Origin of the sequence: Streptococcus sp. A23 (assembly GCF_043674155.1) — a bacterium.
GTDB lineage: Bacteria > Bacillota > Bacilli > Lactobacillales > Streptococcaceae > Streptococcus > Streptococcus suis_V.
Genome location: NZ_JBIMJP010000004.1, coordinates 1 through 57,671, shown reverse-complemented (window position 1 = coordinate 57,671; position 57,671 = coordinate 1). Strand labels below are relative to the sequence as shown.

The following is a 57,671-nucleotide window of genomic DNA, read 5'->3' as shown; positions in this document are numbered from 1 at the left end:
TAGAGCACATCATCGCCTGATTTCTCAAATCGGTAGGGACTGATTTTTTTCCGGCGATTGACTCGAATTTGTCCAGTCTCCGATTCAATTTTTCCTTGAATTCCTTGCCCCTTTCCAGCCTGCAATATCAAGGGTGCTTGATCCAGCTGGACATAGAGATGTTGGGCATAACCACCACATGTGTTCAAACGGATATCCTGTTGTTTTTTATCCTTCGAACTTCGGATGGAGATGTCTTCAAAAGGCAGGTAATCCAAGCGGGCATCTGCTTGACCCAGGTCCAGGTCAAAGACCGACATCCAGCGCTGAGGCAAGCTAATAGTCAGTTTGCAGGGCAGACTACTAGAAAAATAGAGACCCTTTTTCTCCACATAGAGCTGGGGGAGTTTTTCCTCAGGTGCATTTTCTTGATAGATAATCTCAAGGCCCACCTGGTCCGTCTTGGATTGGGTCACGGTCAAACGCCCTGCTAGGATATTGAGAAAAAGAGATTCGATTCCGTCAAAGCTATATTCTTGCTTGCGCTTATTGGAAGAAAATACCTTGAGATTGGTCAGACTAAAGCTCAATTTAGCTTTTTCATCCTCCAAGAGAAATTCCGGCTGTTGGTCTAATTCCAGAAACAGAGCCCGTGCTTCTGCCTTGGTTAGCACTCCCTTTTCATATAGTTCTATCAAGCGTTCTTCTTGTGTTCGTGACATTCCATCCACCTCAATTCTCTTCTAGTATAGCATATAAAAGCAGAAAAGAATCAGCCCGAAGACTGATTCTATCATTTACTATTTCCAGCTCCAAAAGATAATGGCTACTACTAAAAACAAGACATAGATAGCTGCAAAGAGGACAAAGCTTTTCACAGCTTCGATAAAGGTTTCTCCCTTCACCTGCTTTTTCAGGAATCTCTTTAAACTCTTGTAGGCAGAAATGATTCCAAGTAGCCCGAGCAAGGCCCAGATTGGCAAAAATCCTGTCAGGCAATAAATCAACCAGAGCAACCAGGGCAGACTAGCAAGAGTAAAATAAAGTTGGAGCGCATGTTTCTTTCCGATATAATAGACCAAGGTATAGCGGTGGTTGCGGATATCCTCTTCCAGGTCGCAGGTGTTATTGGCCAGCATGATATTGGCAATCAAGGTCACCAAGGGCAAGGACATGAAGAGAATTTCCAAAACCTTAATCCAATCAACTTGCAAGCTCAGCCATTGCCCATCCAAACGAGCAAGTAGAAGACTGTCAGGCGCCTGGATAAAGACAGCTAGGAAGAAAATCCCCAACCCCATGGTCACTCCAGAAAACACCTCGCCCAGCGGCATGCGGGAAAGCGGAATGGGACCGAAGGTGTAGAAAATCCCAATCAAAAAACAAAGAGCCCCCATAGGCAAGAGCAACCAGCTGGTCTGCCAAACTAAGATAAGGGAAACCAGGCTTGAAAAGACCAGCAGACCGAGGACGATACCAATCATCTGCTTGAAATCAAGAGCAAACCTTCCGATAACATTGCTCTCTTGACGATAGACCTCGTCCTTGGCCTTGTGAAAATCCATGCTGTTGTTAATAGCAGTTGTGCACATGTCAAAGCTAAGGACAGCCAGGACAAAGAGCAGGGTGTTGAGCCAATTGAAGGTTTGGTAGCGGTAGAAAGCCCAAAGAATGCCGATGGTCATAGGAAAGACACTGGCAACCTTGGTTTTTAGCTCTACAAATTCTAGGAATACGGGCAAGGTTAGCCCTTTTTTACTATTAGTTGACAAGATGATACTCCTCGTTGCTTAGTTCAAATGAATCTTTTAAACCATCACTGACATGAACTCCCTGGTCTTTATCAATGAAAACAGCCTCGACACCTTCCTGTTGATTGATAAAATCAAGCCCCTTTTCCACTCCTAAAAGGAAGAGGGTTGTCGATAGGGCATCACCCTGCATAGACGATTGCGAAAAGACTGTAACACCAGAGATATCATTTTCCACAGGATAACCGGTCTTGGGATTAAGGATATGGTGGTATTTGACCCCATCCACCTCGACATAGCGCTCATAGATACCGGACGTCACGACAGAATCGTGAGTGCCAGGGACAGAGCCCACGGTAGCTCCACGCACTTCATCAGGGTCTTGCACGCCGACATTCCAGCCATCTTGACTAGAAGGCGAATCCCCCATAACCACTACGTTGCCTCCCAGATTGATGATAGCCGTCGTGATAGCTTTGCTGGCAAAGAGTTCCCGTACTTTATCGGCGATATAGCCCTTGGAAATAGCCCCCAGCTCCAGGGTCATCCCCTCCTCAATAAAGACTGTCTTTTTCTCCTTGTCTAGCTGGATCTTTTTATAGTCAATAAATGGCAGAGCTGCTTTGATTTCCTCGTCCGAAGGCTTGCGGGAATCTGGATCTCCGATTTTCCAGAGATTGCTGACGGCACCAATAGATACATCAAAGAGGCCGTCGCTTTCCTTGCTCATCTCAATAGCAGTTTCCAGAACCTCAAAGGTCCTCTCATCAACGACAACCGGCTCTTTCCCAGCCGCTTGATTGATACGGTAGACATCTGCTCCCTCAAGGTTGGTTGATAGTAGACCTTCCATTTCCTTGATATAGGCAACAGCCCGATCCATAACCTCTTCCTGACCTTCATGGTAGATACTGAGCTGGACCACGGTGTGGAGCAGACTTTCGCTACGGGTCAAGGGACTTTTGATGACTGGCAGAGCCTCTTCTTTCTTGCCACAAGCGACTAATAGAATCAGCACAAGACTCAAACAGAGCCATCTTAGCGCTTTTTTCATAGATTATCCTCTCTAAATAGAAAACACAGTAGGCTGGCTACCGTGTTTCCCTCTTGTTTTTGAATAGATTATTCAAATGTCAATTTTACTGTTTCAGTATTTCCTTCTTCAGCAGCTTTCAAGAGCTCTTCAACTGATTTCTTGAAGTTTTCAGAAGTATTAGTCGCACCAGATACAACTTCTACATCTGCGCTTTGAGCTGCAAGAAGTTCTTCGTCAAGCTTGTCAGTTGCATCTTTAGATGAGATACCTGATTTTGCTTCCATGTTTTTGTTGTACTCTTCGTCTTCAGACTTCAAAGCACCGTCAGCATTTTCATAGTCAGCTGTTGAAGCAGTGATTTTACCATCTTTGATAGTAATTTCATGTACAAACTTCCAACCGCGCTCATCGAAATCAGACTCAGCTTTGTAAGTACCATCTTTCCAAGTTGCTGTTGCAGTTGCTTCAGAAGCTGCAGTTTCAGCAGAAGAAGCTGTTGTTGCTGCTTCTTCTTTAGCACCACACGCTACCAAAGTAAGGGCTGCACCAAGAACCAAGACACTTTTCAACATCAATTTTGTTGATTTCATATAAATACTCCTTTGGAATTATTTGTTTTTCTTATATTATGATATAACTTTTTTCCAAAAATGTCTAGTGTTTTTAGAAATATTTGTGAAAGAAATCACCCAAAAAAGCGTTTACCGAGTCTGCAGCCTGTGGAGAAAGCTTTCTCAAATGCCTAGAGGACCTGTCCAGATACTGGTTTAGGATTATCTCCGTCCGCTCAAGAGCAGACGTAGCTAGAATTTTTTGGTGCAAGTCTGTCAACTTTTCAGGACTAGATTCATTGACCAACTCCTCGAAATCAGCAGCCAGGTCTTCATTGTCTTGTAAAGCTAACAACAGGGGAAGGGTATAAATACCATTTTGGACATCCTGCAAGCCTGGCTTGCCAGACTCTGACAAATCTAGTTTGTAGTCAATCAAATCATCACGAATTTGAAAGGCCATTCCCAAATCACGGCCTGCTCGATAGGCCTGGCGCGCATGACGCAAGGACTGTCCAGGATAGAAGAGGCCCAATTGATAGGCATATCCGAATAAACTAGCCGTTTTCCCTTGAATTTGCTTTAAATAAGCCCTTGGCGTCATGTTCACATTATAGGCATTCAGGAGTTGCTCCAGCTCCCCCCTCAAAATCCATTCGACGATTTTATGGTGAGCCAGGTGAACGTCTTTTTCTTCAAGGTCCAATTGCCGGAGCCCCTGGGCCAAGAGACGACCTGCATAGGCCAAGAGATAATCTCCTGCATAAATAGCAATACGATTGGAAAATTGAATGTGGGCAGCCTGGATACCTCTACGGTAGTCAGCCTGGTCAATCACATCATCATGAATGAGGGTCGCCAAATGCAGAACCTCCAGATGAGCAGCAAAATAGAGCTTGGCAGGAACTATCTGGCCTTCTGTCTCCCTGGCTAAAAAAAGGCAAAGACCTGCCCTGAGGTATTTACCAGGAGCATCGATGTACTGATCAATTTTCTCTTTTACATCAGGGTGCAAGACTACCATCTCAGATTTGATGATAGCCTTGACCTGCTCTAATCCAGCTTCAACCTCAGGATAGGCCTTCCAAATTTCATGTACCACTAGTTCTTATTTGTCCTTTATTTTTTGTCATTCTTACGATAAATATGCTTGGGTCTACCATAGACGAGCTTATCAAGGAAGCGACCCAACCATGGCATAATCCAGTAGTCCAAACCAAAGGCACGACCGGCACCGTTCATGAGCGAGATTGCCGCCGGGATGAACCAGATGTTAACCCAGTAGAACATACCAGACAAGCTAAACATGATAACGAACATAACTGTGATGGCAGATACCAACCATACAAAGGCACCACCAATCAAAGCCAAACCGATACCGATTTCGGTGATGGTCATGAATTTCTGCATGAAGAGAGCAACTTCTTGGTTAGGCATCATAAATTCCATAATTGACGCAAACCAATCTGGCATTGATTCCAAGACCGTCATCGGCGTTTCACCATAAGCATAGCTGAGACCAAAGATTGGATCTGCCATTTCTGCTACTACCTCAGACGCTCCAGATACAGTTTCTGCAGCCGATGCTCCAGAAACAGGATCTGCCAACCATGGGAATGGGAAGACAACTTGGTCACCGAACCATGAAGTCGTACCGAAAAGACCAAAGGCCTTTTTCACACCCTCATAAAGCCAAACTGAACCGTAGAGCAGGCGCATTGGTAGAGACCAAAGGAGATTGCCCTTACCAGAAGTATGGCCACCGAAGATATTACGCTTGTTCTGAATATCAAAGAATTCATGACGAACATAGGCACCCATGTAGAAGAAGCTACGGATGGTAAAGAAGTAGAGCAAGTTGACCATGTGTTTGACAGCCATAGCCAGGAAACCTGACATGTGGTACTTGTCCATCAAGAAGGCTACGCCATAACGGGCACCGATAGATACCATGAAGCCGTCGTATTTACCTTTGTAGGCATGTTTTTCGCCACCCTTAATGGCTGCAACGATATTGCTTGCAGCTGTGTGACCTGTCTGCTCAGCAGCCTGTACGATTTGCGGTGTTGGCTTGCCTTCGCTTTCTTCAAAGTAAACCAAGTCACCGGCAACATAGACGTTCTCACGGCCTTTTGCTTCCATGTACTCGTTGGCAACCAGACGTCCTGCACGCGCACGTTCAATTCCGAACTCTGCAGCGTCTGTGTTGGCTTGAACACCGGCTGTCCAGATAGAGGTGTAGGTCGGAATTTGGCGACCTGATGACAGGGTCAGGCTGTCTTCTTGTACGCTAGCAACACCGTCACCGAGAACCAATTCAACACCTTTTTTCTCAAGGTATTTCTTAGCCTTAACTTGTTCTTTCTCAGTCACCATGGCCAAGATATTTGGCATTGCCTCAACAACCTTGAGCGAGAATTCTTTTGGATCAAGCTTGAACTCACGGGCCAGGATCGGTACCCAATCAATAAGCTCACCAATCATTTCAATACCAGTGAAACCTGCACCGATAACAGTGAAGGTCAAGAGGGCGCGACGTTTTGCCTCATCATGCTCACGCATGGCACGGTAGCAGGCATCCACCATGTGATCGTGCAAGCGCTCTGCCGCTTCAATTGACCAGAGGGTGAATCCATGCTCTTTAACACCTTTAACACCGAAGTCATTGGCCTCCCCCCCCATAGCCAACAAGAGGTAGTCAAAGTCCAAGGTCTGGTGCTCAGCAATGACCTGTTTCTTATCATAGTCGATTTCCAAAACCTTATCAGTTACCAAGTCAACCTTAGGATACTTGGCAAAAATGCGTTGCAAATCATACTTAATCGCATTAGGTTCTACACGACCAGCAGCCACCTCATGGAGCTCTGTCATATAGGTATGGAAGGAATTCTTATCAATCAGGGTAACGGTTACATCCGAGTCCTTTTTAAATGTCTTTCCGAGCAAACGTGCTGCTGCAATCCCTGCATAACCAGCACCAACAATCACAATATTTTTCGTCACAATGTGTCCTCCTTGTGAAAATAGAAACGATTTACATTAGATTATTATATACTTTTATAGAAGAAAATTCAAGCCCCTATTTCAATAACTAGTAATATCTATGAGGAAGCTTGCCAGATTGAGAAAAAAAAAGTAAGATAGAATGATAAGAATAGACACGAGTCAATCTGTTGAAAGGAGGCGAGAACTGGTGAACCGGAAACAACAAACCTTAAATTTTATCACCATGCTGGCAGCTCAGGCTGTGGTCATTTCGCTCATTGAGCGCTTGATCACTCCTCCTTTTGCCTTTGCGCCGGGTGCCAAGCTAGGGCTGGGAAATCTCATTAGCCTGATTGCCATTTTCACCCTTCCTACCAAAGACAGCTTAAAGGTTGTGGGCCTTCGCCTGCTGATTGCTACCTTTCTAGGCGGCACTTTTTCTACCTTTCTCTACAGTTTTGCTGGAGTCACCCTAAGCTATCTTGGTATGCTCGCCTCAAAGCAACTGGGACCTAAACGGGTCAGCCCTATCGGCATCTCCATACTGGGGGGCATGCTCCACAATCTGGGACAACTGCTTGTCTTTGCCAGCATCGCTCGTTCCTTCTACGTTTTAAACTACCTGCCAATTTTATCAATCACCGGCATCCTGTCTGGTCTACTGGTCGGCCTTGCTGCGACCTACCTACTAGAAAAGGTCGGACCGCTCCACCATCACCACAAACAAATCCTGGCCCAATGGAAATAGGCATGCCTTATTTCTAAGAAGGCGGGATTTTCTTTTTGAAAAAAACAAGGGCAGAAAAAGAACTGCCTCTAGACAATTCCAATTTCTAATCTTTTAACAAAAATGACTGTCCCCCGGACTATGAAGTGACAAAAAAAGGATGCCTTCCAGCAATCCTAATTTCCAACCTTTTAAGCCAAAAATTGTCCTTATGGACAGCTGAAAATAAAAATGACTGTCACCCGGACTTTTGAGTATAAAGAAAACTGCCTACCGGCAGTTCCAATCTCCAACCTTTTAGGACGTCCCACGTACAATGAGAATCGTCTGCCGCTGGTTCTCATTTCCAACCTTTTAATAAAAATGACTGTCCCCCGGACAGTCATTTTTATTAAAAGCCATCTACATTCGTGTAGATTTTTTGGACGTCTTCGTCGTCTTCAAGGACATCATAAAGTTTTTCAAATGTCGCGAGGTCATCGCCGTCAAGTGATACTTCTGATTGTGGAATCATTTCCAGTTCAGTAACGTTAAACTCTTGGATTCCTGATTCTTTCAGTGCCACGATTGCCTTGTGCAAATCAGTTGGTGCTGTATAAACAGTGATTGTGCCGTCTTCTGCTTCTACGTCATCGACTTCGACATCTGCTTCAAGGAGCAATTCGAAGATGGCATCTGCATCATCACCAGCAAATACAACTACACCTTTTTTATCAAACATGAAGGATACTGAACCAGAAGCACCCATGTTACCGCCATTTTTACCAAAGGCAGAGCGAACATTGGCTGCGGTACGGTTTACGTTTGATGTCAAAGTATCAACGATAATCATAGAACCGTTTGGTCCAAAGCCTTCGTAACGACCTTCCACGAAGGTTTCGTCTGTGTTTCCTTTTGCCTTGTCAATGGCCTTGTCAATGATGTGTTTTGGAACCTGCGCTTGCTTAGCACGGTCGATAACAAATTTCAGCGCTGAGTTTGTTTCTGGATCTGGGTCACCCTTTTTCGCTGCTACATAGATTTCAACACCAAATTTTGCGTAAACTTTTGAGTTAGCACCATCTTTTGCGGTTTTCTTAGCTACAATATTGGCCCATTTACGTCCCATGGGGAACCTCCTACATTTTATAAAATCGCTTTATTATACCATAAATGGCAAGGATTGAGAAGATTTTTAAAACAAAAGACAAGCTCACATGAACTTGTCTTTTACTTTTTACAACTCAACTGTCGCAACTTGACTATCTTTGCTCACTTGTCCAAGATTGCCAAGGCTGACAGATTTGATTTCTGCTGTGTTTGTGAAGGCAACGACGATAGTTGTTTCACGTCCTGCTGAGCGAATGGCTTCCAAATCTGCAACAAGGAGCAAATCCCCTGCTTCAACACGTTGACCATCTGTTACCTTAGTTGAGAATGGAGCACCGTTTAGTGCAACTGTGTCTAAACCAACGTGAACTAACACTTCTACACCCTTGTCAGACAAAATACCGACAGCGTGTTTTGTTGGGAAGACACTGGTTACAATACCTGAAACTGGTGCGTAAACATTGCCGGAGCTAGGCTCAACTGCATAACCGTCGCCCATCATTTTTTGTGAGAAGACCGGATCTTTCACTTCTGTGATGGCAATGGCTTGCCCTTCAGCAACAGCATAAACTGCCTCGGCCACACCCTTGAATTGTGCTTCCTCAACTACTGTTTCAGTCGCAACAATTTCCGTACGAGGGATGGCTACGCCAGATTCTAGTAAGTCTTGAATGTCTGATTTGAGAACATCTGCTTTTGGTCCGTAGACTGCTTGAACACCTGAGTCTTTGATAATCAAGCCCATAGCACCAGCCTGTTTCCAAGCATTTTCATCTCCAACCTGTGCCACATCTTTAACACTAACGCGAAGACGAGTCATACAAGCATCCACATCTGCGATATTATCACGACCACCAAGCAAGTTGATGATTTGTACCACTTGTGAATTGGCATCCGCAGTATCTACGTTTGAGTTTGAAACCACATCTGTTGTTTCTGTATCATAGTTGCCATTGCGTCCAGCTGTTGCTAGGTTGAATTTTTGAATCATGAAGTTGGCAATGAAGTACATTGCAACTGCAAAGAGGGCTGTTACCCAGATAAAGTTGACAACGTCCATACCAATTCCGGCTTTAATCGCCATCGGTGTACGTGTAAGGAATTCGATATTACCAAATGAGTGCATACGCAAATTGACAATATCTGCCATCGCAAAAGCCGCACCTTGTACAAATGCATAGACTACATAGAGTGGCATTGCCGCAAACATGAACATAAACTCAATTGGTTCTGTTACACCTGTCAAAAAGACAGCTGCAGCAGACGAAAGGAACATACCACGATATTTTTTCTTCTTATCCTCATCAACATTACGGTACATAGCAAGGGTCAAGCCCATGAGAATACCTGAGGAACCAATCATTTGACCTACTTTAAAACGAGCAGGCGTTACATTGGCAAGAAGGTCATTGTACTGAGTCAAATCACCAGCATCCTTGAGGTTAATCAAGTCTGTAATCCAAGCCAACCAGAGTGGATCTTGTCCAAATACTTGTGTACCTGCTTGTGCACCTGTCAAGATGTCATAGGTACCACCAAGTGATGTATAGTTCATTGGAATGGTCAACATGTGGTGCAAACCAAATGGAAGAAGCAAACGTTCCAAGGTACCATAAACAAAAGGTGCAAGAATTGGTGCTGTATCCTGTGAGCTTGCAATCCATTTACCAAAGCTATTGATTCCTGTTTGAACAACTGGCCAAAAGATAGCTAATCCTAGCGCTACAAGAACTGAGCGATAGATAACCACAAATGGTACGAAGCGTTTGCCGTTAAAGAAGGTCAATACATCTGGCAACTTGCGATAGTTGTAGTATTTGTTGTAAGCAGTCGCACCTACAAAACCAGCAATAATCCCTACAAAGACACCCATGTTCAAAGCAGGCTGACCAAGGATATTGACAAAGTATCCAGATACTGGAATTTCTGTCCCAAAGACTGTGCTAACAGTCGCAGTCGCATCTGCCAACATATCAGTAGTTACACCGAAGAAATGACCTGTAATCAAGTTAATCAAGATAAAAGCAAGACCTGCCGAGAAAGCACCGCCAGCTTTTTCCTTAGCCCAGCTACCACCGATTGCCAAAGCAAAGAGCAAGTGAAGGTTTCCGATAATCCCCCAACCGATTTGGGCAATGATATTCCCAATACGAATGAGCAATTCTGATTCAGGACTGATTAGTGGAATCGAGTTTCCGATAGAAACCATCAGACCTGCCGCCGGCATAACGGCGATCACTACCATCAAACATTTACCGAATTTTTGCCAAAATTCGAAACTAAGAAATTTTTTCATATGTTTCTCCTAAATTTTTCTTGGTCAGTTGACCTTTAAATACTAATGTTAACTTCCACACCAAAGTGGTCTGAAATAATGGGAAGATTATCTCCATTGAAAATCACACGACTGGATTGAACCTGTCTTTTCTGATTTAAGAACACATAGTCCAGACGTTTTTCCTGACTATGACCTGCCCACCCATCAATGGCTTTTTCAACGGTGATTCCCCTATCCTTTTTCTCAGCCAAATCATAACTATCATATAAACCTAAGTCCTTGATTGCTTGATAGGCTTGTGGATTTGACAGGGCATCCGTATTGAAATCTCCCATTAGAATTTTCAAACGTCCCGAACTTGTCCGTTCCACAATCGAGCGAATATTCTCCAACTGATTTTCTTCTTTACTGTCAGGAAGATTGATATGACAAGAATAAATGTCAATCCATTCCTTCTCGTGCAAGACTGTCAAACCGATGATTTTTCTAGATAAGATTGATGTCAGGTCTTGGTTCTGACTACAGTAGAAGGCATCTACTTCATAGACAGGTAGTTTAGTCAAGAAGGCAATTCCTTCATCATATCTATCGTAACCAATATGGGAATTGGACCAGAAATAGGAATAGTCTGTCACTCCAAGCTCTCTCAGTTTCTCAAGCAGGACCAGACCATAATTGTCTTGCCGTAAGTCCTTGGTCACCAGAGGACTTGTCATCAGCTGATTGACTTCCTGAAGAGCAATTACATCATATTGCTTTTGGGCAATGGTCTGAGCTAAAATATCCAATTTTTCATGCTGGTCATCTTCTAGCCAGGCATGAACATTGACTGTTAGTAATTTCATATCTCTCCTTTCTATTTACTTCGTAAAACCTTTTCAACTTGTAGCCTTATTATAACGTAAACGTTTTCACTTGTCAACACTTTTACGGAATAATTTAAAATATTTTACGTAAAAGTTTATCTGGACTTAGAATACTGACCTTTGGCATTTTTTATGATATACTAGCGATAAATAGCAAGCTAGGAAGTTATCCCCAATGAGTAAATACAAAAAAGTCTATGCTGACATCAAGGAAAAAATTGAACAAAATCTCTGGCAGGCCAATCAAGAGATGCCTACAGAGAATGAGCTGATGGAGATTTATTCCTATTCCAAGGACACCATCCGCAAGGCCCTATCTCTATTGGAAATGGACGGCTATATCCAAAAACGTCAAGGGAGAAATTCCATTATATTGGACCATAACCTAGTCAGAAAACCATTTGTGTCCGAATTGAAGACTGTTAGTGAACTCAACCGCTCTGCCCATCATCAAGTCCAGACCCAACTGACCAATCTCTACATCGTACAAGGCCAGCCAGAGGTCATGAAGGAATTAGAAGTGGATGAAAAAACGGATCTCTACCGTGTCAGCCGCGTTCGGACTATCGACGGTGAGCGATTAGAGTATGAGATTTCCTACTTTGACCGCAGGATTGTTCCCTATCTCAGCAAGGAAATCGCTGAAAAATCGATTTATCAGTATTTGGAAAACGACCTTGGCTTAGAAATTTCCCATTCCCGCCGAGAAATTTCCTTCCGCTTTGCGACAGAAGAAGAAAAAAGCCTGCTAGACCTGGCAGGCTACGACATGGTGATCTCTGTTACCAGTACCACCTATTTAGCAGACGGCCGTCCCTTCCAGTACGGCACCATTACCTACCGACCAGACAAGGTTACCTTTGTTTCAATGGCCAAACGGTGATCAGCCCATTCTCTCTATTCAACCCAGTGTATAGGCACTGGGTTTTCTTGTGTCGTGAGCGCTAAAAAAGACAAACACCGAAACGATGTTTGTCCTTATTACACCTTGAGCATTTTACTTTCAAGGAGTGATATCAGACTTCACTGCCTTTCTGATAAGCTCAGCTTCTTTTCTTTTTTAAAGCAGCCAAGGATGCCAAGCCGGTCAAGCCTAGCAACAAGAAGGAAATATTTTGACTGTCACCAGTATTTGGCAGGACTGGTTGAGTTGTTGTAGTTTCCATTTTCTTGCTTTCTTCCTCAGCAGAAACAGTAGACTCAGTAGAAACCTCATCCTTGTTTGAGTCCTTGTTAGATTCGGCCGTCTGGTCCTTAACGTCTTTATCTATCGGAGTCGTTGTAACCACCTTGCTATCAGAAGTAACTAAAACCGTCAGCCCTTGATAAGCTGCTTGCCCCAGGCTAAAGATTCGTCCAAGCTGGTCAACCAGCTCCACAAATAGAATCGGTGCAACTGACCCACTTGTCTTAGCCTTGAGACTCAATGCAATAGATGATAAATCACCAGCTTCTTTTTCAACCACAAAGGTATTCCCTTCAAGCTTGATTCCCTCTGAAAGAACTCCATCTACTAGAGCCGGATCAAAGTGTAAACGAATTTGGTAAGTACCTTTTTCAATGCCTTTGAGATCGCCCAACTCTAGTGTCACAGGGAATTCCTGACCAATTTTAGCTGCTTCCGGAAGAACGGCTAAAATTCCTTTGGCAGGCTCATCATAACTCAATCCAAAACCAATTGGGTAGGCAACCTGGTCTGTACTGAGCAATCCATCCTTAATCAGAGGTATGTCTACAGGCAAGCTACCCTTGTGTGGTAGGCCGGCAAAGATAACTTCTACCCCAGCTGGAATATTTGGACCGAACGCATTATCTGGTCGGAGAGCCTCCGTTGGATCCATTCCCTTGTTACCATAGACTGCTACAATTGCCTTAGCAGCTGGATAGTTAGCAACATCATAAGGTTTGGAAATACTCATGACAACAACTAGCTTACCTTGGCTATTAGCGTAATCTACAACCTCAGTAGGAACCCTGGTCAACCAATGGTCACTAGCCAAATGAGATTCACGTCCAATTTCCGACACAAGGATAATATGACTCGCTTTGTCTAAACTTTCTTTCAAGCTTTCCGAACTAGATTCCGCATTGTATCTGACAGTTTCAAATGTAACATCTGCTGGTATAACACCATCCGCCTGCAAGCGTCTCATTCCCAAATCAAGGCCAGGAAGTTCGTTATTATAGGCACCCAATAATAAGACATGGTCACCAGCAGTCAACTTAAATGGCAAGATAGTATCATCGTTCTTAACCACCGTTACCGCGCTGGCGGCAATTTGTCTTTCCAGGTCTCTATTCAAATCAGATCCTACCGCCTGGTTGGCTGCCTCTGCAGTTCTTGCCGCCAAGTCAAAGTCCAATACGCCGCGTTTTGCTTTCAAACGTAAAATCCGTCGAACAGAATCATCCAGCATGCCTTCTGTAATGTGTCCCTGCGCCACTGCAGCTTCGATGTCATCAATAATAGCATCGATTTTAGCTAAATCAAGCTTGTTTCTCAAAACTGTTGGCATCAAGACAATATCCACACCTGCTTGTATGGCCATGATCGCTGCTTCGGATTCCCCAAAGTTTTGAGAAATGGCGTCCATACCCATAGCATCCGTAACAATAATTCCATCATAGCCATACTGATTGCGGACAATGCCTGTCAAAATATCATCAGACAGGGTAGCAGGAATATGAATTTCTTCGCCAGATTTTTTAGAAACATAGGTATCTTTCTCAATCTGTGGGTATTGGATATGAGCTGTCATAATCATGTCCACTCCGCCATCCATGGCAGCTTTAAACGGAGCTAATTCTAAGGCTGCCAATTCTTCCATTGACTTATCTACCAGAGGAAGACCTGTATGAGAGTCGGTTGCGGTGTCCCCATGGCCTGGGAAATGCTTAGCTGCTACAGCCACATTATGGGCCTGAATTCCCTGCATCAAAGGAATTCCTAGGGAGGCAACAAGTTCAGGATTAGATGAGAAGGAACGCAGACCGATAACAGGGTTTTGAGGATTATTATTTGTATCCAATACCGGCGCAAAATCCACATTGACACCCAAAGCAGATAATTCCCTACCGATAATCTCACCAGCCTGTCTAGCTAACTCTGGATCACGGGTGGCACCCAATGCCATATTCCCTGGTAGGGCCGTACCTGAACCCAGACGATAAACAATTCCCCCTTCCTGGTCAATAGCAATCAAGAGAGGGATATTCCCATTCTGAGCCTTATTTCCAACTGCAGCTGCTTGCATATCCTGTGTAAGATTGAGGGTTTGTTCCGTTTCCTTTACGTTTTCCGCAAAGAGGATAACGCCACCAAAATCGTACCCATCAATCGCTTCTGCAATTTCTTCATTAACAACCGTCAGGTCGCTCACCACTTCGCTACCTTCCGTCTGCCACTTACGAAAATCCGGCATCAACATCTGCGTGATTTTTTGCCGTGTAGACATGTCGTCAATCATGCTAGTGATTTGCGTCTCTGCATCTACAGCTTGTTCACCAGTGTTAAGCTCCTCACTAGCTGGAGTTGCAGATAAGTCTGTGGAACTGGCAATCGGTACATTCACAGCTTCAAGACTGGTGCCTGTTTCTGGTGAAACAGGTTCCGTATTGGCCTTGACTGTAGCCCATGGACTTGTCGCCATAGCAAGCGCAAGACCTGCTAAGTACAAATAGCTATGCTTTTTCATAGTTACCTCCATTTTTTGTTTTTTATATTATTATACAAAAACATCCGCTACCTGTAAACGTTTACCACCTGACTGTTGACATTCTCTACTAGTTTTTTTCTCCATTCGACAAAATGAAAAACCAGTTGTACAAATACGAACAACTGGTTTTATCACTATAGACTTATCTTACTCATTCAACCATTGGTCAACCGTTTCGCGGTTGACATCAATCCATTTTTGAGCGGCATCGTCAGGAGACATCCCCTCATTCATATCCAAAAGAATGGACTCCATATCCTCAGAGGTCCAGTGGAAATTATCCACAATTTGGTACAATTGAGGCATATCCTCTTGTAGACCTTTCCGTGCAATCGTATGGATATTTTCTGTCGAACCAAATGAACCTTCTGGGTCGTCCAAGTATTTCAATTCATATTTGGAGAACATCCAGTGCGGAGACCAGCCCGTTACGATGATTTCGTCTTGGTTAGCAATCGCTTTTTCTAAAGCGGTTGTCATGGCACCTGTAGAGGCCTTGGTCAATTCCCAACCAGACAAGTTTCCATAGTCTTGCAGGGCATTTTCAGCCGCCTCCATAATTCCAGCACCGGGCTCAATCCCTGTGATAGTTGTGGTCGCCTGATTAGACAGGTCCGCAATGCTAGTCACATCCATATAGGCTGGGACAACCAATCCGAGCTTAGTCCCTTCCATATTTGGTCCCAAATCATCTAATTGGTTCTTATGTTTGTCATAGAGCGACGCCTGTGTGACCGGCAACCAAGGACTGACTGAGAAATCCGAGTCCCCGTTTGCAACTGACTGCCACATGACGGCATTATCCAGCGGTACCATTTTTACGTGGTAGCCCGCCTCTTCCAAGACCTTGGCAATGACAGTTGTCGACGCCACCTCAGTATCCCACTGAGTATGGGAAATGGTCACCGTCTGTCCCTGCTCTGTATTTCCGGAAGTCAAGGCTAGGAAGCTTCGTCCCAAAGCTGCTCCGACAAATACCAGCAAGGCCGCTAGAGCGATGCACTTGTTGGTTGACGATTTTTGTCCAATTTCACGTTTGGCATTGAAAGCCTGAGTGACACGGTCAAGGATAATCGCTAAGATAACCAAGGAAATACCAGATACAAATCCATTCCCGATGTCCGCCTTCTGAAGGGCAGACAGGACTTCACGACCCAGACCTGGCGCCCCGATCATAGAACCAGTAACCACCATGGACAGGGCCAACATCATGGTCTGATTGACACCAGCCATAATGGTATTTTTAGCCAAGGGCAATTCAACCTTAAACAATTTCTGAGCCGACGTTGAACCAAAAGCATCCGCTGCCTCAACCAACTCTGTCGAAATTTCACGGATCGCCAAATTAGTAAACCGAACTGTCGGCGGTAGGGCGAAAATCACTGATGCAAAGACACCCGGCACCATGCCAATCCCGAAGAAGGCTACCGCCGGAATCAGATAAACAAAGGCCGGCATGGTCTGCATAAAGTCCAAAATCGGATTGACAATTTTCTTGACCGTATTGTTCTTGGCCATCCAAATTCCCAGAGGAACCCCGATAACAATCGAGATCAGGCTGGCTACGATGACCAGAGTCAAGGTGTTGATCAATTCATCCCACAACCCTTGGTTGTAAATAAAGAGCAGGCCCAAGAAAGTCATGACTGGAAGGGGCCATTTTTTTCGTGCCAAAAACCATACAGCTACAGTTGCTAATCCGATAAATAGGAGCGGATGAATGAACAATAAGGTGTTGGTGATCCAGTCCATCAAGGTACTCCCGATGGCTTGTAGTATATCAAACAGCCCTGCGAAGGTCGTGGTCAACCAACTGGTCAAGGCCTCTACCAGCTCTGCCACTGGTAGTTTTTCTTGCAATAAATCCAAAATATCTAACCTCTTTCTCTAGTTTTCCTCTGTTTCTGACGCAGTGCCATCATCTGGAATATTAGCCAAGGCTTCAATCACGCGCCCGCGAATAATAACCCCAAGGAGCTTATTGTGCTCGTCCGTCACGGCAATCGGCGCCGACGAATCATAAATCAGAGGCATAATATCTGTAATCACTGTATCTTTTGAAACCGTCAGAACGTCCTTATCAATGACATCAGACAGTGGCAAGCCCTTACGACGCGCCTCGATAACAGCATCTGCGGTCAAGGCTCCCACCAATTCCCGACGACGATTGGTTGCCATCAACATAGAAACCTCCTCTGTACGCATGCGCATCAGAGCAACTTGCGGCCCGTCCAATTCAACCGTTGCCGTAATCGGCTTAATCATAATATTTTGTGCCGTCAAGACCTTGGAACGATCGACATCTTCCATAAATTCACGAACAAAATCATTGGCCGGATTGGTCAAAATTTCCTCACCAGTACCGATTTGCATGATTTTCCCGTCCCTCATCAGAGCAATACGATCACCAATTCGCAAGGCCTCGTTGAGGTCGTGACTGATAAAGATGATGGTTTGCTGATTGCTAGCTTGCAAATCCAAGAGCTCATCCTGCATTTCACGACGAATAAGCGGGTCCAAGGCTGAAAAAGCCTCATCCATCAAGAGAATTTTCGGTTTGTTGGCCAAGGCTCTAGCCAAGCCGACACGCTGTTGCATCCCACCAGACAGTTGGTCTGGGTATTGATCCTTGAAGACCAACAAGCCTGCATTTTCCAATGCCTTCTCAGCCGCTGCCTGACGTTCTTCTTTTGATACCCCACGCAATTCCAGACCGAACTCTGTGTTTTCCAAAATCGTCTTATGTGGAAATAAGGCAAAACTTTGGAAAACCATGTTCATATCGTGGCGACGCACCTGCCGCAGCTCTTCAGCGTTCATTTTTGAAATATCTTGACCATCCAAGACAATGCTACCAGATGATGGTTCTATCAAACGATTGAGCATCCGCACCAAAGTTGATTTCCCTGAGCCCGACAGACCCATGATGACAAAAATTTCGCCCTCTTGGATTGAAAAATTAGCATCGTAGACCCCAACGGTGGCACCTGTTTTCTTCAAAATTTCTGTTTTTGATTTTCCCTGTTTGACCATTTCAAGGGCAGCCTTCTGCTTTTTACCAAATACTTTGGTCAAATTTTTCACTTCTAGTAATGTCATGTGAACTCCTTTCTCGAAGTGGCTACATTATAAAATTTAAGTGTTGTCACTTTTTATAAACTCTATCTTAAAGTAAGTGAAGCCCATTGTCAAGGAAAAAGTGTTCACATCATTTTCAAACAGACTATCAAAAATACCCTCAAACGCCGTATCTACAAGGCTTAAACTTCGGTGAAAGAGTAAAAAAAACAAACCACCGAAGTGATTTGTCTTTTATGTAAGTATTATTTGCTGTGCCAGATGTCTTCGTTGTACTGCTCGATTGTACGGTCAGAAGAGAAGAATCCTGCTTTGGCGATGTTGTGGACAACTTTTTTGTTCCAAGCATCTTGGTCTTCGTAATCAGCAAAGACTTGCTCTTTGACTTCAATGTATTCTGCCAAGTCAATCAAGGTCATGAACCAGTCTTTAGAGATGAGTTCATGGTGGAGACGGCTCAGGCGTTCTTCATTACCAAGTGCAAGTACTTCATCGCTGACGATAAAGTCAACTGCACGCTTGATATTGGCATCGCCATTGTAATAGTCCGAAGATACGTAACCAGCCTTGTCGTACAAGTCGATAATGGTATCTGAATCCTTACCAAATGTATAGATATTGTCCATACCAGCCAACTCTGCAATCTCCACGTTGGCACCGTCCATAGTACCAAGCGTCAAAGCACCGTTGAGCATGAATTTCATGTTACCAGTACCTGATGCTTCTTTAGAAGCCAATGAGATTTGTTCAGAGATGTCAGTCGCAGGGATCAATTTTTCAGCAACAGTTACGTTGTAGTTTTCGACCAAGTGAACATTGAGGTACTTGCTGACTTCTGGGTCATTGTTAATCAACTCAGACAAGCAGAGAATCAAGTGAATAATGTCTTGGGCAATCACGTAAGCAGGTGCTGCCTTACCACCAAAGATAACCGTGATTTTACGTTTTGGCAGATTACCGTTCTTGATTTCAAGATACTTGTGGATAACATACAAAGCGTTCATTTGTTGGCGTTTGTACTCGTGGAAACGTTTGATTTGTGTATCAATAATAGAATTTTCATCCAGTTCGATACCTTTGTTGTCTTTCAAATAACGTTTGAGAGCCAATTTATTGTTAAATTTGATTTCCGCCAACTTAGCATGAACTTCTTTGTCATCAGCAAAGGCCAACAATTTCTCAAGCTTAGTCGCATCTGTCAAGTATTCATCGCCAATCAATTCCTTGATGTAGTCTGCAAGATCTTGGTTAGCAAATTCCAACCAACGACGGAAGGTGATACCGTTTGTCTTGTTATTGAATTTCTCTGGGTAAAGCTCGTAGAAACCTTTCAACTCAGAGTTTTTCAAAATTTCAGTATGGAGAGCCGCAACCCCGTTGACAGAGTTTGAGAAGTGGATATCCATGTGAGCCATGTGCACACGACCAGACTCGTCGATGATGTGAAGAGCAACATCCGCTACTTCCTTAGCAACCAAGGCATCCAATTCCCTGATGATGTCTACTAAGTGAGGTACTACCTCTTCCAAGAATTCAAGTGGCCATTTTTCAAGGGCTTCTGCCAAGATGGTGTGGTTGGTGTAACCAGTCATGTTCTTAACGATGGCCACTGCTTCTGCAAATTCCAAGCCGTGTTTTTCAGTCAAAAGACGGATCAATTCTGGAATAACAAGTGAAGGGTGAGTATCATTGATTTGAACGTAAGCATAGTCTGCCAAGTCACGCACATTTGAACCACGCTCAATCGCTTCGTCAATCAAAAGCTGGGCAGCATTTGACACCATGAAGTATTGTTGGTAAATGCGGAGCAATTCACCATTCTTGTCTGAATCATCTGGATACAAGAAGAGGGTCAAGTTTTCTTGAATAGCCGTCTTGTCAAACGTAATGCCATTTTCAATCAAGCCATAGTTGACAGACTGGATATCAAACAAGTTGAGGTAGTTCTTAGTGTCTTTCTTGTAACCAAGAATATCCAAACGGTCCAACTTAGATGTCAAGGTGAAGTTTTTGAATGGTACATCGTAGCTGATTGTCGTTGGAATCAACCAAGAGTCATTTTCAATCCAGAAGTTTGGCTCCGCATCTTGTTGGTTGTCCTTGAAGACTTGCTTGAAGAGACCGCAGTGGTAGTTAAGCCCTACACCCTCACCATTGATACCAAGTGTTGACATAGAATCTACAAAGCAAGATGCCAAACGGCCAAGTCCACCGTTACCAAGTGATGGTTCTGGTTCAACGTCTTCAACCTGTGCCAAGGACTTGCCAGCTGCTGCTAATTCTGCCTGAATGTCTTTGTAGACACCCAAGTTGATCAAGTTGTTTGACAAGAGTTTACCAATAAGGAACTCTGCTGAGATATAGTAAACCTTGCGTTTACCTGTGTTTTTTGGCATATCTGCCGCTGATAGTTTGACATAGTTGAGCAACTGAAGATAGATTTCTTCGTTGGTCATGTCGGCTAATTTCTTATTGGCTTTGCTTTCTGCAAATGTAGTAAAGTTATTCATGATTTTTATTTCCTCGTTGATATAGTGTAGTCATTTTGACTAAGAAGTCTGTGTGGTCCTGGGTTAAATCTTCGGCTTTCATCCGCCATTCCCAGTTACCTCCAACAGTTGAAGGCATGTTCATACGGCTGTCTTCACCCAAGTCCAGAACATCTTGCATGGTCGCAATAGCTGTATCGCTGACAGTTGCAAACAGTGTTCGAAGCATGGCTTGAGTAACTGGCTCAATCGGTTTTCTGTTGGTATAGGCATCTACAAATTCCTGTTGTTCAGGCTCTAGATTGTTATACCAGCCATTAACCACCTCATTATCATGGGTACCTGTATAGGCGATTGAGTTTGGCACACAACGGTGTGGGATGTCGATGCTCTGCCCTGTCACATCAAAGAAGCCAAATTCTAAGATTTTCATACCTGGGTAGCCGCAGTCTGCCAGCAACTTGCGTGCCTTAGCATCGATATTTCCAAGGTCCTCTGCAATAATCGGCAGGTCCCCTAGGGCTTCTTTAACTGCCTTGAAAAGATTGTAGCCTGGGCCTGGCTCCCATGTGCCAACCTTGGCAACTTTAGCATCTCCAGCTACCTGCCAGTAGTCAGAAAAGCCTTTGAAGTGGTCAATTCTCAAGACATCGTAGATCTTGAAGCTCTCGTGAATACGGTAAATCCACCAGTTGTAGCCAGTCTTTTCATGTTGCTCCCAATCATAAAGTGGGTTACCCCAGAGCTGACCGTCCGCAGAGAAGTTATCCGCTGGTACGCCTGCCACATAAAGTGGCTTGCGTTCGCTATCAAGCTTGAAGAGTTGTGGCTTGGTCCAAACTTCCACACTATCTGCCGATACGTAAATGGGCATATCTCCAATAATCTTGATGTGGTTTTTGTTGGCGTAGTCCTTCAACTGCTTCCACTGGCTAAAGAAGAAGTATTGAGTGACTTTGAAGTAGTCGATTTGATCTGCTAACTCTAAACGATACTTGGCCAAGGCTTCTTCGTTTCTGGCAACAACTTTCTTGTCATCCCATTCTTGTAGGGCCTTGTTGCCAAAATGTTCTTTAATTGCCATGAACTCTGCATAGTCATTTAGCCATGATGAATTAGCTTTTTCAAACTCTTGAAAGGCTACTTTACGCTTGTCATCAGTCAAGAAATTTTTAACAGCTCTTTCCAAGATTGGACGACGTGCTTCGTAAATCAAAGCGTAGTCCACTTTTTCTGGATTGTCCCCAAAGTTCACATCTTGGTAATCAAAGTTGGCCAATAAATCCTCTTCCGCCAACAAATCAAAATCAATTAAATGGGTATTTCCAGCAATAGCTGAAAATGATTGGTAGGGAGAATCCCCATAACTGGTCGTTGTAAGAGGAAGAAGCTGCCAGTAGGTCTGCTTGGTTTCAACCAAGAAATCAACAAAATCATAGGCAGGCTTTCCAAAAGTACCGATACCAAACTTACCTGGAAGTGAGGTAATATGCATTAAAATTCCACTGGTACGATTCGCCATAAAAACGTTTTCCTTTCTTTCAAGTACAATCATAGTTTAACGCAAACGTTTGCACTTGTCAAGGAATTATACAAGATTTTTGAAAAACTTTTCCGTAAAACCGCTCGAAAGCTGTCAATATGAGCTTTTTTAGACACTAGTTAATACCTTTCAAAAAGAAAATCCGAGAATTTCTTCTCAGATTTTCTATATTATCTTATTTTTTTATGAAAAGGTTTGCTTGTCAATTTTGATTTCACTGTCAGCCACATCCGCGAGTAAGTTGGTCACATTTGTATGGTCCAAATAGAAGTCTGTCACCTTATCACGAATTTGATTTTCAATCACTCGGCGCAGAGGACGAGCTCCCATAGCCTTATCATAACCTGCTTCCATCAAGAATTCTTTGGCAGCTTCTGTCACTTCAAGGGTAATCCCTTTTTTAGCAAGCGTTTTGTTAACCTGCGCCAACAACAAGTCAACGATCGATTTCAGGTCCCCCTTGTCTAAATGTTTAAATTCAATAACTGCATTGAAGCGATTAAGGAACTCCGGACGAAAGAATGGAGCGATACGTTCCATAATACCTTGTTCTTCCTCACCTTCTGGTAGATCATAACCAAAACCTGCATTAGACGTAGCGATGATAATAGTATTTTTAAAGTTGACCTGATTGCCCTGTCCATCAGTCAAATGCCCGTCATCTAGCACTTGCAAAAGGAGGGTAATCACTTGTGGATCTGCTTTTTCAATCTCATCCAAGAGGACAATGGAGTACGGATTGCGACGGACACGCTCTGTCAGAGTATGGGAATTGTCATCGTAGCCCACATAACCAGCTGTGGTACCGATTAATTTGGAAACGGCTGTCCGATCGCTGTATTCAGACATATCCAAACGAATAATGGCATCCTTGTTACCAAACAAGTCTAGCGCTAACTGTTTCGCCAACTCTGTCTTACCCACACCTGTCGGACCGACAAAGAGGAAAGAACCGATCGGGCGGTTGCCGTCATCAAAACCTGCACGATTCCGACGAATGGCACGAGATACAGCTTCCACCGCATCGTCTTGACCGATAACATTAGCTGCCAGACGATTTTTCAATTCCTTGAGTCGTTCAATGTCAGAAGCTCCCATTTGAGAGACTGGAATTCCTGTCATCCGCTCAACCGCCTGAGCCACATCATTGACAGTCGCTACCACTTTCTGTTGCTCCGTGTGGTTGTCAATTTGTTCTTGGAGCTTGTCGATGCGGACTTTTTCATTGAGTGCTGTTTCGTAATCTTCTTTTTCAGCTGCTTGACTTTGCAAAGCTTTAGCCTGTTCAATCTCTGCCTCCAAAGCTTGAATATCTGTCACAGGATGTTGTGCAGCCAAGTGTGCAGCGGTCACATCAATCAAGTCAATGGCCTTGTCTGGCAAGCTACGTTGTGGAATATATTGGACGGAATAATCAACCGCAGCTCTCAAAACCTCATCTGGCAATTCAATATTGTGGTGGGCTTCATAAAGCGGCTTAATCCCTTTCAAAATCTGGTAGGTATCTTCTGCGGATGGAGCATTAACCTTGACTTCATTGAAACGGCGGGCCAGAGCGGCGTTCTTGTGAATAGTATTGCGGTATTCGTCCTGAGTAGTAGCACCGATAACCGTCAACTCCCCACGGGATAAAGCTGGTTTGAGAATATCCGCTAAGCCCTTGGAACCTGAGTCCCCACCAGTGCTACCAGCTCCCAAAATCTGATGAATTTCATCAAAGAAGAGAATGATATTTCCAGCTTTTTTGACTTCATCCACAAGATTTTGCACATTTTCCTCAAAAGCCCCACGATACTGAGTCCCAGCTTCCAAGCCTGAAATGTCGATGGAGAAGATTTCCTTGTTCTTAATGGCAGCTGGCACATCTCCGTTGACAATGGCTTGAGCCAATCCTTCTACTACCGCTGTCTTTCCGACACCTGCATCACCGACCAAAACTGGGTTGTTCTTGGTTCGACGAGCTAGGATTTCTGAGGTTTCTTGGATTTCCTTGTTGCGTCCAATGACTGGATCCAACTTACCTTCACGCGCATCTTGGGTCAAATTTCGACCAAGTTTTGCAAGAATTCCGTCTGACTTTATCTGACCTTTAGCCTGTGTTTGAGCCACTTCTTCTGTCTGTGGCAGGCGACCAGTCTGACGGTACATAGCGAATTCTTCTGGTGTCACTTCACGCCCATTGATAGAATAACGGCGACGTTCTGTGCTGTAGCCACCCATGTTCCCCATGAGTTGATTGAAAATATCGTCCATATTGTTAAAGTTATTGAAATTGTTGTTCATAGTTTTTACCTCGTTTAAGTTTTATTTTTTTACTTTTACTGACCTTTGTTTTAAAAAAATTGATTTAGTCTTTTAGTTTGCTTTTAGTACTAGGCAACGAGCTGAAGGCAGTACTGAAGTACGGCAAAGCGAGTTCAAATAATGATGAGATTATTTGAAGTTGGAGATAAGGAAACGAAGTTTCGTCATTCGCCGCAGTAATAAAAGATAAACTAAATGACGCTAATAGGGTATAATCCTGTCTTTCATAGTAACCTCCTCAGAAGTTTGTCTTTTACTGATCATTTAGTCAATTAGTCAGTCAAACTTTTCGTTTGACCTAAACTGACCTTTTGTTCAAAGAATTCGTAAGGTCCTTTACCTTACGAATCTTATTCTACACCATTGGTCAGTAAAAGTCAATAGTTTTGTTTGACCTTTTTTGACTTTTATACAAAAAAATCTACCTGACGGTAGATTTAGATGATAATCCCTTCCAAATGATCCAGTTCATGCTGAACAATCTGGGCTTGGAAGTCTGTCAGCTTTAGGCTCTGCTTTTTCCATGAAGCATCAAAAAACTCCACTTCAATCTCCTGATAGCGAGTGGTCGGACGGGTACCTTCTAGCGACAGGCAGCCCTCCTCGGTCTGATAGGGCTTGGCCTTGCTGATGAGGACGGGATTGTACATGACCAGGTTGGTGAAACCCATGTTGACGATGATAATCCGCTTTTTGACGCCAATCATATTGGCCGCCATGCCCACGCAGGCATGAGCATTGGCTGCTAAAGTGTCCTGCAAGTCCTGACCGACCTGCACATCTAGCTGAGTCGCAGGCTCAGACTTTTGTTGCAGGAAGAAAATATCTTTCATAATAGGTTGAATCATAGGGCGGCTCCTTGCTCATAAACTACATCTAGTATACCAAAAAAAGCCTAGTTTCCACTAGACTTTCCTTATTTATTCTTTGCAATAGACTGCAATGGCTTGACTGACAAAGGTTGCTGTTCCTGGTCCACCTGCTCGGTCAATGTTGGCTGAAAATCGTTCATCTTCAACGTACATGAGACCTAGCCCCTGCAAGATTTCCTTGGTGCAGGTGTAGAAGTTTTCTGTGATATAGGCCTGCAAAGTAGCTACCTGAGCCTGTACATCTGGATGACTTGCTTCCAAGCTCTGCATTTTTCCAAAAGCTTCAAAAATAGCCTGCATCTCTCGGGCAAACGCTCGATCCTTACTGGCATCATAACCTTCTTCAAACTCAGCATAGGCCGCGGTCTGTCCCCACCGCTCCTTGGCCTCCTTCCTGTAGGCTTCTAGTTGACTGCTGTCAAATGCGTGAAAGTCCATGATTTCTCCTCCTTTTTCTATGAGCAATCTGGCGTGACTGATGATGCGGTCCAACCGTTCCCTCTTGAGCTCTAAAAGGGTAATATGGTCCCGCAAGACCTGCTGACGATTGATTTCCGTCACGTCCAGAAGCTGCTGAATATCTTTGAGAGGAAAATCCAATTCACGGAATAAGAGAATTTCTTGCAAACGAGCCAAATTCTCCTGATTATAGTAGCGATAACCATTTTCTGCTACAAATGCTGGTTTGAGCAAACCAATCTGGTCATAGTGGTGCAAGGTCCGCACTGTCAATCCTGTCAACTGACCGACCTGCTTAACTGTCCAATTTTCGTTCATAGAAATCTCCTCTCTATGCCCAGTATAAGGGATAACGTAAGGTGAGAGTCAAGGGAAAAATGAATTTTTTATCCCTTCTTTATAATTTCATTCATATAACCAGCGGTAATAATCCCTGCAGGTAGAGCAACAATCGCAATTCCAATTATCGAAGAAAACAGGGTGGCTCCTTGCTCATAAACTACATCTAGTATACCAAAAAAAGCCTAGTTTCCACTAGACTTTCCTTATTTATTCTTTGCAATAGACTGCAATGGCTTGACTGACAAAGGTTGCTGTTCCTGGTCCACCTGCTCGGTCAATGTTGGCTGAAAATCGCTCATCTTCAACATACATCAGACCTAGCCCCTGTAAGATTTCCTTGGTGCAGGTGTAGAAGTTTTTTGTGATATAGGTCTGCAAAGTAGCTACCTGAGCCTGCACATCTGGATGACTTGCTTCCAAGCTCTGCATTTTTCCAAAAGCTTCAAAAATACTCTGCATCTCTCGGGCAAACACTCGGTCCTTGCTAGCATCGTATCGCTCTTCAAATTCAGCATAGGCCGCGGTCTGTCCCCACCGCTCCTTGGCCTCCGCCTTATAGGCATCTAGTTGACTGCTGTCAAATGCGTGAAAGTCCATGACTTCTCCTCCTTTTTCTATGAGCAATCTGGCGTGACTGATGATGCGGTCCAACCGTTCCCTCTTGAGCTCTAAAAGGGCGACATGGTCCCGCAAGACCTGCTGACGATTGAACTCCGTCACATCCAGAAGCTGCTGAATATCCTTGAGAGAAAAATCCAACTCACGAAATAATAGAATTTCTTGCAGGCGAGCCAAATTCTCCAGATTATAATAGCGGTAGCCATTTTCACCCACAGAAGCTGGTTTGAGCAAACCAATCTGGTCATAGTGGTGCAAGGTCCGCACTGTCAATCCTGTCAACTGACCGACCTGCTTAACTGTCCAATTTTCGTTCATAGAAATCTCCTCTCTATGCCCAGTATAAGGGATAACGTAAGGTGAGAGTCAAGGGAAAAATGAATTTTTTATCCCTTCTTTATAATTTCATTCATATAACCAGCGGTAATAATCCCTGCAGGTAGAGCAACAATCGCAATTCCAATTATTGAAGACAACATTGTAATGATTTTTCCTAGCATTGTTGTTGCAAATATGTCACCATAACCAACAGTAGTTAATGAAATTGTCGCCCAATAAATTGCATCAAAAAATGTTTCAAAAGTATCAGGCTCAACCGAAAAAATCAATAAAGCAGTAAAGAAAATATAACCAACAGCCAGGCTTGCTACTAGCAATAATGACTCTTTTTGATTTTGCAAAACGTTCATCAAAATCTGAATGTTTTTTGAATAGCGGATAACTTTGAAAACTCGAAGTACCCGCCCCATCCGTACAATTTTCAATAATCGAAGACTGTTATTAAAGTATAAAAAAGTCGGTAAAATGGACAATAAGTCCACTATGGCTAATAGGCTAAATGGGTAGAACAGAAATGATAGTTTTCCTTTTTGCAATTTGAAATCAGCTGTTAGTATTCTAAAAAGATAATCCAAGCAAAAAGTAGCAGTCGAAATATAATCCATTAACAAATGAAAAGAATTCGTATGCTTAGACATCAAAGGAATCAAACTAACCACTATTGCAAATAACATTATTAAGTTATAGCAACGTGACAATAAACTATCGTTATCATTTTCTAGAATACAAAATAATTTTTCCCTCATCTCACTCCACCCTCACCGGCACGCGCCCATAGGTCTGCTCTGCCATTGCGTCAGCTCCCAGTTGATAGACCAAATCCGCTTGCTGGGTCAGGCTGTCCCAGGGCTCTTTGCCGATCCGCGTCACCAGGTCCACCCGCTCCTTGACAGTCTTGAGATAAGCCTGACCTAGAGCCGAGAAGCCTAGGACATGGACCGCATCTGGCAAGGGAGTTTCCACCGCATTGACCAGGATGTAGGTCAGCACCCGCCGCACTCTCGCCTTGGTGTAGCGCTTGGTCGCAACGGCATCCACTAACTCCTCCACGGTCGCTACGCTCCCAATGGCAGAGCGGATACGACTGGCTAGTTCTTCGTTGACCTGAAAGACCTGACTGAGATCTGGGTGAGTCGCAATCTGGTAGCGGAGCAGAGGAAAATAATCCTTCCAGCTTACCTTGGTCGCCTCTTCAAAGAGACTGGCAGAAGGCAAGAAATCACGCACCAAGTCCAGCTGATCAGCACTCTTGCGGATAGCCGTCGCCGAGGCGTAGGACGTTTCCACCTCTTCCGAATGAAAACCAGCCCCCTGCCGTTGAACAGGGCTGAGCTGAATGCCTGTTCCAGCCACTGCCTTAGCATAAGCCAAGGCCAGAATATGGTTTGGCGTGTCACCTGTGAAGGTTAGACCCGCAAATTCCTGCCACATAGCCTGTGTCTTCTGCGGATAAGAGAGATTGTCTGGCAAGTTTTTCACAAAATTTTCCATCTCTTCCAACTTATCCACATAGATATCCGCAATTTTCTGGTAATCCAGCATTTCTTCCGTACCGAAAACCAGTTTTTCCACACCTAGCTTGTGTAAAATGCTGATTGCTCCCTTGGCAAAGTGATCAGCTGACTGGACGGACACTAAAAAGGGCATCTCGACAACCAAGTCTGCCCCGTGTTCCAGAGCCATCTGAGACCGTGTCCACTTATCCACAATAGCTGGCTCACCCCGTTGCATGAAATTGCCAGACATAACCACAATTTTCAAGCCTTCCGCCTGTTCCAGCAGGTACTTATGCCCCGTGTGAAAAGGATTGTATTCTGCTATTATCCCTGAAATCATGCCTTGACCGCCTTGAAAAACCACCGCTGGCTGGTTTCTGTCGGTGACTCATCTTCAAAGTCCGCAAAGACTTCCACAGATGCAAAACCAGCTTCTTTCAATAATTCCACATAGGTTTCAATCGGATAGGTCCGCTCTTCATGCACTTCATCCCGACGGATAAACCGCTCCTCTTGACTGTCCTCATCTTTGACAAAGAAGGTCAATTCATGAACGATGGAATGCTCATGCTCCCCCTCGTAAGTATCCCAGACAAAGGCAAAATCCTCATAGTTTTCATGGTAGCTATAGCCTGCAAATACTTCCTCCATTTGATAAATGGAGTGTACGTCAAAAAGGAAAGTACCGCCTCGATTAAGAACAGAGTGAACCCCTTCAAAAACCCGCAAAACGGCTTCTTGGTCCGACATGTAGCACAGACTGTCCGAGTAACAGGTCACCGCATCGAAATCGCCGATACCTTCCAGTTCCAGCATATCCGCCTTGGCCAAGCCCATCATGACCCCAGCTGCTTCTGCTTTTTTCTGTGCCAATTCCAACATTTCATAGGACAGGTCAAGCCCAGTCACCTCATAACCCTTTTGAGCAAAACGTACAGCCTGAATCCCTGTCCCACAGGCCAATTCTAAAATTGTCTTAGTGTCTTGTGGCAAGTTCCGCAAGCTAAAATCTGTCCATTTATCATACAAGCTGTCATCCATGATTTCATCATAGACCGCCGCAAAGGTTTCATAAGTTGCCATAGTTTCTTCTTTCTTTTCGATAAAAAAATAGTCTTTCGACTATTTTAGGCTAGTAGCCAATTTCCAGTTATAAGGTACAATGCTAGATCCAAGGTAAAGACACCAGCTAAGATATAAATAAGCCCCGTCAGTCCCCTATTTAGTATTGGACGATACTTGTCCATGAAAGCATTGAATTCTAGAACAAATTTCTCATGCTGGTTGAAAATCACAGCAATAGTGAGGAGAAAGAGTGGAGCTTGACTCAGCAAGACCCAGATTGTACTGTAAAGCAAGGACAAGAGAAAATGATTGCGATGTCCAGATATGGCTAAGACTGCGAGAAAACTAGGGTCAGTCGGAGCAGTAAAAACCATAAAGACTACGCCAGCCCAGATACCTGTTATCTTCTTTTCGCTTTGATTCTCTTTGATTTCTTTTTGATTGTCACGGCGAATGCCCCAATAAATCAAGAGAGCGATGAGGGCGACATCAATCCAAACCCAACTGGCATCAGGCAGTTGATTGATAGCTGTGCCGACTTCCCCAATAAAGTCGCTCAGTTTATTGAGACTAGATCCTAAAAGTGTCGATAAGGCCACACCTAGCAGGGTTGTACCAAAGAGAACAAGCCCTGCAAAAAGAACTGCTTGACGCTTGCTTCCACCAGTAGCAAGCTGTGCCATAAGCATCAACATACCAACAGGGTCTATGCCCGCTAACCCCAACCCTAAAACGGTTACTAAATTTGCCATAAAGCTCTCCCTATCCTAGGTACTCCGATACTTCCAAGAAGCTGCCTTCATGCCATAATTTTTCAAGGTTGTAGAGGTCACGCATTTCTTCTGAGAAGATATGAACGACTACGCCTCCAAGGTCCAAAAGGACCCAGCCTCCATTACTATCGCCTTCTACACGGCTACCCTTGATTCCAACTTCCGCTACCTTTTCACGAATGTTTTCCGCAATAGCCTCCAACTGCCGACTGTTCATGGAGCTGGCAATCACAAAGTAGTCTGTCAGGCTGGTCACGCCTTGAACATCAATTACAACAAGGTCCTCAGCTCGCTTGTCATCAGCAGCCTGAACCACAACTTTTACTAAATCTAGTTCTTTCATCTTATCCTCTAATTATATTTTCTAATTTATCCACCTGGGCAAAATTCCATGACCAGATGTTTTGGTAGTGGTCAATCACGTCTTTGGCGTCCAATTTGCCTGAATAACCTGTCGCCGTTCCGTCCTGAATCACAGCTACCTTGTAGCCTAGTTCAAAGGCTACTTTAATCGTCGTGTCAATGCAAAAATTAGTCGCCATACCCATGATGATGAGTTGCTCAATTCCCTTTTCCTGCAAATAAGCATGAAGCTCCGTTTCCTTGAAGGCACTGTTAAAGGTCTTATCGAAAATCTTCTCACTAGCTAAGGGTGCAACAATTGAGTGAATCTCCCAGTCAGCAGTCCCCTTGACCAATTCCTGATCATGATGTCGGACATGGATGACTTCTAGCCCCGCTTGACGGGCTTTTGTGATGCTATCTTGCCAGAGGGCTAATCGCTCTTCAATCGCATAAGGTTTTTCCTTCACTAGAAGGTTCTGAATGTCAATGACTAACAATGCAGATTTCATAGCTGAACACCAGGCGTTTCCAAACGGAAGACCAATTCTCTTTCTTCTTCACTATCCAAGACAAAATCATTTTTCTCCAAGAGATGAGCCATTTTCTGATTGCCCTTAACGTATGCTGCAATCAAATGGTCGCAGACAGGATGTGATTGAGCCATTGCTATTACAACTTCCAAAGCCGCCTGACCATAGCCCCTTCCTTGAAACTCTTGGCCAATCATAAACCGCCAGAGCATGTACTGCTGAATGTCCTCATCAATGTCAATCAAGGCAAAACCAACAACCTGCTCATCCGTCCAGATGGCATAGGGGAAAACATCACCGTTCTCTCTATATAACCAGGCATCTGCCAAGGAACGCACGTTGGGAGCCACGAAGCCCTTGTCCTCCTCGGCTACTTTCAAGTCCAAGACTGCTTGATAGGAGCTTTCATCCAGATATTTTATAGTCTTTTAGTTTGCTTTTAGTACTAGGCAACGAGCTGCAGGCTGTACTGGAGTACGGCAAAGCGAGTTAACGAAGTAATAAAAGAAAAACTAAATGATTATAATGCAATCATCCCTACTCCTTCAAATACGAAACATAGCCATTATAGGTTTCTAAGGTTTGTGGATAAATGGGAATTCCCTTCTTGGCTAAGTAAGAAATGGTTTGGGCAGTTTCATAGGCTACTGCCTTGTCCAAGGACTCTTTTGCGATACGACGCGCCTCGTCCACCCCAGGAAAATCCCGATTGGGTTCGATGTAGTCCGCCACATAGAGCACCTTGTCCAGCAAGGTCATCTGCCCAGCACCAATGGTGTGTCGTTGAATGGCTTGGAAAATTTCCTCATCTTTCAAGCCAAAATCTTCTGCAATTTTATAGGCCCCAACCACACCGTGCCAGATGTTATTATCCCAGTTAAGCAGATCCCTGTCCAAATCATACTTGGCAATCAAGTCCAGAAAGACTTGGTCTTCCACTTCCTTGGCATAATCATGCAAAAGTGCTGCCAGACTGGCTTTTTTCGGATCACAGCCGTATTGGTCTGCCAAGGCAAGCGCCGCCTGCTCCACACCCAAGACATGTTGGAAACGCGCTGGCTTCATGGATGCACGGATTTTTTCCAAAAGAGCCTGACGGTCAAAGGTCAAATCTGCTGCAATCATTGGTAAAGTCCCTTTTCTTCGATATAGTCCAGAACTTCATGAGGCACCATAAAATTCGGCACTCGTCCTTGCTTGATAAAACTACGCACCATGCTAGAGGAAATGTCCATCAAGGGTACATCTACCCAGATAACCGGATAGGACGTCCCTGCCTTGTAACGAGGACGCTGGACACCAACAAACTGCACCATCTGGACCAATTCATCAATCCTGTGCCATTTTGGCAGGTAATCTACCATATCCGCACCGATGATGAAATAATAATCCGTATCAGGATTTTTTTCCTTCAGCAATTTCATGGTGTCGTAGGTATAGCTGACACCACGGCGTTCCAGTTCAATGGTTTCAATCCCCAAGCCGTCAATACCTGCAATAGCCATCTTGAGCATGGAATAGCGATGGTATTCGTCAATGGTTTCTTTTTTATCCACATGAGGCGGAATGAATTCTGGCATGAGCAAGACTTCATCCAGCTTCAACTGTTGACGGACCTGGTCTGCCACAATCAAGTGAGCATTGTGGACAGGGTTAAAATTCCCCCCCAGAATACCTACTTGTTTGCGATTGGTTTCTTTCTTTTCAACCTCTAATTCAACCTTGGTAAAGGGTGTTAAGAGTTCAATAGCCATAGGCTCTCCTTCTTAGATTTCTTTGACCTGTTTGGAAATTTTACGGTTCTCTTTCTTGCTAGATTGTTTGAATAAAATCAAGATGCGACCGATTTTTTGAACCGTGTCCACACCGATTTCTTCTTCCAAGATTTCTGCTACTTCGTGAATGTTTTCATCCGTATTTTGTAGCAAGGTCACCTTGATCAATTCACGCGCATCTAGCGCCTGACGAACACTGGTTTTAATCTGGTCATTTAGACCATTTTTCCCAATCTGAATGATGGGTTTAAGACTGTGTGCCTGACTGTTTAAAAAGGCACGCTGTTTTGAAGTTAATGACATAATTTCTCTTTTCTTTACTAAACTAAGCAGACCTAGTCTGCTAGCATTTTCTGAATCACTTGAGGAGACTCTTTCAGCTTGTAGATACCAGTGTAGGGAAACTCCAGATAGCTGTTAAGTATTCCCTCATAAGCAAATGCTGTGGTTTCACCTTCTGCCATGACAAAAGCAATCCGCACATGGGGTGAAACCAACGGTGCATCGTGAACACTAGCTTGATGGGTCTTTTTTGCATTTCCTAGTTCTGCCAAAAAGACCGCTATCTCTTCTGACTGGTCGATTTGGACTACTTCTTGACCTTGGACCAAACGAATTTCCCGGACCTCACTGGCTTTGGGAAGATTTGGTTCTTCCCCTGGCCAAAACCAATAGGCCAGAACACACAAACCAACAATGGCCAGCATACCAACTACTTTTCTCATAAGTGACCCCATTTTAGACTTCATTAAATAATGGCCTTGCGGATGACCACATCAACACCCTTAGGAGCCCAAGCAGCAATCTTGGCCTTTTCATTGACACGAATCCAACCAAGTCCTGAAAAGACCACATCCGTCTTCTCGTTGATGGTAAATTCATGGCGGACCAATTCAGGAAATTCTTTCAATTCCTTGCTGGTTGGCGGCACTAAAAGTGAGCCCGCATGTTTCTGGTAAAATTCACTAGCTCCCTGCAGTTTGGTGCGGTGGAGTTGGAGCTCATTGTCAAAGAAGGCCGTAAAGCCTTGGCGTTCACCAGCCACAAAGTCAAATCGTCCCAGACCAGCCAAGAACAAGGTTTGTTCTGGATTGAGCTGGTAGGTCTTTGGCTTGATTTCCTTACGAGGGCTGATGTACTTGAGGTTTTTAGCCGTCAAATAATGGGCCATCTGGTGGCGATGGATAATTCCTGGCGTATCATAAATGAAAGAACCATCATCCAGAGGAATCTCAATCTTATCTAAAGTTGTCCCTGGAAAACGTGAGGTGGTAATGACATCCTTGTCCCCTGTGATTTCTTGGATAATGGCATTGATGAGCGTTGACTTGCCGACGTTGGTCACGCCGACCACATAGACATCCCGACCCTTGCGGTGTTGTTCAATTTTTTCAATCAAGTCCTTGATAGCTTGCTTGTTTTGGGCCGAAGTCAAGACCACATCAACTGGTCGCATGCCGATTTCATGCGCCCGCTCGGTCAACCACTGAGTAACCTTACCTGGCTTGACTGACTTGGGTAAAATATCCTGCTTGTTGCCGACCAAAAGCACGTCATTTCCAGAAATAAAACGAGGCAAACCAGGAATGACTGACCCATTGAAATCAAAAATATCAATGACATTCACTACCAAGGCATCGCTTTCTCCTACACTATGGAGGAGTTTCAAGAAATCATCGTCTGAGATATTGACATCTGAAATCTCATTGTAATGGCGCAAACGGAAACACCGCTGACAGTAAAGTTGCCCTGTTTCCAGACCTTTTTCGAGGGCAGATTGGGGAGTAAATCCGGCAATCTCTTTATCTGTCGTCTGAATTTGAGCACCACAACCGATACAAAATAATTCTTCCACTTACATCTCCCTCTTGTAGTCTATCGCTCCATATTTGGCGATAATTTTCTTTATGGTCCGTCGCTCACGCCAACGGTTAATCTGCGTATTGATCGAGTCTGACTGAATCAAGGGCTTGACCAAAACAGACTTGAGCCCTGCTCGCTTAGCAGCCCGAATGTCCGTCATCAACTGATCACCAATCATAACCACTTCATGTGGCTGGACATCAAAGCGTTTCAGTGCACGGTTCATCCCAAAGGTGAAAGGCTTGAGAGCGAAGGCTTCAAACTCAATTCCAAAAGGGGCCACTGCTCGCTTTACCCGCTCATATTTGTTGTTAGAAACCACCACAACGGGAATGCCTGCGGCCTGTAAATCCTGTAACCACTGGCGCATCTCTGGTGTACCATCGGGATTATTCCAAGCAATTAAGGTATTGTCCAAATCGACAAAGACCACCTTAATACCCTGTTTTTTCAAACTGTCAACCGTTACATCATAGGCCTTTTCCAAGGCAAAATCTGGCATGTAATTCTCTAAACTCACTAATTTCTCCAAAAAATATAATCAGATAATTATAGCATTTTTTCGCAAAAAAAGCGAATAACAAGGGGAACGATCATTTCCGCATCCCATCAAAAAAGGACCGACTAGGTCGCATCCTTTCTGAGCATTTTATTGGTCAACGACATGAGTCCTTGATTCTTCCAGACTTCATTCTATTTCTCCACCCGACTGCCAAATGCCACGAGTTGACGAATTTCTTCTATTTCGCCCTCATGCAGACCTTTGACGATTTTCGAGCCCATAATCACGCCGTCCGATACGCGGTTAAATCGGAGAATATCCTCTTGGCTGGAAACGCCAAATCCTGTTAATACTGGGACAGGAGACAAAGCCCTTAAGCGTTTCAGGTGACCATCCAAGTCCTCACGGTACTGGTTGCTCTTGCCGGTCACGCCATTGATGGCAACGGCGTAAACAAACCCTTCCGCATCCTGCACCAATTCTTGCTGCCGGTCAGTCCCTGTTGTCAAACTAACCAAGCGAATGAGGCATAAATCACTCTTTTCCAGATAGGGACGCAGGATATCCTCATGTTCGTAAGGTAGATCAGGAATAATCAAGCCTTTGACAGAAGTCGTCTCCAAATCGCGGAAAAACTGGTCCAAGCCATATTGAAAAACAGGATTAAAATAAGTCATCAAGATGAGTGGCACCTGACTGGCTTGCCCTTGCAACTGCTTGATAATGTCCAACAGATGGACACCCTTGGCCAAACTGCGTTGCCCCGCCTCCTCAATCACAGGACCGTCCGCAACAGGGTCCGAGAAAGGAACACCGATTTCAATAGCTGAAACGCCTGCCTGCTCCAGAAAATCAATGGTTTCAAATAGTCCATCTAAACCCTTTTCATGGTCACCGGCCATGATGTAGGGAAGGAAAATGCCCTTGCCATTTTCCTTAATATTCCGCAAGTGTTTTTCTAGTATTTTTGTCATTGTTCTTGGTCCTTTCTTTGGGCAGCTAAGCGTTCCTTGACTTGAGCAACATCCTTGTCACCGCGACCTGATAGGCAGACGATGATGGATTTGTCTGGTCCCAATTCCTTGGCTAAGCGTGGCAGATAGGCGATGGCATGGCTAGATTCTAAAGCTGGAATAATCCCTTCCAAGCGCGACAAGAGTTGGAATCCTTCCAAGGCCTCTTCATCAGTGACAGACACGTAGGTCGCCCGTTCGATTGCATTGAAATAGCTGTGCTCCGGCCCAATTCCCGGGTAATCCAAGCCGGCAGAAATGGAGAATGCCTCCATGATTTGCCCATTTTCATCCTGTAAGACGTCCATAAGCGCGCCGTGTAAAACTCCCGGTTTCCCTTTTGCAAAAGTCGCCGCATGATGCTCTGTGTCCAGACCCAGTCCAGCCGCCTCTACGCCATACATGGCAACGGACTCGTCATCGACAAAGGGGTAAAAGAGCCCCATGGCATTAGAGCCACCACCGATACAGGCCAAGAGGGCATCGGGCAATTGTCCACCAGAAAGATCTGAAAATTGCTGCTTGGCCTCGCGTCCAATCACGCTTTGGAAGTCGCGGACGATTTCTGGAAAGGGCGCTGGCCCCAACACGGAGCCCATGACATAATGGGTATCTTCAACTTGAGCCACCCAAGCGCGCAGAGCGGCATTGACCGCATCTTTTAGCACACGCGAGCCATCGGTCACCGCATGCACCTTAGCACCCAGCAACTCCATCCGAAAGACATTGAGCGCCTGACGTTTGACATCTTCCTCGCCCATGTAAATGGTACACTCCATATCAAAGAGGGCTGCTGCTGTCGCAGTTGCTACACCGTGCTGACCTGCACCCGTTTCAGCAATAATTTTCTTCTTGCCCATGCGTTTGGCCAAGAGTACCTGCCCCAAAGAATTGTTAATCTTGTGGGCACCCGTGTGGTTGAGATCTTCTCGTTTGAGGTAAATCTTGGCCCCACCACAATAATCGGTCAAACGTTTGGCGAAATAGAGGGGATTTTCTCTGCCCACATACTGGCGGAGCAAGTGGTCAAATTCCGCTTGAAAAGCAGGGTCCTCCTTGGCTGAACGGTAGGTTTCTTCTAGCTCCAAAACAGCTGTCATCAAGGTTTCCGGCACGAAACGGCCGCCATATTGGCCAAAAAAGCCATCTTTATTGGGTTGTTGATAGGTCATTTTTTCACTCTTTCTATAAATGCTTTAATTTTGACAGGATCCTTGTGTCCATCCGTCTCTACTCCAGACGAAACGTCCACAGCATAGGGTGAAAACAAGTCTTGTGCCGTGGCAACATTGTCTACGGTCAAGCCACCTGCGATGAAAATCGGCTGTCTGAATTGCTTGCCGGTCAATAATTCCCAGTCAAATGTCTGCCCTGAGCCCGCTATAGGCGCATCGAAAAGCAGATAAGCCGCCTGTGTCTCACTGATATCGTCAGCCTTATCCAACTGAATGGCCCTAATAACAGGAACAGGGACTTGCTGAACATAGCTTTCATCCCAATCGCCGTGAATTTGCACAATATCCAAAGGCACTTGACCAATGGCCAACTGCAATTCTGTCGGGGTCGGACTGACAAAGACACCAACGATTTGCATCCTTTCCGGGATGAGCGTCGCCAATTGATGCGCTCTTTCTAGGCTGACCTGCCGCCTGCTGGGAGCAAAGACAAAGCCCAGATAATCCGCACCGCCCTCGACAGCCGCTCGCACAGCCTCTTCAGTGGATAAGCCACAGATTTTAACCTTTGTCAATGGCCAACTCCTTTACCTTCTGCTGAACATCCTCCGCCTGCATGAGGGCAGTCCCCACCAAAATGGCTTGAAAATGAGGTGCCAGTAAAGCCGCATCTGCCCCACTGAAAATAGCCGATTCAGATACATAGACGGCTTGGTCTTGAAAATGCTTGTTCAAGTCCAAACTGGTCTGCAAATCCGTTTCAAAAGTCGTCAAATTGCGGTTGTTCACCCCGATAATCTTGGCACCGATACGATGAGCAATCTCTAATTCTACCAAGTTATGGATTTCCACCAAGACTTCCAAGCCCAGTTTGCTGGCAAAATCATAGAGTTCCTGCAAACGATTTTCCGGTAAAGCCGCAACAATCAATAAAATCACCGTAGCCCCAGCATTTCGTGCACGAACAATCTGCTTTTCATCAATGATAAAATCCTTGGCCAAGGTTGGAATAGACACCGCCTCTGAAATCTGACGGAGATAGTCAATCTTGCCTTTGAAGAAAACCTCATCCGTCAAGACCGAAATCATGGCCGCACCCGCCTCTTGATAAGTCCGCGCCTGAGCTAGAATATCAACATCCAGATTAATGGCGCCCAAACTAGGGCTGGCTTTTTTGATCTCGGCAATAATCTGTAGGCACTCCGAATGCTCCTTGACATAGTCGTAGAAAGAATAGGTCTGGCGAAGTGGCTGAACTTCCTCCAAAACAAGTCTAGCCACTTCTTTTTCTTTCTGCTCTAAAATGGTTGGTAAAAATGCTTTTGTCATACCTGTACCTCTCGGAGTGCCTCTAATTTGGCAAGGGCTGAACCATCCGCCAGCAATTGACGGGCTAGGGTAATGCCATCCTTGATACTGTCTACCTTACCATTGGCAAAAAATCCCAAACCAGCATTGAGCACCGTTGTTTCCAGATAGGGACTGGCTTGGTTGCGCAAGACGGAAACGAGAATGTTTGCATTTTCCTTGGCATCGCCCCCGCGAATATCAGCTGGCTCCACGCGTTGCATACCCAAATCCTTGTAGGAAAAACTGCCTTGGCTAATCTGCCCATCGGACAAGAGCGTGTAATGATTGGTGCCATACAAGGCCGCCTCGTCCATATTATCAGGACCGGTCACAATCACACCTCGACGCAGGCCCAGACTTTTCATGACCTGAGCCAATTCCAAGTGCAAATCGCCACGGAAAACGCCCATCAATTGGGTATCCAGAGATAACGGATTGGCCAACGGACCTACAATATTCATAATGGTCGGGATACCCAAAGCCTTACGAGCCGGACCGATATAGCGCATGGCTGGGTGCATGGATTGGGCAAAGACGAAGGCCAATCCGACTTCTGACAAGGCACGAGCCAAATTTTCTGGACTAGCCGCGATGTTGATGCCTAATTCTTCCAGAACGTCTGCCGAACCCGACTTGGAGGATACGGAACGGTTACCTCCCTTGGCCAGACGGACACCGCCCGCCGCTAGGATAAATCCTGCTGTTGTTGACACGTTAAAGCTATAAGACTGGTCCCCTCCTGTACCACAATTACACATGGCATCGGTAAAGGTCTCTGGCAGCTGAATGGCGTGGGCCTTGAGTGATTTGACCACACCTGTAATCTCCTCGACCGTTTCCCCCTTGGTCTTAAATCCCAGCAATAGCGCTGCAATCTGACTTTCCGACAATTGCCCCTCTAGTATTTGGGCAAAGACCCCTTCCACTTCTGACTGCTGTAAATCCTGTCTGGCTGCTATTTTTTCGTAAATTGCTTTCATCTGATTACCTCTTTCACAAACGCTTCAATCATCTTGATCCCATCTGGTGTACCGATACTTTCTGGATGATATTGCAGACCATAAATGGGTAAAGTCACATGCTGGATGGCCATAATTTCCCCATCGTCTAGCGTGCGCGCCGTTACCTGAAAATCCTTTGGCATCTCCGTCACGACAATGGAGTGGTAGCGCATGATGGTCACTTCCTTTTCCAAACCTGCAAACAAGGGCGACGATGCCTCCAAGTTCATCTGGCTCTGCTTTCCATGCATGACCTGTCGCGCCAGACCAAGCTGACCGCCAAAAACCTCTGCAATCGCCTGATGACCTAGACAAATCCCCAAAATCGGTTTCTTCCCAGCAAAGGCTGCAATCATCTCTTCCATTTTACCCGCATCTGCTGGCCAACCCGGTCCCGGAGAAAAGACCAGACCATCTGCCTTTTCGGCCTCTACAAAGAGTTGCTGGTCATCATTTCGCAAGACCTTAATCTCTGTAAAAGCTCCCACATATTGGGCCAAATTATAGGTAAAGGAATCGTAGTTATCAATAATGAGAATCATGGCAAATCTCCTATTCTAGTCATGGCCTTGGCCTTGTTGACCGTCTCTTGGTATTCATTTCCCGGAATGCTGTCGTAGACAATTCCTGCGCCCGCTTGAACATAGGCCATCTGATTTTTGATAATCATAGTCCGAATGGCAATGGCAAAATCCATATCACCAGAGGCAGATAGATAACCGATGGCACCTGCATAAACACCGCGCTTTTCCTTTTCCAGTTGGTAAATCCGTTGCATGGCACGAATTTTCGGTGCGCCTGATACCGTACCTGCTGGCAAGGTCGATTTGAGAGCGTCCAATGGGCTGAGTTCTGGTAATAGCTGCCCTTTGACAATACTGGTTAAGTGCATGACATAGCGAAAGAGCTCCACCTCCATGTACTTGGTCACTCGAACACTGCCGATTTGAGCAATCCGCCCCAAATCATTTCGCCCCAAATCAACCAACATCCGGTGCTCCGCCACCTCTTTCTGATCAGCTAACAAATCCGCCGCCAACGCCTTATCTGCCTCTTCATCCAGACCACGCGGACGTGTCCCCGCAATGGGATTGGTCGTTACCAGACCATCCTTGACAGAAACCAAACTTTCTGGACTAGCTCCGATAATCTGATAGTCCCCAAAATCATAAAAGTAGAGGTAATTTGAAGGATTGGTCACCCGCAAATTCCGGTAATAATCCAGTGGCTTGCCAGAAATTGGTGCCGAGAAGCGCTGACTAAGAACACATTGGAACATATCCCCCTGACGAATGAGCTCCTTGGCTTTTGTCACCATCCCCTCAAATTCTTCTTTTTCCAGATGATTGTGGAAAGACAAGGAATGAAGGTCATGCGGTGCAAATTCAGCCGGATGCGCCTGCTTGAGCGACTGCAAGACTTGCTCCAAAGCGCTAGCCATTTCCTGTTCATTTCGACCGCTGTAGATATTGTCCTCATGTATGGAAATGGTCTCTTTTTTATGGTCAAAGACCAAATAGGACTCATAGATGAAAAAGTGCATATCTGGCGTGCCAATCGGATCAACCGGAATATCGCCAATGTTTTCATAGAGGCTAATCATGTCATAACCAAGGAAACCAATGGCGCCACCGCTAAAGGGACCGGCATCCGCTACTGGATGTTTACCCGTCAATTCCTGTAGATAATCCAGTGGGTCGGCATCAATAACTTCGTCATTCCGCGTCAAGATGCCATTTTCAAATTTAATCTCATAAACCGGGTTATAAGCCACAATGGAAAAACGAGCATTTTCCTTGTCTCTGGGAATAGACTCCAAAATCATCTTGTGCTGCCCCTCTAGGCGCATATAGGCTAAAATCGGGGTTAAAATATCTGCGGATAAACTTGTTTTCATATAGAACTCCTCTCGCGAACACAAAAAACCTCGCACAGAAAAAATCTGTGCGAGGGCGTCTAATCATAGCTAGCGCGGTGCCACCTCCATTGACAAGAGTAGCAAAAAAGCCCTTGTCCTCTCAAGCTCCTCCAACAAGGAGCCGCACGGTAAGGGGTGCCAACCGGAAGGATATTGTTTACCTTCTCTTATTTTCCATCAGCCCATTTCAACTTCGTCTGCTACTGGCTCGCAACAACCGCCAGTTTTCTGGAAACAAACCTGAAGTCTACTTCTTCTGATTGCTATTATTTTACACTATTATTTCTATATGTCAATCTTTTTTTCAGAATTTTTTTAAAATATTCGGATATTCGGATTTTCAACTCTACACAAAAAAGGACTGGACAAGGTCCAATCCTGTGTGATGATTATTTACGTTTTGGTGGGTTGTGGATCGCAACACCAAGCACATCAAGGAAGGCTTCGTACATCACTTCTGAGAAGGTTGGGTGACCGTGGATGGATGCTGCCACGTCATCAACTGTCAACTCAGATTCCATGATAGTTGCTGCTTCGTTGATCATTTCAGCTGCAACTGGACCGATGATATGAACACCAAGGATTTCATGGTATTTCTTATCAGCAATCACTTTTACGAAACCATGTGCTTCATTAGAAGCGATGGCACGACCGTTACCAGTGAAGCTGTTGCGACCGATAAGGATGTTTTCTTTACCGTATTTCTCGATAGCCTGGTCTTCTGTCAAACCAACCATAGCGATTTCTGGGTGTGTGTAAACCGCTGCTGGTGTGAAATCCAATTTAGCCTTGTGGTGGTTACCATGGATGGCATTTTCAGCTGCCACTTCACCCATACGGTAAGCAGCGTGGGCCAACATCTTAGTACCGTTGACATCACCTGGTGCGTAGATACCTGGGATAGATGTTTCTTGGTACTCGTTAACCTTGATACGACCGCGGTCTAGTTCAAGGTTAAGATTTTCAAGACCAGCCAATTGTGGTACACGACCGATTGAAAGAAGGGCTTTTTCAGAAACGATTTCTGAGCCGTCGTTCAATTTGATGGTCAACTGGTTGTTAGCTTCAACGATTTCAGATACACCAACTGAGGTCAAGAATTTCATACCTTTCTTAGAAAGGACTTTTTGCAATTCAACAGACACTTCGCGGTCCATACCTGGAATGATACGGTCTGCCATCTCAACAACTGTTACTTCTGTGCCGTATGATGCGTAAACCAAACCAAGTTCTACACCGACTACGCCGCCACCCATAACAGTGAGTGACTTAGGAATTTCACGCAAGTCAAGGATATCATCAGACGTCAATACCAACTTAGAATCGATACCTGGGATATTGATGCGGGATACCTTAGAACCTGTTGCAAGAACGATGCTACGACCTTTGATAACCTTGTCGCCGATGACAACAGTCTTGTCAGGGTTTACTTGACCAAGACCGTTGAAGATGGTTACCTTATTGGCTTTCAAGAGACCTGCTACACCGCCTGTCAAGGTCTTCACAACCTTGTTCTTGAAGTCAACTGTCTTGTCCATATCAACTGTGTAGTTAGTTGAAGCAAGGTTGATACCACGCTCAGCCGCAATCTTCAAGCCGTCAAGGATTTCCGCGTTTTTGAGGTAGGTCTTCGTTGGGATACATCCCTTGTTCAAGCAGGTACCACCAAATTCTGATTTCTCAACGATAGCGATTTTACCGCCCAATTGAGCACCACGGATAGCCGCGTAGTAACCAGCAGGACCACCACCGACTACGACCATGTCGTACTCATCCGCAGCCAATTCTGCCTTAGGAGCTTGTGGAGCAGCTGCAGCAGGTGCTCCAGGAACTTCCAAGCCAGCTGCTTTCAAATCAGCAGTTGCTTGAGCGACTTCAGCCGCTGCTGGAGCAGCACCGCTACCTGCTTCAACTGTTTCACCTTCTGCACCAAGGTAAGCGATAACTTCTGTTACAGGAACAGTCGCACCGTTACCATGAACGATTTTCAAAAGAACACCTGAATCTTCAGCTTCTAGCTCCATGCTAGTCTTGTCAGACATCATTTCCAAAATCACATCGCCTTCATTGACGAAATCACCTTCAGCTTTTTTCCACTCGATGATTTCACCTTCTTGCATGTCCACACCGAGTTTCGGCATAATAATTTCAATTGCCATAATTATGATACAAAGAACGTCCAAATGCGACTAAATTTTAGGAGTCCAAAGCAGGATGTTCACATCCAAGGCGGACTATCTAAATTCCGAGCATTTAGTTCGTGTTCAAATGTCACGAACCCGTTCTACATCCTTTCTTTGTTTTCTAATCAGAAATCTAATTCTCTAGTTTAAACCAATGGAGATCTTATCTTAGATCAACAATTCAAGCGGGTTTTCCAACAAGTTCTTGAGGTCAACCATGAATTTCGCGCCGTTCATACCATCAACAATACGGTGGTCAATGGTCAAGCAGAGTGCCATGATTGGACGGATTTTGATTTCACCGTCGATGACAACCGGTGTTTGAACCGTTGACGCCACACCAAGGATAGCAGAGTTTGGTTGGTTGATGATTGGGTTAAAGGTCTTAGTTCCAAACATACCCAAGTTTGTGATAGAGAATGTCGAACCAGACATTTCAGCACCCTTCAACTTACCAGATTGCGCTTTCTTGATGACATCTTTGGATGCAACCACGAATTCAGACAAGCTCATCTTATCTGCACCGTGAACAACTGGTACAACCAGACCTCCATCCATACCAACAGCGATACCAAGGTTAACGAACTTGTGCAATTCGATTTCTTGAGCATCGTTGATGAGAGACGCATTCATGTAACGGTGTTCTTCTTTCATAAGCGTACGAACAACTGCAAGACTGATCAAGTCTGTGAAGGTTACTTTAAGACCTGTCTTGTTCATGATTGGTTCAAGAACCTGCTTACGAAGTGCCATGAGGTTGGTCATGTCAATGTCGTAGTTCAGCGTGAAGGTTGGTGCAGTCAAGTAAGAGTTAACCATACCTTTCGAAATAGCCTTACGCATTGGACTCATCTTGATGATTTCAACGCCTTCTGGCAATTCTTTGACTGATTTTTCTTCTGCTTTAGGACTAGCTGCTGCTTCAACCGCTGGAGCTGGTGCAACAAGGGCAAGAACGTCTTCTTTCTTGATTTTACCGTTGACACCTGTTCCTGTCACAGTTGTCAAATCAACACCCAGGTCAGCTGCAATACGAGCTGCAAGTGGAGTAGCCTTAGGAGCCGCACCTTTGAAGTCTTCAACGTCAGACTTGTGGACACGACCATTGGCACCCGTACCAGGTACTAAACCAAGGTCGATACCCAAATCACGCGCCAATTTACGAGCTGCTGGAGTTGCACGAACTTTACCACCACCTTGCGGTTTCGCAGCCACTACTGGAGTTACAATAACCGGTGTACGGCTAGCAGGAACTTCTTCGATAGCTGCTGCTGGCTCAACCGCTGGAGCAGAGCTACCAGCCGCTTCCACTGTTTCACCTTCTGCGCCGAGATAGGCAATGACTTCCGTTACCGGAACTGTCGCACCATTTCCATGCACAATTTTCAAGAGAACGCCTGACTCTTCAGCTTCCAATTCCATGCTGGTTTTATCAGACATCATTTCCAAGATGACGTCGCCTTCATTGACGAAATCGCCTTCCTGTTTTTTCCACTCAATGATTTCACCTTCTTGCATGTCCACACCGAGCTTAGGCATAATAATTTCAATTGCCATATTTAAGATACCAGGGCCCAACAGAGAGTGACTGGAAATGAGAAATTCCTAAAAATTCCTGATTCCCCAACTCTCCGGCCGGGTTCAATTCCTTTCTTTCAGTTTCTTACGTTTCATTCTTGTTTATAACAAGATTTTCTCTTAACCCTTGTTAACTTGTTTGTAGATTGCCGCTTTGATTTTCTCTACGTTTGGCAATACAGCATTTTCAAGAACGTTTGCGTAAGGAACTGGTACATCGTCTGAAGCGATACGGATGATTGGTGCATCCAAGTAGTCAAAGGCTTCACTTTCAGTGATGATTGATGCGATTTCACCGATGAAACCACCTGTTTTGTAAGCATCGTTGACCAAGATAACCTTACCAGTTTTCTTCACTGATTCGATGATCAATTCTTTATCCAATGGGATAAGGGTACGTGGGTCAACCACTTCAACGCTGATGCCTTCTGCAGCCACTTCATCAGCAGCTTGGATTGCACGCTCAAGCATACGTCCGTAGGAGATGATAGTCACATCTGTACCTTCGCGCTTGATGTCCCCTTTACCAAGTGGAATGTAGAAATCTGGATCCAAGTTGACTTCTTCTTTTTTACCGTAAAGAGCTTTTGGCTCCAAGAAGATAACTGGGTTGTTATCAAGGATAGATGATTTCAATAGACCTTTTGCATCGTTAGCTGTACCAGGTGCGACAACCTTGATACCTGGGATGTGCGTCAACCAAGCTTCAAGAGATTGTGAGTGCTGGGCAGCAGAACCGATACCTGAACCTGAAGCCACACGGAAAGTTACAGGTGTCTTCAAACCACCACCAAACATGTAGTTTGTTTTAGCAGCTTGGTTAACAATCGCATCAAGGGCAATGGTTACGAAGTCCATGAAGGTCAAGTCAACGATTGGACGAAGACCAGTTTGAGCCGCACCAACTGCAGAACCAGCAATTGCTGCCTCAGAGATAGGCGTGTCGCGAACGCGTTTTGGACCAAATTCATCCAACATACCAACAGATGTACCGAAGTCACCGCCGTAGATACCGACGTCTTCACCCATCAAGAATACTTTTTCATCCTTACGCATTTCTTCGCTTTGAGCCAAGTTAATCGCTTCACGCAAGGCCATTACTTTTGTTTCAGCCATTTTTACAATTTCTCCTACTTATAAAAAATTTTTCTTCAATCTAGACTGTAGACTAGTCCACAAAAACGTCTTCGTATGCAATTGAAATATCTGGATCTGGGCTTTCTTGTGCGAATTTCACAGCTGCTTCTACTTGCTCTGCAACTTGTGCTTCGATTGCATCCAATTCTTCGTCGGTAGCAATTTTGTTTTCAGTCAAATACTTGCGGTATTTCTTAAGCGGATCTTTTGCTTTCCACTCGTTAACTTCTTCTTTTGTACGGTAAACACCAGCATCGGCTGTTGAGTGACCAAACCAACGATAAGATTCAACCTCAACCATGGCTGGACCGTTACCTGCACGAACATATTCGATAACTTCTTGCATTTTCTCGTAAACAGCAACCACATCGTTACCATCTTCGATATAGTGACCTGGCATACCGTAAGCCGCTGCACGAAGGTAAAGGTGAGGAATCTTGGTGGAGTAAGAAATATCAGTTGAGATACCGTAGCGGTTGTTTGTGATAAAGAAGATAACTGGCAAATTCCAAACAGCTGCCAAGTTCATTGACTCATGGAAAGAACCTTCGTTAGTCGCTGAGTCACCTGAGAAGGCGATAACGATATTATCTGTACCAAGGTATTGTTGGGTCAAAGCCGCACCAACAGCCAGGGCATAACCACCACCTACGATACCGTTAGAACCGAAGTTCCCTTTTTCAACGTTGGCCAAGTGCATGGAACCACCTCGGCCTTTAGATGTACCAGTTGCCTTACCAGCAAGCTCTGCCATCATACCGTTGATATCAATACCTTTTGCAATAACGTGACCGTGACCACGGTGGTGAGAGAAGATAATATCTTGGTCTGTCAAGCTAGCAATCGGACCAACCGCTGCTGCTTCTTCACCAACTGAGAAGTGAGTCATACCTTGTACAAAGCCACGACGCACTAATTTGTTCAACTTCATGTCAACATCACGAATTTGCTGCATTTTCAAGAACATATCCAAATGTTGCTCTTTTGAAATAGATACCATAATTTCCTCCAAAGGTTTTTTCTCTTTCCTTACTATGATAGACCTTTTTTTCACAAATGGCAAATTTTTGAACCGTTTTCTATTTTCTTGTAAACTTTCTGAAAACCTTGATTTCGTTCACTTTTTCACAAAAATATCGACAAGGACACACCTGATAAAGTTCTTTTTATCACAAACTTTTTTTCTCTTGAACTTCCAATTGTTTCTATGGTAAACTAGAGGTGGAGGTAGGTATGGATTTTGAGCTATTTCTTATCATTTGTAACTACATAGGGACAATCGCTTTTGCTGTTTCAGGTGCCGTTAAAGGTTTCAGAAAAAAACTAGATATATTTGGGATTTCTCTCCTCAGTCTGATGACAGCTGTGGGAGGTGGTATTATTCGAGATATCATGGCCAATCGTATTCCAACTGCTCTGACGGACCCTTCAGCCATCTACTTATCCGTTGTCGTGGCCATTCTACTCTATCTCTGCGCCATTCATATCCGACAGGATACACCTCTTGACAAGCGGGCCCTGATTCTCCTTGCCCAAACCAACCTCATCTTCGACGCGATAGGTCTGGCGATTTTCGCCCTAATCGGGGCCAACACTGGCATAGAGTTACAGCTAAATGCTGTGACAACAGGTATTCTTGCGACCCTGACTGGAGTTGGTGGTGGCATTGTCCGAGACTTATTGGTCAATGAGACCCCTATTGTCCTTCGAGAGGACGTTTATGCTGTCTTGGCCCTATTTTCCGGTATGATTTACCATATCTGTGTGGTCAATTGGCAACTACCTCAAATTCCTACCTTTATTACTATATTTGTCATCTCTTTGATTATCCGACTGCTAGTCATCAAATACAAAATCAATCTTCCCAACATGGATAGAAAACCAAAGGCCTGAGCATCAACTCAAGCCTTTCACTATTGTGCTTCTATCTGAATCCAGGTCAAACTGTTCAGATCAAAAACTGGTGATTCTGCTTCTATCTCAGGAACAGGACCCAATCCCGGAATATGTTCGTCATATTGATAGAGCTTGGATTGACCAGCAACCTCATAAAGATAGCTACCATCTTGTAGGGGACGGAGAATGGCCTCCTCACCTATTTCAGGACCGATATGACGGAAACTGTCAACCAGGCGTAAGAGGTCCCCTCCACCATACAGAGTATAGAGGTCAATCAGCACATAACTATCTGATTTTTTCAGAGCAATAATCAGATCTTCAACCCCATCTTGGTTAAAATCATACAGGCTATAGAAAGCGCCAGCATAGATTTCCGGCTGATGAACCAAGACTAATTGGGTGCTGACCTGTTCGGGATTGATAGCTTCTGGTTGGGCAAGACTAGCTTGGTAATTTCCGATGACGTCCTGATAAATTACTGGTAAGGAAAAACCTTGCTGAGCAGAAGACCCCGCCTCTTGCTCACTTGAACCAACCGATATCTCTTCTGATTCCGTTGGAGCAGAAGTTTGAGTAGACGTTTCTGTCTCAGTAGTAGTGGACTGCAAATCTGCTGGCTGACAAGCAGCTAGAAATGTCATAGCCCCCAAGAGCAGACCAAGATATTTTACCCTCTTCATAGAAACCTCCAAATGTTCTTTCTATTCTTAGTATAACAAATATTCTGAGGCTTGTATAGGATTTGGAGAGCCAGAACGAATAACCCCTGACTCTCATAACATTTCAATCAGCTTATCTGAAGTCAGTCACCCCTTTCAAACTAACTCAATAGTAACAGCATTCTTTGTCTCCAATCTACAGATAGTTCAATGCTCATAGTTCTCGCTCCATCCCCGATAAAATATAAAAAAAGAAAGAAAACACCCGACAAATGCCGGGCGCCTTCAGGAGATTATATGAAAAAGAATAAATAGAGTATACTGAAGCCTCCTTAAAGAAAACTTAAAGTTTTCTTACCAAAACAATTTTGTTCCATGGACTTGGTCAATCGGTAGCTTGTTGACCAATTCTGGAACGTTATTCACCGTCAATCCACCACCAATAAGGATTTGAATTTTTCCCTTGGCATAAGTCACAATCTCGTTTAGCCAGTCAATGTTTTCCAAAGCACAACCAGACAGATTACCCCGCGTTAAAATCCGCGTCACACCGTGTGCTGCCAGCCAATCAATGGCCTCAAATTGTCTCCTGCGTGGTATTTGATCAAAGGCCATGTGAAAAACAACTTCGCACCCTTCAGACACGGCCAATAATTTCTCCAAAGCGACCTCGTCCAGCCAATTTTCCTCGGTCAACAGACCATAAACCAGACCGTCCGAACCCAGTTTCTTGGCCACCTTACAATCTTCTACCATCATGTCCACTTCCACCTCATCATAACAGAAATTCCCGCCACGGGGGCGAATCATGGTCATGACCGTCGCATTATTTTCATGGGCCAGTTGACAAACGTAATCAATCACCGCATAGCTAGGTGTCGTTCCACCGACTGCCAAATTATCGCACAACTCCACTCGTTGCGCCCCTAAAGAAAGGGCACGCGCTACGTCAATATGGTTCTCCGAACAAAATTCTCTAAGCATATTTTCTCCTTTGTAAGCCTTTTCTTTTAGTATAACAAAAAAGAGCATCTTAACCAATACTCTTTCGTGAAATCACTAAATCTTTCAGGGAAATAAGTAGAACAGCCACCAAAATCAGCACCATCCCCAAAAAATCAATGGGATAAAATTGCTCATTAACTAGCCAAACGGCAAAAAAGACCGATGCGACCGGCTCAATCGAAGCCAAAAGACTGCCTTTGACCGGACCGACCATGCTGACGCCCTTGAGAAAGGCCGTATAGGCAAAAATGGTACCAACACCAACAATTCCCAACATGCCCAAGAGACTACCACCGTCCACGGGAAGGCTCTGGCCCCAGGTCCTAAAGGCAAGAACTGCCACCAAACCACCCATCAGCATGCCAATCCCAATGACCACCATACTTCCATATTGGCGAATATAGCGACTAGGCAGGATGATATAGAGGGCGTAAGTGAAGGCTGAGAAAATCCCCCATGCCAGACCAATCGGTGTCACCGCCAGCTTGTCCAATTGCCCGTGTGTCGCAATCAGAAATGTACCTACTACAGCAAGAGCAATCGACATCAATTCAACCGCTGTCGGCTTTTGTCGGTCCCGCAGACAGGTATAACCCAAGACCAAAATAGGACAGAGGTATTGCAAAACCGTTGCCGTACCGGCATTTGTATAGTAAATGGCTTGTAGATAAGCGATTTGATTGAGCACCAAGCCCAGCATGGCAAAAAGGAAAATCCCAAGCAGGGCCTTTTTATTTTTCAAAACAGCCATCAACTGGTCCCTACTGGTCAAATAGGCCACGCCCAGCAGAACCACGCCCGAAATCACCAAACGCAGGGTCGTAATCATCTCAACCGTCACCCCACGCGTCATCAAATATTGCCCACTGACTCCCGACAAACCCCAAGCAATACCTGCCACAAGCGTAATGACAGTCCCTATTTTTGAATTTTTCATATCTACTCCTTTGATAACTTTTACTATTATAACAAAAAGAGCAGGCGTCTGCCTACCCTTCGAAAGTTATTATACAACCCCCACAAACTCGACAAACCTTCTAAAGGCAACTTGGCCTTCTGGTGTGCGTTTGTAGACGCCAGCATCTTCAAGTACACGGGCAAAGATTTGTCCCACGGACGTGCGGACAATCTCTTGGACATTTTCAGCGGTAATTGAGCTGTGAGCGGCCTTCAAGCGGTCTGCCCAGTCTTGGTGATAGACTGCCACTTGACTGTCCTGCCCCAGCAGGAATTTCTCCACCTCGGCCAACTCCGCCTTAAGGCGCGGTGGCAAGATGGCCAAGCCCATGACTTCAATTAAGCCGATATTTTCTTTCTTGATATGCTGAACATCTGGATGAGGATGGTAGATGCCATCTGGGAATTCCTCCGAGGTCTGATTGTCGCGGAGGACCAAGTCCAGCTCATAACGACCGTCACGCTTGCGGGCAATCGGTGTAATGGTATGATGCGGTACTCCATTCGTCTCAGCCTTAATTCCAACCAAGTCATCTGAATAGCTCCGCCATTTTTCCAAAATCTTAGCCGCCAAACCAAGCAGCGCCGTCCGATCGCTGGAAGTCAAACGGATGACCGACATGGGCCACTTGACCAGTCCAGCCTGTACACCTTCAAAGCCTGTAAACGTCAGCTCCTGCTCAATCGGCGCCTCATCCATGGGGAAGGTGTGCCGACCGCCCTGATAGTGATTGTGGGTCAAGATAGAGCCACCAGAAATCGGCAAATCCGAATTGGAACCGACAAAATAACCCGGCAAAAGGTCAATCAAATCCAAGAGTTGCTCAAAGGTCTGTGGCGTAATAGCCATTGGCACATGCTCAGCATTGAGGAAAATGGCATGCTCATTAAAATAAGCATAGGGCGAATACTGAAAGCCCCAGTTCTCCTGCCCCAACTGAAGACGAATAATCCGGTGATTCGCACGAGCAGGATGATTGATCCGCCCCTGATAGCCCTCATTTTCCATACAGAGCAGGCATTTAGGATAATTACTTGCTTCTGCTAATTTGGCCGCCGCAATGGCTTTCGGATCCTTCTCTGGTTTGGACAAGTTGATGGTGATTTCCAGATTGCCATAATCTGTCGGTACTTGGTAATAGATATTTTTGGCAACAGCTGCTAGCTTGATATAATCATTGCGCTTGCTGAGGTCATAGAAATCCGCAATAGCCTGCTCCGGACTATTTTCATAGGTCGCCCAAAATTGACGGTTGACCTGACTAGGAGCCGGTGTCACCAAGTCCATCAGACTAGCCCCAACCATGTCCTGCTCCTCCAAGAGTTCCCCAACTTGACCTGTCTCAAGAGCCGATGCCAACAAGGCATCTTTGAGGGCAATCATATCCGTCAGCTCCGTCTCAATGTCCAATACCTGCTCGCCAACCAAGGCCAAAACCCGATTGCGCAGATAGAGACGGTCCATATCCTCAAAGTCACTATAAACAATCGCTTGCTCCACAAATGTATCTACCAGATTTGCCATCGTCTCTCCTTCGTCATTTCACATCTTACAAAACGGTTGAACCGCCAGCAATTTCTGCCACATAAAAGCTAGGTGCATAGCCGACCACTTCTGTGTAGGTCTTGCCAACATTTTCCTTAAAGGCTTCTACCTTATCCTTGTGGACAATGGCAATGCCACAGCCACCAAATCCTGCTCCCGTCATCCTCGCCCCGAGAACGCCCTCTTGTTGCCAAGCGGTATGGGCCAACGTATCTAATTCCAGACCGGTCACTTCATAATCATGCTCCAAGGACACATGTGAGGCATTGACCAGACGACCGAATTTTGCCAAATCACCAGCTTCAAGCGCTGCCCGAGCCTGCAAGGTCCGTTGATTTTCCAGAACGGCATGTCGCGCCCGTTTGAGACGGTTTTCGTCCTTAATCAAATAAGCATATTCGTCGAAAGTCCATTCGTCCAACTCACCCAAGGTCTCGATAGAGAGGACAGAATTGAGCTCTTCCACCGCTTTTTCACATTCCGCACGGCGCTCATTGTACTTAGAATCTGCCAATTCACGGCGCTTATTGGTATTCATGATAACAATGACATGGTCGCCCAAATCCAGCGGCACCAAGTCATATTCCAACGTATTGGTATCTAGGTAAATCGCCTTATTGTCCGCACCCATACCGATAGCAAATTGGTCCATGATTCCTGAATTAACCCCGATGAACTGATTTTCCGTCAATTTTCCGATTTTAACCAAATCAAGGCGAGTCAAGTCTAACTTGTATAGCTCCTCCGCAATAATCCCAATCAGCAGTTCCAAAGAGGCTGATGAGGACAGGCCAGACCCATTTGGAATATTGCCATAGATATAGACGTCCATACCCGAGTCAATCGTATGTCCAGCCTCCTGCAAGAACTTAAGTACGCCCTTGGCGTAGTTGGTCCAGTTATGGGCCTTGTCATAGACTAAATTGCCCAAATCCACCTCAATAATACCCAATTTCTCAAAATTGGCAGAGTAAAAGCGCAGGACTTGGTCATCACGCTTGCGGGCTGCACCATAGGTCCCCAAAGTAATGGCAGCTGGGAAAACATGACCGCCGTTGTAGTCCGTGTGTTCACCAATCAGGTTAATTCGACCTGGCGAGAAGAATGCCGCGTCCGCTTCTTGACCAAATACATCCTGAAAGGCTTGTGTGATTTGTTCCTTGTTCATAAGAACCTCCTTGAATTGTAATCGATTTCTTTTATTTTATATCTAAAAAAAGACCTTGTCAAGAATTTACTAAAATTTTACTAATCTTTTCTATTGTGCTATAATCAAAGAAAAAGAAAGGGGAAAGCCATGGTCACTATCAAAGAAATTGCAGTTAGAGCACAGCTCTCATCCGCCACTATTTCCAGAGTTCTCAATGGAGATAACAGCCTATCCGTCAGTCCAGAAACTCGCGAACGCATCCTAGACTTGGCTCAAGAAATGGGCTATACCAAACATTTGAAAAAGCAGGCGCCCCAACAAAAAGGCACCATCGGACTTGTCCAATGGTACACAGAAAGCGAGGAATTAGCCGACCTCTACTATTACTCTATCCGCGTCAGCATCGAGCGCGAGGCTAGCCGACTGGGCTATCAGCTCATCCTCTCCTTCAACGACCTGAGCAATCCGCTCCTGGCCGAGGTTAACGGCATCATCGCAGTGGGCAAATTTTCTTCTAGGCAAATAGCAGAGCTGACCAGCTTGTCTCCTCATCTGGTCTTTGTGGACAGTGATACTCTGACCGAAGGGTTCTCCTGTGTAACCACTGATTTTAACCACTCGGTTCAAACCGTCATCAATCATTTTCGCAGTCAAGGTATCGCTGACATCGGACTGCTAGTCGGGCAGGAAAAGACCTCCGACGGACAAGACCTGCCTGCCGACCCCCGCTTGCTCAGCTATCATGACTATCTGTCCACCTTGGGCATCTACAAAGAAAATTACTGCTATATCGGGAAATTTTCCACCCAGTCAGGCTACGAACTGATGACCCGTGCAATACAAGAATTGGGCGACGACCTGCCACCAGCCTTCTTCATGGCCAACGATACGCTGGCTGTCGGTGCTTTGCGAGCCCTACAAGAGCGGCAAATTGAGGTTCCTGATCGTGTTCAAATCATCACCTTCAACGACACCGCCATCACTCGTCAAGTCTATCCGGCACTCTCCTCTATCAGCGTTTTCACGGAGGAAATGGGCCTTGAAGCTATGCAACTCTTGGACCGCATCATTGCAAATCCATCCGCCCACCACCCACGAAAAATCAAACTCAGAACGACATTGACCATTAGAGAAAGTTCATATTAAAAAAGGCTCTTTGTCAACAGTTGTAGGTGGGCGAAAATGACTTTTACGCGATTTCTAACCTTTCTAGGATAGCGTAGAAAATGATTTCGGATGGTTGCTTGAGTTCTTCCGTCTAGAATGGTAATGACATTCAGTGAGTTGAAATCTTGTGCGATAAAGCTCATCTTCCCTTTCTTGAAGCCATATTCATCCCAGCTCATCACCTCAGGTAAGGTATTCCAATCTGTTTCAAACTTGAACTCATTAAGCTTTCGACTAACTGATGATGTTGAGATAGATAGCCTGTGTGCAATATGTGTCATTGCTTGATTTTCGATGAGTAACTGGGCGATTTTCTGGTTAACAGCGACAGAGATTTGGTGGCTCTACTTGGCAAGAGGAGTTTCAGCAACCGCTATTTTTCCGCAATCTTTACACTGGAACCGACGCTTTTTAAGGTGAATAAAGAGGCGATAACCAGCAGTTTCTAGATAGGGGATTTTGGAGGCTTTTTGGAAATCGTATTTAGCCATTTGTCCCTTACAAAAAGGACATTTAGGGGCTGTGTAATCCAAGTGACCGTATAGTTCTAGGTGAGTTCCGATATCATACTCATCAGTGATAAGGATATTTTTGTCTTTATTCTGAGAAAATTTGTGATAAAATTTAGCTGTTCCATATGAGTCTTTCTAATGTGAGTTTGGTTGCTTTTCATTATAGGTCATATGGGACTTTTTTCTACCATTTGTCAAGTTCATCGAGGTATTTGATGAAAAATATTTTGAGTTCAATAGTCAATGTTTTCTTTTGGACTAAAGTTTCGTGTAAAAAGAGTAGACGAAATTAACACCTTACGTTGAAAATTTTTGATAAGGTGTTACAATAATATTGCATAAACAATCTTACAGATTTTGGGTTAAAGTGTAATCGTAAAGTTTGTTATGCGTTATGAGGTAATACATTGTCCGAATGAGACGATGTATGGAGGCAATCGTGTGTGCCTTCGTAGAAGTCGTTTGCGATTGCCTTTTTCGTTTCTCATAAAAGTCTGCTATATGGCAAGGATTGGTGTGACTAGCTGAAGCGATATTGTGAATGCATTTGAACAGAATCTTTCTAGCATAGGGATTGCCACGCTTGGTAATGTGTTCCTTAGCGATGAAGTTTCCAGATTCATAGTGTCTCAGGTCAATACCGATAAAGGCATTGATTTGATTGGCAGACTGAAAACGGCGAATATCTCCCAGTTCACCAATAATACTTGTTGCAGTAGTCTCAGCTATTCCAGGAATAGAGCGCAGAATGTCATATTCAGGTAATGGCTGAGCTAGTTCCACCATTTCGTCTAAGACTGCCTGTCTCTGTTCAGAAAGTCTAAGCAATTCTTTTGTATAGTAACGGACCTCTTCCAGCATTGGAGAGTTTTTCTTGACGGCACAATACGATTGATTAGCTAGTGCTATCAGCTTCTCGGCTAAGTACGCTACACGCTTGTCCGAAATCCGTTTTGAAGTAGATTGACGAATGCTTTCTGAGAGTTCGTCCTTGCTTAAATCAAGCACGAAGTCCTTGCAAGGAAAAGCTATGACCAGGTTCCAGTATTGTTCACCAGTTGGTGTTGACAAGATATTTTCCAATTCAGGGAAAGTGACCTGTAAGGCCTTGTGCAGGCGGTTTTTAGCTCGAACAATGTCCTCGGTCAGATTCTGATAGAAACGGCTGAGATCCCGCAAGTTTTGGTAGACTTCTTTTTGGACATACGTCGTTTTACGATTCAGTACAAACTGAGATTGAGCTAGTTTTTCTGCGTCAATTTGATCTGTTTTTCTCACACGCAAGCTATCCAGTTGCTTCTTGGCTTCTAAGGGATTGAGTCGTGTATAAGCGTAGCCATGTTCATCCAGAAAAGTTTGAAGACGACGAGAATAGACGCCTGTTGCTTCAAAGATGATTTCTGGCTTGTGGACGGTTTTCAAATCGCCAAGTAGCCGAGAAAAGCCAATGGCATCATTGGACATGGTATAGCCATGAACTTTCTCGCCGTTAACTAGAATGGCTACTTCTGAACTTACTTTACTCACGTCAATCCCAAATACTACTCGCATGATATTACCTCTTTGTCTTGAATGATTCCTTGTTTTAGTGATGTCATTTTCAATACTCGACGTCTGGCGTCCCACATACTTTGATAACATTCTTTCTAAAACAGGTGTCTTGCCAGTTTTTGATGCGACGTCTAGCGTCAAAAGAGTTCTCGACTTAACAAGACACCTCTACTTTAACATAAAGAAAAAGTAGTGAGTACTTTCTCCCGTCGGAGATTTCCTCACTACTAATCTTAGTATGTTTTTCTACACTCAAAAAGGCTCCATAATTTCCATAATAGATTTACCCACTACAGAAATTATAGAGCCTAAAAAACACGGAGTACCCAAAAGACGAGTACTCCTTGCTTCTTAGTCTCAATAAACTTTATGAACAGTAAAATCAAAAAAAAATGCCCAATGAGCACTCTTTGATTTGTAACATCGGGAAGACAGGATTCGAACCTGCGACACCTTGGTCCCAAACCAAGTACTCTACCAAGCTGAGCTACTTCCCGTT

General features: G+C 44.7%; 52 protein-coding genes, 1 tRNA gene and 2 pseudogenes (1 of these 55 running past the window's edge). 4 read left to right on the top strand and 51 right to left on the bottom strand.

The window, feature by feature from the left end; translation table 11 throughout:
* The 6 genes from ACHBIE_RS03405 to ACHBIE_RS03380 form a co-directional block, all read right to left on the bottom strand.
* Positions 1-701: the 5' portion of a hypothetical protein gene (locus tag ACHBIE_RS03405; RefSeq protein ID WP_172059510.1), read on the bottom strand. It extends 61 nt beyond the left edge of the window; 701 of the gene's 762 nt are visible here — the first part of the coding sequence; it begins with the start codon at positions 699-701; the stop codon falls past the left edge of the window.
* A 78-nt stretch (positions 702-779) separates the two neighbouring features.
* The gene (gene menA, locus ACHBIE_RS03400) at positions 780-1,751 is read right to left on the bottom strand and encodes a 1,4-dihydroxy-2-naphthoate polyprenyltransferase (RefSeq protein ID WP_394732716.1); all 972 of its coding nucleotides are present in this window, start codon (positions 1,749-1,751) and stop codon (positions 780-782) included.
* On the bottom strand, positions 1,741-2,784 hold the full coding sequence (locus ACHBIE_RS03395; protein WP_394732715.1) for an FAD:protein FMN transferase: 1,044 nt from the start codon (positions 2,782-2,784) through the stop codon (positions 1,741-1,743). The genes menA and ACHBIE_RS03395 overlap by 11 nt, the downstream gene beginning before the upstream one ends.
* A gap of 68 nt (positions 2,785-2,852) precedes the next feature.
* A complete protein-coding gene (locus tag ACHBIE_RS03390) occupies positions 2,853-3,356 on the bottom strand; it encodes an FMN-binding protein (protein WP_172094648.1) in 504 nt (167 codons plus the stop codon).
* Positions 3,357-3,429: 73 nt separating this feature from the next.
* Positions 3,430-4,419 (bottom strand): polyprenyl synthetase family protein, encoded by a 990-nt coding sequence (locus ACHBIE_RS03385; protein ID WP_105111185.1) that lies wholly within the window; start codon positions 4,417-4,419, stop codon positions 3,430-3,432.
* Positions 4,420-4,436: 17 nt separating this feature from the next.
* Positions 4,437-6,320, bottom strand: coding sequence for an NAD(P)/FAD-dependent oxidoreductase (locus ACHBIE_RS03380; RefSeq protein WP_394732714.1), 1,884 nt, complete (start codon positions 6,318-6,320; stop codon positions 4,437-4,439).
* A 190-nt stretch (positions 6,321-6,510) separates the two neighbouring features.
* On the opposite strand from ACHBIE_RS03380, the gene ACHBIE_RS03375 reads away from it, so the two are divergent.
* The gene (locus ACHBIE_RS03375; protein ID WP_394732713.1) at positions 6,511-7,050 is read left to right on the top strand and encodes a Gx transporter family protein; all 540 of its coding nucleotides are present in this window, start codon (positions 6,511-6,513) and stop codon (positions 7,048-7,050) included.
* A 370-nt stretch (positions 7,051-7,420) separates the two neighbouring features.
* Here ACHBIE_RS03375 and ACHBIE_RS03370 read toward each other — a convergent pair whose 3' ends face one another.
* The 3 genes from ACHBIE_RS03370 to ACHBIE_RS03360 all read right to left on the bottom strand — a co-directional run bounded on the left by ACHBIE_RS03370 (position 7,421) and on the right by ACHBIE_RS03360 (position 11,241).
* Positions 7,421-8,137 carry a YebC/PmpR family DNA-binding transcriptional regulator gene (locus ACHBIE_RS03370; protein ID WP_394732712.1) on the bottom strand — a complete coding sequence of 239 codons (717 nt, stop codon included), beginning with the start codon at positions 8,135-8,137 and terminating at the stop codon, positions 7,421-7,423.
* Positions 8,138-8,245: 108 nt separating this feature from the next.
* Positions 8,246-10,414, bottom strand: a complete 2,169-nt coding sequence (locus ACHBIE_RS03365; protein WP_105123418.1) for a PTS transporter subunit IIBC — start codon at positions 10,412-10,414, stop codon at positions 8,246-8,248.
* A 35-nt stretch (positions 10,415-10,449) separates the two neighbouring features.
* On the bottom strand, positions 10,450-11,241 hold the full coding sequence (locus ACHBIE_RS03360) for an endonuclease/exonuclease/phosphatase family protein (RefSeq protein WP_105123417.1): 792 nt from the start codon (positions 11,239-11,241) through the stop codon (positions 10,450-10,452).
* A 196-nt stretch (positions 11,242-11,437) separates the two neighbouring features.
* On the opposite strand from ACHBIE_RS03360, the gene ACHBIE_RS03355 reads away from it, so the two are divergent.
* Positions 11,438-12,145 carry a GntR family transcriptional regulator gene (locus tag ACHBIE_RS03355; protein WP_394732711.1) on the top strand — a complete coding sequence of 236 codons (708 nt, stop codon included), beginning with the start codon at positions 11,438-11,440 and terminating at the stop codon, positions 12,143-12,145.
* 160 nt (positions 12,146-12,305) lie between these two features.
* On the opposite strand, the gene ACHBIE_RS03350 is transcribed toward ACHBIE_RS03355, so the two are convergent.
* The 34 genes and pseudogenes from ACHBIE_RS03350 to ACHBIE_RS03185 form a co-directional block, all read right to left on the bottom strand.
* Complete coding sequence (locus ACHBIE_RS03350) at positions 12,306-14,912, bottom strand: glycoside hydrolase family 3 N-terminal domain-containing protein (protein ID WP_394732753.1); 2,607 nt, start codon at positions 14,910-14,912, stop codon at positions 12,306-12,308.
* Between the two features lie 213 nt (positions 14,913-15,125).
* A complete protein-coding gene (locus ACHBIE_RS03345; RefSeq protein WP_172068049.1) occupies positions 15,126-16,850 on the bottom strand; it encodes a glycine betaine ABC transporter substrate-binding protein in 1,725 nt (574 codons plus the stop codon).
* A gap of 15 nt (positions 16,851-16,865) precedes the next feature.
* Positions 16,866-18,077: a glycine betaine/L-proline ABC transporter ATP-binding protein gene (locus ACHBIE_RS03340; protein ID WP_105111176.1), complete on the bottom strand. Its 1,212-nt coding sequence runs from the start codon at positions 18,075-18,077 to the stop codon at positions 16,866-16,868.
* Between the two features lie 224 nt (positions 18,078-18,301).
* A complete protein-coding gene (gene glgP, locus ACHBIE_RS03335; protein WP_394732710.1) occupies positions 18,302-20,566 on the bottom strand; it encodes a glycogen/starch/alpha-glucan family phosphorylase in 2,265 nt (754 codons plus the stop codon).
* On the bottom strand, positions 20,559-22,067 hold the full coding sequence (gene malQ, locus ACHBIE_RS03330; RefSeq protein ID WP_105123412.1) for a 4-alpha-glucanotransferase: 1,509 nt from the start codon (positions 22,065-22,067) through the stop codon (positions 20,559-20,561). Before malQ ends, glgP begins: the two co-directional genes overlap by 8 nt.
* A gap of 204 nt (positions 22,068-22,271) precedes the next feature.
* Positions 22,272-24,371 carry an ATP-dependent Clp protease ATP-binding subunit gene (locus tag ACHBIE_RS03325; RefSeq protein ID WP_394732709.1) on the bottom strand — a complete coding sequence of 700 codons (2,100 nt, stop codon included), beginning with the start codon at positions 24,369-24,371 and terminating at the stop codon, positions 22,272-22,274.
* A 458-nt stretch (positions 24,372-24,829) separates the two neighbouring features.
* Positions 24,830-25,240, bottom strand: coding sequence for a peptide deformylase (locus ACHBIE_RS03320; RefSeq protein ID WP_313921065.1), 411 nt, complete (start codon positions 25,238-25,240; stop codon positions 24,830-24,832).
* A 72-nt stretch (positions 25,241-25,312) separates the two neighbouring features.
* Entirely contained in the window at positions 25,313-26,041 is a 729-nt protein-coding gene (locus ACHBIE_RS03315; RefSeq protein WP_394732708.1) for a MerR family transcriptional regulator, read from the bottom strand.
* A gap of 68 nt (positions 26,042-26,109) precedes the next feature.
* Positions 26,110-26,205, bottom strand: a pseudogene (locus ACHBIE_RS03310) (ion transporter); the annotation flags it as partial.
* Between the two features lie 67 nt (positions 26,206-26,272).
* Positions 26,273-27,001 carry a MerR family transcriptional regulator gene (locus ACHBIE_RS03305; protein ID WP_394732707.1) on the bottom strand — a complete coding sequence of 243 codons (729 nt, stop codon included), beginning with the start codon at positions 26,999-27,001 and terminating at the stop codon, positions 26,273-26,275.
* A 68-nt stretch (positions 27,002-27,069) separates the two neighbouring features.
* Positions 27,070-27,768, bottom strand: a complete 699-nt coding sequence (locus ACHBIE_RS03300) for an ion transporter (RefSeq protein WP_394732706.1) — start codon at positions 27,766-27,768, stop codon at positions 27,070-27,072.
* A 1-nt stretch (position 27,769) separates the two neighbouring features.
* Positions 27,770-28,858, bottom strand: coding sequence for a nucleotidyltransferase (locus ACHBIE_RS03295; protein WP_394732705.1), 1,089 nt, complete (start codon positions 28,856-28,858; stop codon positions 27,770-27,772).
* On the bottom strand, positions 28,855-29,601 hold the full coding sequence (locus ACHBIE_RS03290) for a class I SAM-dependent DNA methyltransferase (RefSeq protein ID WP_394732704.1): 747 nt from the start codon (positions 29,599-29,601) through the stop codon (positions 28,855-28,857). Before ACHBIE_RS03290 ends, ACHBIE_RS03295 begins: the two co-directional genes overlap by 4 nt.
* 44 nt (positions 29,602-29,645) lie before the next feature.
* Entirely contained in the window at positions 29,646-30,335 is a 690-nt protein-coding gene (locus ACHBIE_RS03285; protein WP_199558527.1) for a hypothetical protein, read from the bottom strand.
* 10 nt (positions 30,336-30,345) lie between these two features.
* On the bottom strand, positions 30,346-30,699 hold the full coding sequence (gene rsfS, locus ACHBIE_RS03280) for a ribosome silencing factor (protein WP_044682325.1): 354 nt from the start codon (positions 30,697-30,699) through the stop codon (positions 30,346-30,348).
* Between the two features lies 1 nt (position 30,700).
* On the bottom strand, positions 30,701-31,210 hold the full coding sequence (locus ACHBIE_RS03275; RefSeq protein ID WP_394732703.1) for a cysteine hydrolase family protein: 510 nt from the start codon (positions 31,208-31,210) through the stop codon (positions 30,701-30,703).
* Positions 31,207-31,653 (bottom strand): GNAT family N-acetyltransferase, encoded by a 447-nt coding sequence (locus tag ACHBIE_RS03270; protein ID WP_394732752.1) that lies wholly within the window; start codon positions 31,651-31,653, stop codon positions 31,207-31,209. The genes ACHBIE_RS03275 and ACHBIE_RS03270 overlap by 4 nt, the downstream gene beginning before the upstream one ends.
* 115 nt (positions 31,654-31,768) lie before the next feature.
* A complete protein-coding gene (yqeK, locus tag ACHBIE_RS03265) occupies positions 31,769-32,356 on the bottom strand; it encodes a bis(5'-nucleosyl)-tetraphosphatase (symmetrical) YqeK (protein WP_394732702.1) in 588 nt (195 codons plus the stop codon).
* Positions 32,353-32,985, bottom strand: coding sequence for a nicotinate-nucleotide adenylyltransferase (locus tag ACHBIE_RS03260; protein ID WP_205029607.1), 633 nt, complete (start codon positions 32,983-32,985; stop codon positions 32,353-32,355). Before ACHBIE_RS03260 ends, yqeK begins: the two co-directional genes overlap by 4 nt.
* A gap of 12 nt (positions 32,986-32,997) precedes the next feature.
* Positions 32,998-33,309, bottom strand: coding sequence for a ribosome assembly RNA-binding protein YhbY (yhbY, locus tag ACHBIE_RS03255; protein WP_004195298.1), 312 nt, complete (start codon positions 33,307-33,309; stop codon positions 32,998-33,000).
* A 32-nt stretch (positions 33,310-33,341) separates the two neighbouring features.
* Positions 33,342-33,731, bottom strand: coding sequence for a DUF5301 domain-containing protein (locus ACHBIE_RS03250; protein ID WP_161943014.1), 390 nt, complete (start codon positions 33,729-33,731; stop codon positions 33,342-33,344).
* Between the two features lie 23 nt (positions 33,732-33,754).
* Positions 33,755-34,861: a ribosome biogenesis GTPase YqeH gene (gene yqeH, locus ACHBIE_RS03245; RefSeq protein WP_394732701.1), complete on the bottom strand. Its 1,107-nt coding sequence runs from the start codon at positions 34,859-34,861 to the stop codon at positions 33,755-33,757.
* On the bottom strand, positions 34,862-35,389 hold the full coding sequence (locus ACHBIE_RS03240) for a YqeG family HAD IIIA-type phosphatase (RefSeq protein ID WP_105123398.1): 528 nt from the start codon (positions 35,387-35,389) through the stop codon (positions 34,862-34,864).
* A gap of 173 nt (positions 35,390-35,562) precedes the next feature.
* Entirely contained in the window at positions 35,563-36,345 is a 783-nt protein-coding gene (trpA, locus tag ACHBIE_RS03235) for a tryptophan synthase subunit alpha (protein WP_394732700.1), read from the bottom strand.
* Entirely contained in the window at positions 36,342-37,556 is a 1,215-nt protein-coding gene (trpB, locus tag ACHBIE_RS03230) for a tryptophan synthase subunit beta (RefSeq protein ID WP_105123396.1), read from the bottom strand. The genes trpA and trpB overlap by 4 nt, the downstream gene beginning before the upstream one ends.
* Positions 37,553-38,134 carry a phosphoribosylanthranilate isomerase gene (locus ACHBIE_RS03225; protein WP_105137294.1) on the bottom strand — a complete coding sequence of 194 codons (582 nt, stop codon included), beginning with the start codon at positions 38,132-38,134 and terminating at the stop codon, positions 37,553-37,555. The genes trpB and ACHBIE_RS03225 overlap by 4 nt, the downstream gene beginning before the upstream one ends.
* Entirely contained in the window at positions 38,121-38,888 is a 768-nt protein-coding gene (gene trpC / locus ACHBIE_RS03220; protein WP_125265429.1) for an indole-3-glycerol phosphate synthase TrpC, read from the bottom strand. The genes ACHBIE_RS03225 and trpC overlap by 14 nt, the downstream gene beginning before the upstream one ends.
* Positions 38,885-39,889, bottom strand: coding sequence for an anthranilate phosphoribosyltransferase (gene trpD / locus ACHBIE_RS03215; RefSeq protein WP_105160101.1), 1,005 nt, complete (start codon positions 39,887-39,889; stop codon positions 38,885-38,887). Before trpD ends, trpC begins: the two co-directional genes overlap by 4 nt.
* Positions 39,886-40,452 carry an aminodeoxychorismate/anthranilate synthase component II gene (locus ACHBIE_RS03210; protein WP_167785717.1) on the bottom strand — a complete coding sequence of 189 codons (567 nt, stop codon included), beginning with the start codon at positions 40,450-40,452 and terminating at the stop codon, positions 39,886-39,888. The genes trpD and ACHBIE_RS03210 overlap by 4 nt, the downstream gene beginning before the upstream one ends.
* The gene (gene trpE / locus ACHBIE_RS03205; protein WP_257117419.1) at positions 40,449-41,807 is read right to left on the bottom strand and encodes an anthranilate synthase component I; all 1,359 of its coding nucleotides are present in this window, start codon (positions 41,805-41,807) and stop codon (positions 40,449-40,451) included. The genes ACHBIE_RS03210 and trpE overlap by 4 nt, the downstream gene beginning before the upstream one ends.
* A gap of 410 nt (positions 41,808-42,217) precedes the next feature.
* Positions 42,218-43,987, bottom strand: a complete 1,770-nt coding sequence (gene lpdA / locus ACHBIE_RS03200; protein WP_105160103.1) for a dihydrolipoyl dehydrogenase — start codon at positions 43,985-43,987, stop codon at positions 42,218-42,220.
* Positions 43,988-44,179: 192 nt separating this feature from the next.
* Positions 44,180-45,568 (bottom strand): dihydrolipoamide acetyltransferase, encoded by a 1,389-nt coding sequence (locus ACHBIE_RS03195; protein WP_105111454.1) that lies wholly within the window; start codon positions 45,566-45,568, stop codon positions 44,180-44,182.
* A 141-nt stretch (positions 45,569-45,709) separates the two neighbouring features.
* Positions 45,710-46,705, bottom strand: coding sequence for an alpha-ketoacid dehydrogenase subunit beta (locus ACHBIE_RS03190; RefSeq protein ID WP_105111445.1), 996 nt, complete (start codon positions 46,703-46,705; stop codon positions 45,710-45,712).
* A gap of 52 nt (positions 46,706-46,757) precedes the next feature.
* Complete coding sequence (locus ACHBIE_RS03185; RefSeq protein WP_105111446.1) at positions 46,758-47,726, bottom strand: thiamine pyrophosphate-dependent dehydrogenase E1 component subunit alpha; 969 nt, start codon at positions 47,724-47,726, stop codon at positions 46,758-46,760.
* Positions 47,727-47,959: 233 nt separating this feature from the next.
* Here ACHBIE_RS03185 and ACHBIE_RS03180 point away from each other — a divergent pair, with 233 nt between their 5' ends.
* Positions 47,960-48,619, top strand: a complete 660-nt coding sequence (locus tag ACHBIE_RS03180) for a trimeric intracellular cation channel family protein (protein ID WP_105123388.1) — start codon at positions 47,960-47,962, stop codon at positions 48,617-48,619.
* Positions 48,620-48,639: 20 nt separating this feature from the next.
* Here the strand turns inward: ACHBIE_RS03180 and ACHBIE_RS03175 are convergent, their stop codons facing one another.
* The 5 genes from ACHBIE_RS03175 to ACHBIE_RS03155 all read right to left on the bottom strand — a co-directional run bounded on the left by ACHBIE_RS03175 (position 48,640) and on the right by ACHBIE_RS03155 (position 53,960).
* Complete coding sequence (locus tag ACHBIE_RS03175) at positions 48,640-49,305, bottom strand: colicin lysis protein (protein ID WP_105111448.1); 666 nt, start codon at positions 49,303-49,305, stop codon at positions 48,640-48,642.
* A gap of 333 nt (positions 49,306-49,638) precedes the next feature.
* Positions 49,639-50,268, bottom strand: a complete 630-nt coding sequence (locus tag ACHBIE_RS03170; RefSeq protein ID WP_394732699.1) for a copper homeostasis protein CutC — start codon at positions 50,266-50,268, stop codon at positions 49,639-49,641.
* Between the two features lie 49 nt (positions 50,269-50,317).
* Positions 50,318-51,226 (bottom strand): DMT family transporter, encoded by a 909-nt coding sequence (locus ACHBIE_RS03165; RefSeq protein ID WP_394732698.1) that lies wholly within the window; start codon positions 51,224-51,226, stop codon positions 50,318-50,320.
* 69 nt (positions 51,227-51,295) lie between these two features.
* Complete coding sequence (gene galT / locus ACHBIE_RS03160) at positions 51,296-52,771, bottom strand: UDP-glucose--hexose-1-phosphate uridylyltransferase (protein ID WP_394732697.1); 1,476 nt, start codon at positions 52,769-52,771, stop codon at positions 51,296-51,298.
* Between the two features lie 25 nt (positions 52,772-52,796).
* Positions 52,797-53,960 carry a galactokinase gene (locus ACHBIE_RS03155; RefSeq protein ID WP_394732696.1) on the bottom strand — a complete coding sequence of 388 codons (1,164 nt, stop codon included), beginning with the start codon at positions 53,958-53,960 and terminating at the stop codon, positions 52,797-52,799.
* Positions 53,961-54,089: 129 nt separating this feature from the next.
* Here ACHBIE_RS03155 and ACHBIE_RS03150 point away from each other — a divergent pair, with 129 nt between their 5' ends.
* Positions 54,090-55,088, top strand: coding sequence for a LacI family DNA-binding transcriptional regulator (locus ACHBIE_RS03150; protein ID WP_394732695.1), 999 nt, complete (start codon positions 54,090-54,092; stop codon positions 55,086-55,088).
* Here the strand turns inward: ACHBIE_RS03150 and ACHBIE_RS03145 are convergent.
* The 3 genes and pseudogenes from ACHBIE_RS03145 to ACHBIE_RS03135 all read right to left on the bottom strand — a co-directional run.
* Positions 55,088-55,746, bottom strand: a pseudogene (locus tag ACHBIE_RS03145) (transposase family protein); the annotation flags it as partial. The gene ACHBIE_RS03150 and the pseudogene ACHBIE_RS03145 overlap by 1 nt on opposite strands.
* A 223-nt stretch (positions 55,747-55,969) precedes the next feature.
* The gene (locus ACHBIE_RS03140; protein WP_394732694.1) at positions 55,970-57,172 is read right to left on the bottom strand and encodes an IS110 family transposase; all 1,203 of its coding nucleotides are present in this window, start codon (positions 57,170-57,172) and stop codon (positions 55,970-55,972) included.
* A 423-nt stretch (positions 57,173-57,595) separates the two neighbouring features.
* Positions 57,596-57,669, bottom strand: a tRNA-Pro gene (locus ACHBIE_RS03135).
* Positions 57,670-57,671: the final 2 nt, after the last annotated feature.

Excerpts from the sequence above, each read along its gene's own strand:
- trpD (WP_105160101.1), bottom strand. The coding sequence starts at position 39,889 with ATGAAAGCAATTTACGAAAAAATAGCAGCCAGACAGGATTTACAGCAG.
- ACHBIE_RS03175 (WP_105111448.1), bottom strand. The coding sequence starts at position 49,305 with ATGAAGAGGGTAAAATATCTTGGTCTGCTCTTGGGGGCTATGACATTT.
- ACHBIE_RS03320 (WP_313921065.1), bottom strand. The coding sequence starts at position 25,240 with ATGATTCAACCTATTATGAAAGATATTTTCTTCCTGCAACAAAAGTCT.
- trpC (WP_125265429.1), bottom strand. The coding sequence starts at position 38,888 with ATGACAAAAGCATTTTTACCAACCATTTTAGAGCAGAAAGAAAAAGAA.
- ACHBIE_RS03190 (WP_105111445.1), bottom strand. The coding sequence starts at position 46,705 with ATGGCTGAAACAAAAGTAATGGCCTTGCGTGAAGCGATTAACTTGGCT.
- ACHBIE_RS03210 (WP_167785717.1), bottom strand. The coding sequence starts at position 40,452 with ATGATTCTCATTATTGATAACTACGATTCCTTTACCTATAATTTGGCC.
- yqeK (WP_394732702.1), bottom strand. The coding sequence starts at position 32,356 with ATGATTGCAGCAGATTTGACCTTTGACCGTCAGGCTCTTTTGGAAAAA.
- rsfS (WP_044682325.1), bottom strand. The coding sequence starts at position 30,699 with ATGAAAGAACTAGATTTAGTAAAAGTTGTGGTTCAGGCTGCTGATGAC.
- ACHBIE_RS03185 (WP_105111446.1), bottom strand. The coding sequence starts at position 47,726 with ATGGTATCTATTTCAAAAGAGCAACATTTGGATATGTTCTTGAAAATG.
- ACHBIE_RS03340 (WP_105111176.1), bottom strand. The coding sequence starts at position 18,077 with ATGACATTACTAGAAGTGAAAAATTTGACCAAAGTATTTGGTAAAAAG.
- ACHBIE_RS03355 (WP_394732711.1), top strand. The coding sequence starts at position 11,438 with ATGAGTAAATACAAAAAAGTCTATGCTGACATCAAGGAAAAAATTGAA.
- trpA (WP_394732700.1), bottom strand. The coding sequence starts at position 36,345 with ATGACAAAAATACTAGAAAAACACTTGCGGAATATTAAGGAAAATGGC.
- ACHBIE_RS03290 (WP_394732704.1), bottom strand. The coding sequence starts at position 29,601 with ATGGCAACTTATGAAACCTTTGCGGCGGTCTATGATGAAATCATGGAT.
- glgP (WP_394732710.1), bottom strand. The coding sequence starts at position 20,566 with ATGAATAACTTTACTACATTTGCAGAAAGCAAAGCCAATAAGAAATTA.
- ACHBIE_RS03275 (WP_394732703.1), bottom strand. The coding sequence starts at position 31,210 with ATGAAATCTGCATTGTTAGTCATTGACATTCAGAACCTTCTAGTGAAG.
- ACHBIE_RS03260 (WP_205029607.1), bottom strand. The coding sequence starts at position 32,985 with ATGGCTATTGAACTCTTAACACCCTTTACCAAGGTTGAATTAGAGGTT.
- ACHBIE_RS03170 (WP_394732699.1), bottom strand. The coding sequence starts at position 50,268 with ATGCTTAGAGAATTTTGTTCGGAGAACCATATTGACGTAGCGCGTGCC.
- trpB (WP_105123396.1), bottom strand. The coding sequence starts at position 37,556 with ATGACCTATCAACAACCCAATAAAGATGGCTTTTTTGGCCAATATGGC.
- ACHBIE_RS03155 (WP_394732696.1), bottom strand. The coding sequence starts at position 53,960 with ATGAACAAGGAACAAATCACACAAGCCTTTCAGGATGTATTTGGTCAA.
- ACHBIE_RS03180 (WP_105123388.1), top strand. The coding sequence starts at position 47,960 with ATGGATTTTGAGCTATTTCTTATCATTTGTAACTACATAGGGACAATC.
- yhbY (WP_004195298.1), bottom strand. The coding sequence starts at position 33,309 with ATGTCATTAACTTCAAAACAGCGTGCCTTTTTAAACAGTCAGGCACAC.
- ACHBIE_RS03140 (WP_394732694.1), bottom strand. The coding sequence starts at position 57,172 with ATGCGAGTAGTATTTGGGATTGACGTGAGTAAAGTAAGTTCAGAAGTA.
- lpdA (WP_105160103.1), bottom strand. The coding sequence starts at position 43,987 with ATGGCAATTGAAATTATTATGCCGAAACTCGGTGTGGACATGCAAGAA.
- ACHBIE_RS03390 (WP_172094648.1), bottom strand. The coding sequence starts at position 3,356 with ATGAAATCAACAAAATTGATGTTGAAAAGTGTCTTGGTTCTTGGTGCA.
- ACHBIE_RS03250 (WP_161943014.1), bottom strand. The coding sequence starts at position 33,731 with ATGAGAAAAGTAGTTGGTATGCTGGCCATTGTTGGTTTGTGTGTTCTG.
- ACHBIE_RS03365 (WP_105123418.1), bottom strand. The coding sequence starts at position 10,414 with ATGAAAAAATTTCTTAGTTTCGAATTTTGGCAAAAATTCGGTAAATGT.
- ACHBIE_RS03370 (WP_394732712.1), bottom strand. The coding sequence starts at position 8,137 with ATGGGACGTAAATGGGCCAATATTGTAGCTAAGAAAACCGCAAAAGAT.
- ACHBIE_RS03195 (WP_105111454.1), bottom strand. The coding sequence starts at position 45,568 with ATGGCAATTGAAATTATTATGCCTAAGCTCGGTGTGGACATGCAAGAA.
- ACHBIE_RS03325 (WP_394732709.1), bottom strand. The coding sequence starts at position 24,371 with ATGAACAACAATTTCAATAACTTTAACAATATGGACGATATTTTCAAT.
- malQ (WP_105123412.1), bottom strand. The coding sequence starts at position 22,067 with ATGGCGAATCGTACCAGTGGAATTTTAATGCATATTACCTCACTTCCA.
- ACHBIE_RS03295 (WP_394732705.1), bottom strand. The coding sequence starts at position 28,858 with ATGATTTCAGGGATAATAGCAGAATACAATCCTTTTCACACGGGGCAT.
- ACHBIE_RS03315 (WP_394732708.1), bottom strand. The coding sequence starts at position 26,041 with ATGAACGAAAATTGGACAGTTAAGCAGGTCGGTCAGTTGACAGGATTG.
- ACHBIE_RS03285 (WP_199558527.1), bottom strand. The coding sequence starts at position 30,335 with ATGGCAAATTTAGTAACCGTTTTAGGGTTGGGGTTAGCGGGCATAGAC.
- ACHBIE_RS03350 (WP_394732753.1), bottom strand. The coding sequence starts at position 14,912 with ATGGCGACAAGTCCATGGGCTACAGTCAAGGCCAATACGGAACCTGTT.
- ACHBIE_RS03300 (WP_394732706.1), bottom strand. The coding sequence starts at position 27,768 with ATGAGGGAAAAATTATTTTGTATTCTAGAAAATGATAACGATAGTTTA.
- ACHBIE_RS03150 (WP_394732695.1), top strand. The coding sequence starts at position 54,090 with ATGGTCACTATCAAAGAAATTGCAGTTAGAGCACAGCTCTCATCCGCC.
- galT (WP_394732697.1), bottom strand. The coding sequence starts at position 52,771 with ATGGCAAATCTGGTAGATACATTTGTGGAGCAAGCGATTGTTTATAGT.
- ACHBIE_RS03360 (WP_105123417.1), bottom strand. The coding sequence starts at position 11,241 with ATGAAATTACTAACAGTCAATGTTCATGCCTGGCTAGAAGATGACCAG.
- ACHBIE_RS03305 (WP_394732707.1), bottom strand. The coding sequence starts at position 27,001 with ATGAACGAAAATTGGACAGTTAAGCAGGTCGGTCAGTTGACAGGATTG.
- ACHBIE_RS03165 (WP_394732698.1), bottom strand. The coding sequence starts at position 51,226 with ATGAAAAATTCAAAAATAGGGACTGTCATTACGCTTGTGGCAGGTATT.
- trpE (WP_257117419.1), bottom strand. The coding sequence starts at position 41,807 with ATGAAAACAAGTTTATCCGCAGATATTTTAACCCCGATTTTAGCCTAT.
- ACHBIE_RS03395 (WP_394732715.1), bottom strand. The coding sequence starts at position 2,784 with ATGAAAAAAGCGCTAAGATGGCTCTGTTTGAGTCTTGTGCTGATTCTA.